Source organism: Cupriavidus pinatubonensis, from assembly GCF_019602855.1.
GTDB classification, from domain to species: domain Bacteria; phylum Pseudomonadota; class Gammaproteobacteria; order Burkholderiales; family Burkholderiaceae; genus Cupriavidus; species Cupriavidus pinatubonensis.
On sequence record NZ_CP080767.1, the window covers coordinates 2,201,961 to 2,257,163 of the forward strand.

Consider the following 55,203-nt stretch of genomic DNA (forward strand, 5'->3'; position numbering starts at 1 on the left):
ATAAGATCGCGCGGAAATATGCACATGCCGGTGGAGGGTGACGCAGGGTGGCTCCCCTGGTCAATCGGACACCAAAAGCGCACGCCCAAAAGAAAACGCCCGCACCGTATGACCGGTGCGGGCCAAGTTTCCATTCGGAAACGGGTAGACAAGTCATGAAGAGCGCCCCCGCATCTCCATGACAGAACCAATGGTATCGGGACAGCCTCGATTCCGGATTGATCAAGGTCAAGCCGGGCTCATTGCGTCGGGTCGCATGGATTTTTCGGTTCGCCGCGCCGGGTTGCGCCGCCCGCATCACAAACCGTTCAGTACTTTGCTGCATCGCAAAACACTTTATCGGGCGCTCAAAAAACTGCAATTGCGTACGCCGTTTGCTGCCGTTAGTGTCCCTTTCGGTTTTCATAACGTGCCGCCCGGCGCGCCCGCTTATGCTCGCGAGATCTTCCCTGGCGTTGCTTATCTTCGGTGCCATGCCCGGAGTCCCCGAGGCCGAAGCGGCCGAATGTTCGCCATGGCAAGGCGGCAAGGCCGTTGCCAATGCGTGCGAGCTGACGCTTGCCGGTGGCACCATCGATACCGGCCGGGGCGATTACCAGGCTGCGGTGACTGCGCAAGACGGCGGCATCGTGACGGCCACCGGCCCGCTCAAGCTGTTCACCGCCGGCAACGACGCAACGGGCATCTTCGCGCAAAGCCAAGGCAAGATCACGCTCACCGTGCCCGGCAATTCCGTGATGACAAGCGGCAAGAATTCCTACGGCGTGCAGAGCTTCGGCTCGCAATACATCACCGCGCAAGCCACGATCGTGACCTCGGGCGAGCAATCGCACGCGGCGTTCGAAGACTTCGGCGGCGCCATCCGGCTGACGGACTCTGACCTCACGACCAGCGGCGCGCGCGCGGCAGGCGCGGCGATTCAGGGCGGCGGCGTCATCGACCTGGAAGGCACCACCACCATCACCACGCACGGCGATTCGGCGCCGGGCCTGTTTGCGACCGATGCGGGTTCACGCGGAATTCTCGGCGTGAACGGCGCTGGCAACTTCACGATCCGCACCAACGGCGCCGACGCCCCGGCAGCCATCGCTCGCAACGGCGGCGTGCTGAACCTGCGTGGCAACAGTGCCATTACGACAGCGGGCCGCGGCAGCCATGGCCTGTATGTGTACGCCGATGGCTCCAGCCTGACGGCGCAGAACGCGCAGGTCCGCACCGAAGGCCCATCCGCCCTTGGCGCGCTCGCGACGCAGCACGGCGCCATCACGCTGGCCGATAGCACCATCACCACGACTGGCCCAGGCAGCCATGGGTTGTCTGTCCATGAGGGCGCCAGCATGGTCGCGCGCAATGTGACGGTCAACACGTCGGGTCAGCAGGCCCATGGGGCCGAGCTCGCCAACGGCGCACGGCTCGACCTGTACAACGTGACCCTACGCAGCACCGGCAGCGGCGCTGGCCTCTACAGCTATGCTGCCGACGCCAATGCGCCTGTTACCGTGCTGATCGACGGCGGCCTTGTCGATACGGCGCAATCAACCGCCCAGGTAGCGGGCAGCAATATGGATCTGACCGTGCGGAACGGGGCCATCCTGCGCGCCGGCACAGGACGCGTGGCCGAAGTCATGTCGATGAACGGCCAGGCGGCACGGCTCACCCTGGCAGCCGACCGCGCCACGCTGAACGGTGACATCGTTGCCGATGCCGCCGGCGGCAACATTGCAGATATCACGTTGACCAACAGAACAGTGCTGACAGGGGCCGTCACCGGCGCACGCACGCTTGGCGTACAGCAAAGCCAGTGGACCGTCACTGCCGACAGCACCGTCGGCACGCTGACCAACAGCGGGGCCATCGTCTTCGGTGATGGCTTTCACCTGCTCGCCACGCGTAGCTACACCGGCCAGTCCGGCAATCTGACGCTCAATACCCGACTGGGCATCGACGAATCACCGTCCGATCGCCTGCAGGTCGCAGACATGGCATCCGGCACCACGGCGCTGCGCATACGCAATGCCGGTGGCCCCGGCGCCACCACGACCGGCAACGGCATACTCGTCATCGACGCCCACGCCAGTGAACCGCATGCCTTTGCGCTGGCCGGCCCCGTGGTCGCAGGCCCGTACGAGTACACGCTGCAGCGCGGCAGCACCGACGCGAGCGCGCCGCAGAGCTGGTACCTGCGCTCGACACTCGACTGTTCGGGCGCGGGAGCGCCGTCCCCGCCCTGCCCTGCGCCGAAGCCATCGCCCGCACCTCCTGGTCCTGTACGGCCGATTCCCAACTACCGGCCTGAAGTCTCGCTCTATACCGCCATCGCACCGCTGGCGCTTCAGTACGGCCGCTCGCTGATGGACACGCTGCATGAACGCATGGGCGAGCAGGCCGTGCTGCGCAACCGCAGCGACCTTTCAGGCGAGCCGGTGCCCAGCGCTGGCTGGAGCCGCGTCATCGGCATGCAGGGCAATCGCGATGGCGGCCAGCGTGGCATCTACGGCAAGACACCGAGCTACGACTATCGCTTCGCCGGCATGCAAATCGGCGCAGACCTGCTGCGCCACACGCATGACGACGGACGCCGCGACCACGCCGGCGTCTATGGCGCCATTGGCTACGCGGGCATGGATGTCGATCACTTCACCGGCGTGCGTGCCGGCACCAACCGCTTCGACGGCTACACGGTCGGCAGCTACTGGACCCACTACGGCCTGCAGGACTGGTACTTGGACGGCGTGATTCAGGGCACCTGGTACAACGTGCGCGCAAGCTCGAACCGCGGCCTGCCCGAACTGACCACCCATGGCGTCGGGCTTGCCTCATCCATCGAAGCAGGCTATCCGTTTGCCTTGGGCCAGGGCTGGGTGCTGGAACCGCAATCGCAACTGCTGTACCAGTGGGTGAAGCTCGACGACTCGTCGGATGCGGGCGCCACCGTGCACTTCGACAACGTCCGCTCGCTGGCGGGCCGTGTCGGCGCACGAATCGCCAGAACATGGCAAGACGACGAAGCTGTCCAGCCGCGCCAGTTCACCGTGTGGGCACGTGTATCGGCGTGGTATGAATTTCTTGGCGATCCGCTCACGGCGTTTTCCACTGCATCGGGGTTCATCCCGTTCCAGGCAGATCTGTCGGGCGGCTGGAGCGAACTCAAGGCCGGTTTCAGCGCAGAGTTCCGGCGCAACCTGTTCGCCTACGCCAGTGCCGGATACCAGCGCGGATTCGATGGCACGCGGCAGGCCTGGGACGGCAAGCTTGGCGTGCGGTTCAACTGGTAAGCCCGGGACAACAAAAAACCCGCCGCATCACTGCGGCGGGTTTTTGGCAAGCACATGAAGGCGACATTGCTGTCAGGCTTCGCGCTTACTGGGCAACTCCACCGATCACAAACGCCCCATCGGCATAGTCCACCGGCACCACATCCTTCGCAGCAAACTTTCCTTCCAGGATGGCACGTGCCACCGGGTTTTCGATCTGCTGCTGGATCGCCCGCTTGAGCGGACGGGCCCCGAACACCGGGTCGTAACCCGCGCTCGCGATCTTCTCCAGCGCCAGTTCGCTGACCTCCAGCGTCATGTCCATGCGGGCCAGGCGACCCTGCAGGCGTTGCAGCTGGATGCGCGCGATCGACTCGATGTTCTTCTGGTCGAGTGCGTGGAACACCACGACTTCGTCGATCCGGTTCAGGAACTCGGGCCGGAAATGCGTGCGCACCTCCTGCCATACCGCGCCCTTCACCGCTTCCTGCGGCTCGCCCACCATCGACTGGATGATCTGCGAACCGAGGTTGGACGTCATCACGATCACGGTGTTCTTGAAGTCCACCGTACGTCCCTGGCCATCGGTCAGGCGGCCATCGTCCAGCACCTGCAGCAGCACGTTGAAAACGTCCGGGTGTGCCTTCTCGACTTCGTCGAGCAGCACCACGCTGTACGGCTTGCGGCGCACGGCTTCGGTCAGGTAACCACCCTCTTCATATCCGACATATCCCGGCGGCGCGCCGATCAGGCGGCTCACGCTGTGCTTCTCCATGAACTCGCTCATGTCGATGCGGATCAGGTGCTCTTCCGAATCGAACAGGAACTCGGCCAGGGCCTTGCACAGTTCGGTCTTGCCGACACCGGTCGGTCCCAGGAACAGGAACGAGCCATACGGCTTGTTCTCGTCCGCGAGGCCCGCACGCGAACGGCGGATGGCATCGGACACCAGCCGCACGGCTTCGTCCTGGCCCACCACGCGGTTGTGCAGTCGGTCTTCCATCTTGAGCAGCTTCTCGCGCTCGCCCTGCATCATCTTCGATACCGGGATGCCCGTCGCGCGGCTCACCACTTCGGCGATTTCCTCGGCACCGACTTGCGTGCGCAACAGCTTGTTGGGCTGCTTCTGCTCGCTCGCTTCGGCGTCGGTCGCAGCCTTGAGTTTGCCCTCCAGGCCCGGCAGCTTGCCGTACTGCAGTTCCGCCACCTTGTCGAGCTTGCCTTCGCGCTGCAGCTTGGCGATCTCCAGCTTGACCTTCTCGATCTCTTCCTTCAGCGCAGCCGTACCCTGAGCGGCGCCCTTTTCGGCCTTCCAGATCTCGTCGAGATCCGCATACTCCTTTTCCAGGCGCGTGATCTCCTGCTCGATCAGGTCCAGGCGCTTGAGCGACGCTTCGTCGGTCTCTTTCTTGACCGCCTCGCGTTCGATCTTGAGCTGGATGGTGCGGCGCTCGAGCTTGTCCATCGCCTCCGGCTTGGAGTCGATTTCCATCTTGATGCGCGCAGCCGCCTCGTCGATCAGGTCGATGGCCTTGTCGGGCAGGAAGCGGTCGGTGATATAGCGATGCGACAGCTCCGCCGCAGCGACGATGGCCGGGTCGGTGATTTCAACGCCATGGTGCAGCTCATACTTTTCCTGCAAGCCGCGCAGGATGGCGATGGTCGCCTCCACGCTCGGCTCATCGACCAGCACTTTCTGGAAACGGCGCTCGAGCGCGGCGTCCTTTTCGATGTACTTGCGGTACTCGTCCAGCGTGGTCGCGCCGATGCAGTGCAGCTCGCCGCGCGCCAGCGCCGGCTTGAGCATGTTGCCCGCGTCGATCGCGCCTTCAGCCTTGCCGGCGCCGACCATGGTGTGGATCTCGTCGATAAAGACGATGGTCTGGCCTTCATCCTTGGCCACATCGTTCAGCACGGCCTTCAGGCGTTCCTCGAACTCGCCGCGGTACTTGGCGCCAGCCAGCAGGCCGGCCATGTCGAGCACCAGCACGCGCTTGTTCTTCAGGCTTTCGGGCACTTCGCCGTTGACGATGCGCTGCGCGAGGCCTTCGACGATCGCGGTCTTGCCCACGCCCGGCTCGCCGATCAGGACCGGGTTGTTCTTGGTGCGGCGCTGCAGGATCTGAATCGCACGTCGAATCTCGTCGTCGCGGCCGATCACCGGGTCGAGCTTGCCCATTCGAGCGCGCTCGGTCAGGTCGATGGTGTACTTCTTGAGCGCCTCACGCTGCGTTTCGGCGTCGGCGCTATTGACGGCATCGCCGCCGCGCACGGCCTGGATGGCCGCTTCCAATGGCTTGCGGTTCAGCCCGTTCTCGCGCGCAATGCGCCCGGCCTCGCCTTTGTCTTCCGACACGGCAAGCAGGAACAGCTCGCTGGCGATGAACTGGTCGCCGCGCTTGATGGATTCTTTCTCGGCGGCGTTAAGCAGATTGACCAGATCGCGGCCCACCTGGACCTCGCTGGTGCCCTGCACTTGCGGCAGACGCTTGATGGCCGCATCCAGCGCGGTCTGCAAGCCGTTCACGTTGACGCCGGCGCGCTGCAGCAGCGCCTTGGCTGCGCCGTCGTTCTGCGCAATCAGCGCACGCAGCAGGTGCTGCGGTTCGATGTATTGGTTGTCATTGGCCAGTGCCAGGCTTTGCGCATCAGCCAGCGCTTCCTGGAACCGGGTAGTCAGTTTGTCAAGACGCATAGGATTCCCTCTCTCAGTGAGTGTCCTGATGCTAGGAAGCTCGCCCCGCCGGACACTGGATGTCTTTCCGAAAGATAAGGCTTTGACTTGACATTTCAAGGCCACGCCGGAGCAATCTTGAAATGTCTGCGAGTGCGGGATGCGATACGCCAAACGAGCGGCACGGGACGTCGCTGTCTAGCGTAAGTCTTCCCTTGTTTCCAGAGAGGATTCCGCCCCGGAATGAGCCTTTCCCTCCACTACACCGGGAACGTCGCCAGATGACGTGCAAGTCACCGGCCGCACCGACCTCGCAGTCGCATTCGGTACGGACCCCGGCACGCATCAATCAGGCACATCGACAGAGCCAGTGCTGGCCGCGATCTGATTGGCAGCATCCGGACTTGCCGAGATCGGTGGCACGTTGACCGGCAGCAGCGTCGGCGCGGTCGTCGTATTGGTGGCGCCGCCACGCGGAATGGTGCGCACTACCTGCGACGGCGGCAGCGCCTTGCCGGTCGTGAGGTTGTCATAGACGGCATCGAGCGCACGGATCAGGTACAGGTGCAGCGGCACGTAACGGTTGCTGTACCCCGACACGGCCCCAATGAAAGCATCGAAATGCTGGGCGTTCTCGACTTCGATATACGACAGCTTGCTGGCCGCACCTTCCTGCTGCCGGTTGAATCCGAGATACGGCCGCGAGGTGTGATTCACGGGCAGCAGGCCGTCGCTGCGGCCGTGCACGATCAGCGCTGGCTTGCCGTGCAGGTTGCCCGAGCGCTGAATCTGCGACACGCCCGACTGCAGCGCCTGCGCCTGCGAATCGGTGCCAGTCAGCAGGTCGCGCAGGCACTTGGCCCCGTCGAAGTTGGCATCGGCCCGGTTATTGGAAGCCGACACCGACTGGCCGTTCATGAACGGCCCATGCTGCAGATCCCGGTCATTGATCAGTTGTACGGTACTGGTCGGCGGTACGCCGTTACCGGTAGCGAACATCGATGCCAGCACGGACGGCGCGATCGCCGCCGGCTTGAAGTCAGCCAGCGTGGCGGCGAAACTGTAGCCGCACAGCCGGTCGGTCACGCTGGCCCTGGCGTACGAATTGGCGTAGGTCACGGCAATCGAGGCCGCCGTATCGAATAGCGACAACGACGGATGGAGTGCATCCGATTCCGGCTCCCAGCCAGCCAGATGTAGCTGGTCGAGTGCACTCGCCGCCTGGTCACTCACCGTCGTGCCGGAAATCAACTTGTTGTCCACAAGTGTCTGGCAGCGGGAGATATAGAACTGGTTGGTGGCAAACGCCGGGGCATTGACCAGCGCGGTCGCCTGGGATGCGCATAGCTGCAGCAAGTTGGCCGTGGTGATGTAGTCGTACAGCAAACGACCCGACGCATTGACCGGCTTGCTGCCACGCTTGACGAGGATGCTGGCATTCGGCGGCAGGTTCAGGTTGGGCTCGGCCACGGCCACACCATCAATCAGCCCATCGGTATCCTGCTCGGCCGCGGCAACCGCCGCGCCGCCGCCATTGGATACGCTCGACGCAATCACGACGATCTTGCTCTTGGCCAGCGTGCGCTGGCGCACGCCGTTGGAGGCGACTGTGCCGAAGCGGTCATTGATGGCCCAGATGCCGAACTCGATCGCCTGCAGCGTGAACTTGCCCCAGTCCTTTTCGGGGTTTCGCTGGGAATGCGCGTGCTTGAAAGCCAGGCGATGCGGCACCTGCGCCGTGAAATCAGCGAGCGACAGGATGCCGGGTCTCGCGGCGAACTGGGCGTTGGTACCGGCTGCGCTACGCGTCGTGCGCGTGCCGTCGATCAGCGGCACGGTGTCGGTGTCGAGATCGTGCGGCGCGGCGCCGGTGCCCTTGTCGGTATAGGCCACCGCGCAGCCGCGCTTGAGTCCCCACTCGCCCACGGCAATGGCGCCATACACGCCACGCGAGCCGGAAGACGTCGCGGTAATCATGCACGGCTTGCTCTGGTTGAACGTGTTCGGGATCTGGACCAGCATGGTCACGTTTTCCTGCCCGCTGCCATCGTCGGAGAAGGCCAGATACTCCACACCAGCGATCTTGCCCTGCCCGGTGGTGACATTGCCCTGCGCATCCACATTGGGCCCGTAGAGCGAGCCAAAGCCGCCGCCGGCCGTGGTGTCCACGATAGCGCGGTAGTTGGTGTAGATCGCATAGCGGCGCAACTCGGCCGCGGTCGGGCTGTTCGGGCTCGCGGGGACAGGCGCCGTGGCGCTCGCCAACCCGTCCTTGCCGAGCCCGGCCGTCAGCAGGTCATCGGTCGCGCCATCGTAGGCCTGGATCGTCACCGTGCCGATGTTGGCCGGCTTGATGTTCGGGTTGGTGTTGCCGTCGCTGCTGTCGCCGCCCCCGCAGGCAACGGCCAGCAGTGCCGCCGCTGCCGCGAATGCTGCGTTGCCAAGGCGACGAAAGTTGTCATGGTGCATGGGACGCCTCCTGTTTTGCCGAGGTTTGCTGACGTTCCGCTCCTGCCGGTAAGACTATCGAACTGCAAACTGCCTGGTCTCACACCGCTTGTCCGTGACCCGAAAACCGCGTGCGCAGCTTGTGCTTTAGTGCCGGGCGTTCTGGTGCAGCCAATCACATACTTGGCATACCATCTCCGTGCGCCGGTTCAGGATGAGGCATCGCGCGACGAAGCGGCGCCGCGCAGCCGTCCCACCACGCCCTGCGGAAAATAATAGACGCTGAGGATGAACAGCAGCCCCAGCCACAGCAGCCAGCGGTCCGGGTGCAACAGTCCGGCAAGTAAGGGCACGGACACCGTAGCATCGCTCGCGAGCTTCATCACATCCTGCAGGTAGGTCTGCGCCAGGAGGAACAGCGTCGTGCCGATGACCGCGCCATAGAGCGTGCCCATGCCGCCGATCACGACAATCAGCAGGATATCGACCATGATCTCGAACGACAGCGAGGTGTCCGGCCCGTTGTACCGCAGCCAGATCGCCATCAATACACCAGCCATGGTCGCGAATATGGCAGACAGTACCGTGGAGACTGTGCGGTAGACCACGGTCCGGTAGCCGATCGCCTCGGCGCGGAAATCGTTCTCGCGGATGGCCTGCAATACCCGGCCGAACGGCGAGTTGACGATGCGCAGCAACAGCAGGAACAGCAGCACGGCGCCGGCAAAGACCAGGTAGTAGCTCAGCAGCTTGCCATTGAGCGGCGCGCCGAACCATTCGGCGTCCCCAAGCGAAAAGCCGGGGCGCAAGGCCTCCGGCACCTTGAAGGTCAGGCCGTCCTCGCCGCCGGTCCATTCTGACAGCTGCGAGATCAGCGTGGCAAAGGCCGTGGCCACGGCCAGCGTGATCATGGCAAAGAAGATGGCCCGCACGCGCAGCGAGAACAGGCCGATCAGGAACGCCAGCACGGCCGACACCGCCAGCGCCGCCACGGTTCCCGCCAGCAGCGCGCCCCACCCCGGCTCCATGCGCGACATGGCAATCGCCACGCCGTAGCCGCCGATGCCGAAGAACATGGTGTGGGCAAACGACACGATGCCGGTATAGCCAAGCAGCAGGTCATAGCTGCCCACCAGCACCACGAAGATGCAGATCTTGGCCGCCATGTTGAGCGCGCGGGCGCCCGGAAACACGAACGGCGCACAGGCCAGGGCCAGCACGATCAGCACCAGCATCGCGCCCAGCAAGCGGCTGCGCGGCAGGTCGCCCGAAAGCAGTCGGATCATGTCGCGTCTCCTCTCAGCGCCTGGCCGCCGCAAACAGCCCTTGCGGCCGCCACAGCAGGATCAGCATCATCAGCAGGATGTTCGAGAACAGAGCCACCTTGGGGAACAGGAAGCCTGTGTAGTTAGCCATCAGCCCCACCAGCACAGCGCCGACAAAGCAACCGGTGGTGGAGCCCAGTCCGCCGATGATAATGACGATGAAGATCAGCACATTGACCTGCGCGCCGATCGCCGCCGTGATGTTCTGCTGGTACAGGCCCCACAGCACGCCGCCCATGCCCGCCAGCGCGGCCCCGGCCACGAACACGCCGATGAACAGGCGCCGCACGCGATAGCCCAGCGCTTCCACCATCTCGCGGTTTTCCACACCGGCCCGGATCAGCAGGCCGATACGCGTGCGGTTGAGCAGCAGCAGCATGGCGATGAAGACCACCAGCCCGAGTACCATGGCGACTAGCCGGTACTTCTCGATCGCGGCATCGCCGAGCAGCACCGCGCCGCGGAACGCCGCTGGCACCTCGAGTGCGATGGTTTCCGGCCCCCAGATGGCCCTGATCAACTGCTCGGCCACGATCATGCCGCCCATGGTGATCAGGATCTGCTTCAGGTGCTGGCCGTAGACCGGGCGCACCACCACGCGCTCGAAGAACAGCCCCACCGCCCCGGCCGCCGCCATGGCGGCGAACACCGCCAGCGCGAACACCGCGAGGTTCAGCGCGAGGCTGTCGGCCTGGACCCAGCCCGACAGCGGCAACAGCACCGATGCCGCCACATAGGCGCCCAGCGCAATGAAGGCGCCATGGCCGAAATTGAGCACGTCCATCAGGCCGAACACGAGCGTCAGGCCCGACGAGACCACGAAGATGATCATGCCCATGGCCAGTCCGGCAATGGTCAGCGTCAGCCAGGTCGAACCGCTGCCCACGAGCGGGAATGCCAGCAGCATCAGCAGCGGCACCAGGGCCAGCGGCGTCCAGTCACGCCGGACTTTCGGCAGCGATGCCGCGCCTGCCGAGGGCAACGTGGTTGAAGTTGTCATGTGTCTCGTCCTGCTGATCGTGTACTCGCTTCCCGCGCGTGCGGGAAAGGCCAGCAAATCCTCGAACTGCGTGCGTCCTTACTGGTGCGCTGCCAGCGACAACCCAAGCAGGCGCTGCTGCAGCGTTTCATCCTGCGCCAGCGCCGCCATCGTGCCGGTGTGCACGATACGCCCGTCATCCATCACGGCCACCGTATCGCCCACCGACTTTGCCATATGGAAATTCTGCTCGACCAGCAGGATCGACACCTCGGTCTGCTTCAGTTCGCGGAACACGGCGATCATGTTCTGGATGATGGCCGGCGCCAGTCCCTTGGTCGGTTCATCAACAATCAGCAGCTTGCGCGGTTCGATGATGGCGCGTGCCACCGACAGCATCTGCTTCTGGCCGCCCGACAGGACCCCGGCGCGCTGGTGCCAGAACGTCTTTAGCGCTGGGAACATGCGGAAGACCCAGTCCAGCCGCCGCTCGTCGATGGCGCCGCTACGCGCGGCCAGCCTCATGTTCTCGGCCACTGTCAGATCGGAAAACACGCCCATGTTCTCGGGCACGTAAGCAATGCCAGCCTGCGCGATGGCCGGCGTGCCGTGTCCGGTGATGTCGCCACCATCAAACGCCACCGTGCCCGCACTGGCGCGCCACAGGCCCATGATCGTGCGCAGCGTCGTGGTCTTGCCCGCGCCGTTGCGCCCCAGCAGCATGGTCACACCGCCGCGCGGCACGTCGAAGCTCACGCCATGCAGGATGTGATACGGGCCGATATGGGTCTGCACATCGCGCAGACGCAGGATCGGGCTTGCGCTGGCGTGGTCATGTTGTTCACGCATGGCTTGCCTCCATGCCGGTTTCGGCCACGCCCAGATACGCCTGCTGCACGATCGGCGACGCAATCACCTCCGCCGGGTCGCCGTCCGCCATCAGCGTGCCGTTGTGCAGCACGATGATGCGGTCGGCCAGCGAGCGCACCACGTCCATCTTATGTTCGACGAGCAGCACGGTCTTGCTGCGGTCCTGCCGGATTTCGCGGATCAGATCCAGGATCACCGGCACCTCGTCCACGCTCATGCCGGCCGTCGGCTCGTCGAACATGAAGATACGCGGCTGCAGCGCCAGCAAGATGCCAACCTCGAGCTTGCGCTGGTCGCCATGCGGCAGCGCGGCCACCGGCAGGTGCCGCTTGTCGGCCAGCGCCACGCGTTCCAGGCAAGCCTCCGCCTGCGCGCGCACGCCGCGGTGGCTGGTCCACATCGACAGCAGGTCGATGCCGCGCTGCTGGCGCGCCTGCACGGCCAGGCGCACGTTTTCCAGCACCGGCAGGTTCGGGAACAGGCTGGTCAGCTGGAACGCGCGCCCGATGCCGCGGCGCGCCTTGAGCGAGACCGGCAGGCGAGTCACGTCCTCCCCGTCCAGCAGGATCTGCCCTGCCATGGCAGGCAGCTGTCCCGAGATCAGGTTGAAGTAGGTCGTCTTGCCCGCGCCGTTGGGACCCACGATACACGTCAGCTCGCCGGGCCGGAACGCGCACGACACCGCATTGACGGCCACATGGCCGCCGAAGCGGATGGTCAGATCGCGCGTTTCCAGCATCGGCGGCGTTGCCGCAGTGGCCGCCACGTCCGTCAGCGCCGGTTGCGGATCGGTACGTTCATTTCTTCGGGCTTGATCTCGCGGACCAACTCGGGCACGCCCCAGGCGAACGCCGGGTCTACCTTGATCTTGAAGTGGTACATGGACTGCATCGCCTGGTGGTCTTCCTTGCGGAAGACCATCCGGCCCTTGGGCGTTTCGAACGCCATGCCTTCCATTGTCGAGATCAGCTTTTCGGTGTTGGTGTCGCCGCCCGTCTTCTTCAGCGCTTCCACCAGCGCGATGCCGGCCGACATGCCGCCAGCCGTAAAGAAATCAGGCGGCGACTTGAACTTGCTGTAGTGGTTCGACACCAGCCATTCGTTGGCCTTGTTCTTCGGAATGCCGAAGTAGTAGTACGTCGCGCCTTCCATGCCCGGGAAATTCTTGTAGCTGGTCATGGCCGGCAGGATGTTGCCGCCCGAGGCAATCTCGATGCCGTAGCGTTTCGGGTCGAGGTCCGCGATCTTGAACGGGTTGCCCGCACCGGCCCAGATGATGAAGATCACCTTGCGGCCGGGCTTGTCCTTGAGCGAATCGAACAGCCGCTGCGCACCGGCGGTGAAGTCGGTGGTGTTGGTCGGCAGGTATTCCTCATGGACAATCTTCGCGTTCTTCAGCGCGCCCTTGAACGCCTTCACGCCATCACGGCCGAAGGCGTAGTCCTGCGCCAGCGTGGCGATCTGCACGCCGGGCTTGTCCAGTGCCACCGCGTTGGAGATGGCATCCTGCGACGAGTTGCGACCGGTGCGGAAGATGTAGCGGTTCCACTTATCCCCAGTAATGGAATCGGCGACGGCGGGCTCGACCAGCAGGATCTTCTTGTATTCCTCCGCCACGGGCAGCATGGCCAGCGCGGTGCCGGACGACGTCGGCCCCAGCGCGATATCGGCGCGGTCATCGCTGTAGGCAGCCGCGAGCTGGGCCTTCGCCACATCGGGCTTGCCCTGGGTGTCCTTCTCGATCACCACGAGCTTGTTGCCGTTGACGGTCATGGTGCCGTTCGTGGCGTACTCCAGGCCCATCATGAGTCCAGTCTGGGTCTGCTTGGCATAGGCTTCCAGCGCGCCGGTCTTGTCGTAGACGTGGGCAATGCGGATGTCCTTGGCAAGCACGCCCGCACTGGCGAGCAAGCCGGCGGCCAGCGCCAGGGCATGTATGGCGATCGTTCTGCGTTGCATGGTTGTCTCCTCTTTTTCTTGTCGCTTCGGTATCTCGGCCGCCGCCAGCCATCACCGCGCTTGCAGCCCGTGCGTGATCATGTCGAACGCGGCATCGACCACCTTCTCCATCGATGCCGGCCGTTTCCACAGCGCATAGCGCATACCCAGGAAATTGCTGATGCCGATCAGGCACCAGGCGCGCACCTCGGCGTCGCCGGGTCGGAACTCGCCCTGCTCTGCCGCACGGCTCAGGCGCCGGCTGTAGAGATCGGCAAAGACCTGGAAGTAGCCGCTGTAGATGGTCTCGTCCACCGAATACGAATCGAGCACGATCCGGTAGAGGTTCTTGTGTCGGGAAACGAAGGACAGGAACGCCTTCAGGCCCAGCCGTTCGGCCTCGATCTGGCTGGTGGCCGGCGCCACGTGCTTGCGCAGGTGGGTGCGCAGCAGCTCGAGCATGTGCTGGACCAGCGCGCGGAAGACATCTTCCTTGTCCTTGAAGTACAGGTAGAAGGTGCCCATGGCCACCTTGGCTTCCTGCGTGATCTCGGAAATCGATGCGACGTAGTAGCCTTTCTCGCCGAACACCTTCTCGGCGGCACGCAGCAGGGACTCGCGGGTTTTCTGCCCGCGCGGGGTCTTGGGCGGGCAGATGCCGGATTCAGTCCTGGCGGATTCAGTCCTGCCGGAGTCGGTCTGGGACATCGTGTCTCCACTGTGGCGCTCGGGCGCCCTCTGTGTGTGCAAGCTGTGTCCCGCGCCCTGCCCGCCGTCCGGCCTCCTCTGCCCGGAGCGGCCCTGCGAAACATGATGACTGATTCATGTTTCATCGTATGAGGCCTCGGCGGCCGATGTCAATTCATGGCTTTCCCGTATCACGCCGCGCGAGCGAGCCGACGGGCGCGGCTGCCGATACGGCCTTCAGGCCAGCAGGCGGTACGTCCAGAGGCCCAGCGCGGCGAACAGCAACGAGCCGCCAAGGTGGCTGAGCAGATGCAGCAAGGCCCAGCCGTAGTCACCTGATATCAGGTTGGCCAGCGCTTCGCTGGAAAAGGTGGAGAACGTCGTCAGGCCGCCGAGGAAGCCCGTGATGGCCAGCAGCCGCCATTCCGGCGGTAACCCGGGATGAGTATCGAAAAAGCCCACGGCTAGCCCGATCAGGTATCCGCCGAGCAGGTTGGCGGCCAGCGTGCCGTACGGCAAGGCCGGGTTCAGGGCGTTCCACATGACCGATAACCCCCAGCGCAGCCACGCGCCGACCGCAGCGCCGATGCCGACCGCAACGAATCCGAGCGGCCCCATCAGGCCTCGCCGTCGCTGTCGGCTTCAGTGCCGCTCGCGTTGAAGGACGGAATCCCCCAACGCTTCAGGGCCGCCTCGTCGGTCACGCGGGCGTCGACCCAGCGCGCACCTTCCGGCGTCTCTTCCTTCTTCCAGAACGGCGCTTCGGACTTGAGGTAGTCCATGATGAATTCGCACGCCGCAAACGCATTGCCGCGATGCGCGGAGGCGACCGCCACCAGTACGATCTGGTCCAGCGGCAGCAGCGGCCCGACGCGGTGGATAATCGTCACGCCCAGTAGCTCCCAGCGCGCGCAGGCAGCGGCTTCGATGCGGGCGAGCGCCTTCTCGGTCATGCCGGGATAGTGCTCGAGCTCCATCGCGCTGACGGCGCTACCCTCGCTGATATCGCGTACCGTGCCGATGAAGCTTGCCACCGCGCCCACGGCCGGACGGCCGCTCCGTAGCGCCGCGACTTCGGCGCCGAGGTCGAAATCCTCCCTCTGTACCCTGACGCTCATGTCAGCCTCCGGTGACCGGTGGGAAGAAGGCCACCTCGCAGCCTTCGGTGATCGCCGTATCAGCGCGTGCCACGGCGTGGTCAACGGCCATGCGCAGCGCACGGCCTTCCGCCAGCGCTTCCGCCCACGCGCCACCGCGCGCACGCAGCCATTGGCGAAGCTCGCCTACCGTGCGCACGTCGCCCGGGACTTCGGCGCGCTCCCCGGCAACGCCCAGTTGTTCGCGCACGCTGGCAAAGAAACGTAGTTCGATGTTCATCGCGACTTCTTGCACCTTATGGCCCACTATGCGAGCAGGCCGTCGAACGGAATGAACTGCACGGTATCGCCGTGCGCGATCGCCCGGTCGGGCGGGTTGTCGATCAAGCCGTCGCCCCACACCGTGGAGGTCAGCACGCCCGAACTCTGGTTCGGGAACAGGTCCAGGCCGCCATTGGCGTTGATGCGCGCGCGCAGGAACTCGTTGCGGCGGTCGCCCTTCTTCAGTTCGAAGTCCGCTCGCAGCGGCAGGCGCCGCGGCGCCACGTCGGCCACGCCTTGCAGGCGCAGGATGAATGGCCGCACGAACAGCAGGAACGTGACGAAGCTCGACACCGGGTTGCCCGGCAGCCCAAGGAAGAACGCCGCATCGCTGCTGCCATGGTTCACGTGCCCGAACGCCAGTGGCTTGCCTGGCTTGATAGCGATCTGCCACATGTCGAGACGCCCTTCGGCTTCGACCGCGGGCTTGATGTGGTCCTCTTCGCCGACCGAGACACCGCCCGACGTGATGATCAGGTCGTGGCCCTGCGCAGCCTTGCGCAGGGTCTCTCGCGTGGCAGCCAGCGTATCGGGGACGATGCCAAGGTCGCTGACTTCGCAACCGAGGTTCTCGAGCAGTCCACGCAGCGTGAAGCGATTCGAGTTGTAGATGGCACCCGGCTTCAGCGGCTCGCCAGGCATGGCCAGCTCGTCGCCCGTGAAGAACACTGCGACGCGTACACGCCGCACCACCTCCAGCCGTGCCTGGCCCACGGAAGCAGCCAGACCCAACGCCTGCGGTGTCAGCCGCGTACCGGCGGGCAGGATCACACTACCGGCTTCGATGTCCTCGCCGGCGCGGCGGATCCACTCGCCGGACTGCGGCACGTGGTTGACGATCACGTCATTGCCATCGGCCACGCACTGTTCCTGCATCACCACCGCGTCGGCGCCCGGCGGGATCAGCCCGCCGGTGAAAATGCGTGCGGCGGTGCCCGGCGCCAGTTCCGTACCGACATGGCCGGCCGGAATACGCTGCGACACCGGCAAGCGTGTACCGGCTGCGGGTACGTCCGCGGCACGCATCACGTAGCCATCCATCGACGTATTGTCGGCGGGCGGCACCTGCAGGGAACTGGTGACCGGCGTGGCCAGCACGCGGCCGTTGGCGGCCAGGGTATCGACCTGCTCGAACTGCGCCAGCGGGCGGGCGGCGGCCAGCAAGGCGTCGAGCGCCTGGGCCATGGTCAGCATCGGGGGGCGGGAAGACGCTGCAGCTTGGGTCATGGTGGGATGTGTGATTTCTGGGCGCCCATGAAAAACGGCCCGCGCATTGCGTCGCACTGGGTCATTCGACCTGGCGGGCAATCCGGGGGCCGCGACTGGGCCACGGCTAGCCTGATTGTAGCGAGTTGGCGCCGCCAAGGCATGCGGCGGCGCCGCAGCCACATTGGCGCCCGCTCCGCTTACAGGCCGGTGTGACCAGCGATAAAGGCCTTGACCTGGCTGGCGTCGTTGGCCATCACCTCGAAGCGCTGCGGCAGCTTCTCGATGCCTTCGAACGCCGCCGGGCGCTCGGGCTCGTGGCCCAGCGCTTCACGGATGGTGTCGGCAAACTTGGCCGGCAGCGCGGTTTCCAGCACTACCATCGGCACGTCGGCGCTGAGATGCTCACGCGCCACCTTGATGCCATCCGCGGTATGGGTATCGATCGTGATGCCATAGCGCGCCGACATGTCGCGGATCGTCGCCACGCGGTCCCCGTGCGTGCTGCGGCCCGAGACAAAGCCAAACTCGCCGCGGATGCGCTCGTACTCGGGCGTCCCCGACAGGTCGAAGCCGCCCTTCTCGTCCACATCGCGGAACAGCGCGGCCAGCTTGCCGGCGTCCTGGCCGAGCAGGTCGAAGATGAAGCGTTCGAAGTTCGACGCCTTCGAGATATCCATGCTCGGGCTCGACGTATGGTAAGTCTCGGCCGACTTGCGCACACGGTAGGCGCCTGTGCGGAAGAACTCGTCGAGTACGTCGTTCTCGTTGGTGGCAACCACGAGCTTGTCGATCGGCAAACCCATCATGCGCGCGATATGGCCGGCGCAGACGTTGCCGAAGTTGCCCGACGGCACGCAGAACGACACCTTCTGGCCTGGGCCCGTGGTCGCGAGCAGCCAGCCCTTGAAGTAGTACACGACCTGGGCCACCACACGCGCCCAGTTGATCGAATTGACCGTACCGATACGCTGGCGGGCCTTGTATTCGAGGTCGTTCGAGACCGCCTTGACGATGTCCTGGCAATCATCGAACACACCTTCCACCGCCAGGTTGAAGATGTTCGGATCTTGCAGGCTGAACATCTGCGCGGTCTGGAACGCGCTCATCTTGCGGTGCGGGCTCAGCATGAACACGCGGATGCCGCGCTTGCCGCGCATCGCGTATTCGGCAGCGCTGCCGGTATCGCCGGACGTGGCGCCCAGGATGTTGAGCTCCAGCCCGGCACGGCCCAGCGCGTACTCGAACATATTGCCGAGCAGTTGCATGGCCATGTCCTTGAAGGCCAGCGTCGGGCCGTTGGACAGGCCCAGCAGTTGCAGCTTCGTGCCGCCTTCCTCGCCCAGCGTGCGCAGCGGCGTGATGTCGGCGGTGTTATCGCCGGCGCGCGCGTTGCAGTACACCTCGGCGGTATAGGTCTTGCGCGTCAGCGCGCGCAGGTCCTCGGCCGGGATATCGTCGCAGAACTTGCTCAGGATCTCGAACGCCAGGTCGGCGTACGACAGCTTGCGCCAGGCCTCCAGCTCGTCGGCGGTGACCTGTGGGTACTGCACGGGCAGGTACAGGCCGCCGTCCGGCGCCAGGCCGCCCAGCAGGATTTCAGAGAACGATTGCGGCACTTCGTGGCCGCGGGTCGACTGGTATTTCATGGGTCCGGAATATCCTGCCGATCAGTTCAGTTCTTCCATGCGCAGGCGCGTGACCGGCGACAGCACAGTCGGCAGCGACTCGATCTTCGCAATGGCGGCATTGACATGCTTCTCGCGCGTCACGTGGGTCAGGATGATGATGTCGGTCTGCGGCTCGCCCTCGCGCGATTCCTTCTGCAGCATCGCGTCGATGGAGATGCCCCCCTCGGCCAGGATGCGCGTGATCTCGGCCAGCACGCCGGTCTCGTCGGACACGCGCATGCGCAGGTAGTAGGCGCTGTTGATTTCCTCGATCGGCAGCACCGGCACGTTCGACAGCTCGTCCGGCTGGAACGCCAGGTGCGGGACGCGGTGATTCGGGTCGGCGGTGTGCAGGCGGGTCACGTCCACCAGATCCGCAATCACGGCCGAGGCGGTCGGCTCGGCGCCGGCGCCCTTGCCGTAGTACAGCGTGGCGCCCACGGCGTCGCCCTGCACCAGCACCGCGTTCATCGCGCCTTCCACGTTGGCGATCAGGCGCGAGGCTGGCACCAGCGTCGGATGCACGCGCAGTTCCACGCCATCGTCACGGCGGCGCGTGATGCCCAGCAGCTTGATGCGGTAGCCCAGTTCCTCGGCGTACTTGATGTCGGTCGCGGCCAGCTTGGTGATGCCTTCCACATGGGCCTTTTCGAACTGCACCGGCATGCCGAACGCGATGGCGCTCATCAGCGTGACCTTGTGCGCGGCGTCGACACCTTCGATGTCGAAGGTCGGATCGGCCTCGGCATAGCCGAGTTGCTGAGCTTCCTTCAGGACCGTGTTGAAATCCAGGCCCTTGTCGCGCATCTCGGACAGGATGAAGTTCGTGGTGCCGTTGATGATGCCGGCGATCCACTGGATGCGGTTCGCGGTCAGGCCTTCGCGGAGTGCCTTGATGATGGGGATGCCACCGGCCACTGCGGCCTCGAACGCGACGATCACGCCCTTCCTGCGTGCGGCTTCAAAGATCTCGTTGCCGTGCACGGCCAGCAGCGCCTTGTTGGCGGTGACCACGTGCTTGCCGTTCTCGATGGCCTTCAGCACCAGCTCACGCGCGATGCCGTAGCCGCCGATCAGCTCGACCACGATGTCGATGTCCGGGCGCGCCACCACCAGGTTGGCGTCGTTGACAATTTCGACTTCGCCGTTGGTCAGCTCGCGTGCGCGCTCGGTGTTGAGATCCGCCACCACAGCGATCTCGATGCCGCGGCCAGCGCGGCGGCGAATTTCTTCCTGGTTGCGCTTGAGCACGTTAAACGTGCCGCTACCGACGGTACCGATGCCGAGCAGGCCAACTTTGATGGGGTTCATGGACGATCTGACTCTAGGTTGCTAAGGATAAGTTGCAGCGGCCACCTGATCAGGCAGCCACCTTGCCGTGGCGTTTTCGATACGCCTCCAGGAAGCGCGCAATGCGATTGATCGCCTCGCGCAGATCCTCCTCATGCGGCAGGAATACGATTCGGAAGTGGTCCGGCTTGTCCCAGTTGAAGCCGGAGCCCTGTACCAGCAGCACCTTGGACTCCTGCAGCAGTTCGTAAATGAACTCCTGGTCGTCCTGCACCGGGTACATCGACAGGTCCAGCTTCGGGAACAGGTACAGCGCGGCCTTGGGCTTGACGCAGCTCACGCCCGGAATCGCGGTGATCAGCTCATAGGCCAGGTCGCGTTGGCGACGCAGGCGGCCGCCTTCGGCAACCAGGTCGTTGATGCTCTGGTAGCCGCCCAGCGCGGTCTGGATGGCCCACTGCCCCGGCACGTTCGCGCACAGACGCATCGAGGACAGCATGTTCAGGCCCTCGATATAGTCGAGCGCCGGACGCTTGTCGCCCGACACCACCATCCATCCGGCACGGTAGCCGCACGAGCGGTAGTTCTTGGACAGGCCGTTGAAGGTCACCGTCAGCACGTCGGTCGACAGCGAGGCGATCGAGGTGTGGACATTGCCGTCGTACAGGACCTTGTCGTAGATCTCGTCGGCGAAGATGATCAGCCCGTGCTCGCGCGCGATCGCGACGATCTCGAGCAGCAGTTCGTCCGAATACAGCGCGCCGGTCGGGTTGTTCGGGTTGATGATGACGATGGCCTTGGTGTGCGGCGTGATGCGGGCACGGATATCGGCCGGATCAGGCATCCACTCGTTGGACTCGTCGCAGATATAGTGCACCGGCGTGCCACCCGACAGGCTCACTGCCGCAGTCCACAGCGGATAGTCCGGCGCCGGCACCAGAACCTCGTCGCCGCTGTTGAGCAGCGCGTTGACCGCCATCACGATCAGTTCCGAGGCGCCATTGCCCACGTAGATGTCTTCCAGGCCGACGCCCTGGATATTTTTCTGCTGCGTGTAATGCATGATCGCCTTGCGCGCGGCGAAAATGCCCTTGGAATCCGAATAGCCCGCCGAATTCGGCAGGTTGCGCATCATGTCCTGCTGGATTTCCTCCGGGGCATCGAAACCGAATACGGCCAGGTTGCCGATATTCAGCTTGATGATCTTGTGCCCCTCTTCCTCCATCTGCTTGGCCTTTTCCAGCACCGGGCCGCGGATGTCGTAGCAAACGTTATTGAGTTTGTTGGATTTCTGGATGGGTTTCACGGCGATATCGGCGGAGGCGAAAACTGCCGCGTCGGCGGCAGCGAACATGGGAATCCGGATGGAGTGTCTCGGGGGCGCCGTCCGCTGCGATGCAACGCAGTCACGCCGCGAAAGTGGCAGACACGGAGGCAAAAGCTATAATTTATCGGATTATGACAGACTTCGGCAGCAATTCTTGCATTGCAGCGTGCCTCGGGGATACCCGCCGCCCGCGCCTGCAGCCTGCCGCCAACCCGCTGCCTGCCCGCGCTGCCGGCCATCCGCCCCGCGGAAGGCACCGCTGCGCCAGCCAGGCCGCCTCCGGGGCCCAAATTGAAACTCCACGCTGACCAGCCACAGTCGCTCAATACCGTCACGGCCTACGGGCCAGACTACATTGAAATCAACCTGATACGTCACACGCACTCAGTCCTGGTACTGCCGGAGGGTGAAGTCCGTCCCTGGCCGGTACAACGCTTCGAAGACCTCGAGCCCGCCCACTTTGAGACGCTGGCCGAACTCGGGCCCGAAGTCGTGCTGCTGGGCACGGGTTCGAAGCTGCGCTTTCCACACCCGCGCCTGACCGCGTCGCTCGCGCGCAAGCATGTCGGAGTCGACGCCATGGACATGCAGGCCGCATGCCGCACTTACAATATCCTGATGGCGGAAGGGCGCAAGGTGGCGGCCGTGCTGCTGCTGGAGCCGGAAGCCACGGACAACTGAGCCGTCATTGGCCGCCAGGGAAAGTTAAGGCGACGCCACGCTTGAAGTTCGGCTGCACGCCCCAATCTGCCCCTTCCGTGACGCAGGCGCGCTACCCGTGCCCCCTGTGCCCACACTCTCGCAGCGTCTCCGACACCGCCCCTCCCCTGGAGCCATAATAATGACAGTCAGTCTCAACAAGGCAGTGCCCGACTTCAGCGCACCGGTCACTGGTGACGGCGGTACCTTCCGCCTGTCCGAGCACCGCGGCAAGACCGTGGTGCTGTACTTCTACCCGAAGGACAACACCCCCGGCTGCACGACCGAGGCCATGAACTTCCGCGACCAGTACGACGACTTCATCAAGGCCGGCGTGACCGTGTTCGGCATCTCGCGTGACAGCCTGCGCTCGCACGAGAACTTCAAGGCGAAACTCGAACTGCCGTTCGAACTGATCTCGGATCCCGACGAGGCCGTGTGCAATCTCTTCGATGTCATGAAGATGAAAAAGCTATATGGCAAGGAACACCGCGGCGTCGAACGCAGTACTTTCATCGTCGACGGCAAGGGCATCCTGCGCCACGAGCTGCGCGGCATCAAGGTACCCAACCACGTGGACGAGGTGCTGGAGATCGTGCGCGGTCTCTGAAACACCATCCGCGTGGCCTCCGGCAACGCGAGCCGATTGGCATTGCTGCGACACCACGCATACCCCGCGTGACTGGCAATTGCCAAACCGAAAACCTTCGGATACATTGGGTCGTAATGAGTTCAGATTCCGGATGCCACGCTGATTCGACTTCCTGGCCCAGGCGGTTCGCGCCGCAGGCCGGTAGCGGATCTGCCGTGTCGCAGGTCCGCAAGCAAGCCGCCAAACCTGTACCGCAGGGCTGGCGGCTTTTTTGTTTATCCGATGCCCCGGGTGCCTCGCGCGTGCATGCCCCGGTGGCCGCTGGCATTCTCCTTGCGAGTTGCCACACGGATAGTTCCGCCCCCATCTTGTCCCCCTGAAAGGAAAGCCAAGCATGCCGCTGCCTACCATGCCCGCCAAGCCTGCCCAATTGCTGGATCCGAGCGAGTTCGCTCCGGTCACTGCGGTGCCCAAGGCCAAAGCCGTCGCACAGGGGAAAAAACCTGTGCCGGCGCTCGAACGCGTGGCATTGCTGGAAACCGGCGAAACACAGGCGCCTGCCGTCAAGGCGCGCGCTGCCGGTGGCACCCGCGCCCGTTCGACACCCACGCAAGACATTCCCGCAACGCCCGCCGCCACACCTCCGGTCAGCCTGGTCAAACCGGCCGCCGGCCCGACGCGCCGCGCACGCAAGACCGAAGGTCCGAGCAAGCTGTTCGTGCTCGACACCAACGTGCTGATGCACGACCCGAGCTCGCTGTTCCGCTTTGAAGAGCACGACGTCTATCTGCCGATGATGACGCTCGAAGAGCTCGACAACCACAAGAAGGGCATGAGCGAAGTTGCGCGCAATGCGCGCACGGTCAGCCGCACGCTCGATTCGCTCGTGAGCGGCACCGGCGGCGGGCTCGATGACGGCCTGCCGCTGGCCAAGCTCGGCAACCGCGACGCGCAGGGCAAGCTGTTTTTCCAGACCAAGCTCAACGACATCAAGCTGCCCGAAGGCCTGCCGCAAGGCAAGGCCGACAACCAGATCCTGGGCGTGGTCAGCGCGCTGCAGCAGCAGTACCCCGAGCGCGAGGTCGTGCTGGTGTCGAAAGACATCAACATGCGCATCAAGGCGCGTGCCTTGGGGCTGCCGGCCGAGGACTACTACAACGACCAGGTTCTCGAAGACAAGGACCTGCTCTACGCAGGCGTGATGCAGCTGCCCAGCGACTTCTGGGCCAAGCACGGCAAGGGCGTGGAAAGCTGGCAGGACCCGAAGACTGGCGCGATGTTCTATCGCCTGACCGGCCCGCTCGTGCCCTCCTTCCTGGTCAACCAGTTCGTCTACCTGGAGCCGGTTGACGGCAGCCTGCCGCTCTACGCGCAGGTCAAGGAAATCAACGGCAAGACCGCGCTGCTGCAAACGCTCAAGGACTACACGCACCACAAGAACAATGTGTGGAGCGTGACGGCCCGGAACCGGGAGCAGAACTTCGCGCTGAACCTGCTGATGAACCCGGACATCGACTTCGTCACGCTGCTTGGCCAGGCCGGCACCGGCAAGACGCTGTTGGCCCTGGCCGCGGGCCTGGAGCAGGTGTTGGACCAGAAGCTGTACAACGAGATCATCGTCACCCGCGCCACCGTGCCGGTCGGCGAGGACATCGGCTTCCTGCCCGGCACCGAGGAAGAGAAGATGCAGCCGTGGATGGGCGCCTTTGACGACAACCTCGAAGTCCTGCAGAAGAGCGACGACAGCGCGGGCGAATGGGGCCGCGCTGCCACGCAGGAGCTGATCCGCTCGCGTATCAAGGTCAAGAGCATGAACTTCATGCGCGGCCGCACCTTCGTCAACAAGTTCGTCATCATCGATGAAGCGCAGAACCTGACGCCGAAGCAGATGAAGACGCTGGTCACGCGCGCGGGCCCGGGCACCAAGATCATCTGCCTGGGCAATATCGCGCAGATCGATACGCCGTACCTGACCGAAGGTTCGTCGGGCCTGACCTACGTGGTGGACCGCTTCAAGGGCTGGAGCCACAGCGGCCATATCACGCTGGCGCGCGGCGAGCGCTCGCGCCTGGCCGATCACGCTGGCGACGTACTGTAAGGCTTGCCGCCGGCCGGCCCTCGTGGCCCGGCCGGCGGACATGGTTCGCTCCCCGGCCCACGGGCCGCGGGCGCTTGTCCCGTTCGCTGTGAGATTGCCCGACAGGAGGCGTCGATGACCCCTCAGCAACCGCGCGTCCCGGCTACGCTGCGCCTGCAGGACCGCAAGCGCATGCTGGCATTGGCTGCACTGGCCTCCGCGGGGATGGCGCTGAGCACCGCATGGCGGCCCGCACACGCCGCCGACGAAATGGTGATCCGCACCATGGGCCCGGTAAGCTATGTCTGCGGCGGCATCGCCGAAGACGAACGCAAGGCACTGGCCGACCTGGAAAAGAATTTCAATATGGGCATTCTGTTCACGCAGGGCAGCAACGGCGAATTCCTGTCTGACGTCGCCGTGCGCCTGTTGCGCGACGAGCAGGAAATTGCCACGTTCCGCGCCGCCGGCCCACGCTGCCTCATACGTGCGCCAGAAGGCAGCTACAATATCGAGGCCAGTTACAAGGGCCAGACCAAGACCATCAAGATCGGCACCGGCAGCCGCGACGCACAGTTGCGCTGGTAGCGAAAGGATCCGGGTCAAGGCTGGCGACCGACCCAGCAAGGATGCCTTCGCGCCGTTCCCCTGTTCTTCGCGCCATCCGGCTGCGCCTGCCCGCGGTTCCTGCCGGGGCACGGCTGCCGCTGGTATGTGCCGCCGCGCTGCTGCTCGTGGCGTGCGCCGGCGCGCCGACCCGCCACGCCAGTCTGCCCCGCACCCCGGGCAAGCCGATGATCGATCCGAGTGCGGGACTGGAAGAAATTTCGATCCAGGCCATGTCGCTGGTCGGCACGCCATACCGCTACGGTGGCAATACGCCGGACAGCGGCTTCGACTGCAGTGGCCTGGTGCGATACGTGGTTGCGCGCGCCGCCGACGTCAACCTGCCGCGCACCACCGAAGCCATGGGCACGCGCGGCTCGGCGCTGGACCGAAGCGAGGTAGCTTCAGGCGACCTCGTCTTCTTCAATACAACAGGGCGTGCCAATTCCCATGTCGGCATCTACGTCGGCCAGAACCGATTCGTGCACGCGCCGTCCACTGGCGGCACGGTGCGGCTCGAGGACATGGGCAAGCCATACTGGGCATCGCGATACAACGGCGCGCGCCGCGTGGTGGCGGCCGTCAACCAGCCGCTGCCGGTTCAGCCCGCCAGTCCTGTCCCGACACCAGTGCCCCCCGCTGCGCCACCTGACCCCGTCCCGGCTGTCGACGACGATCCGATCGCGGCTTTCGCCAATAAATAGCGACTTCCAGAACGACAAAAAAGCCAGGCGAGTGCCTGGCTTTTCTTCATACGCGGATATCCACCCAGCCTTACAGGATGTGGCGGCCAACCCACCACGCTATCGCGGACATGAACGCGGAGGCCGGAATGGTCAGCACCCAGGCCCATACGATGTTGCCAGCGACGCCCCAGCGGACCGCCGACATCTTCTGCGCGGAGCCCACACCGACGATCGCGCCGGTAATCGTGTGGGTGGTCGACACAGGCACACCCAGCGCCGATGCCAGGAACAGCGTCATCGCGCCACCGGTTTCGGCACAGAAGCCGCCGACGGGCTTCAGCTTGGTGATCTTCTGCCCCATCGTCCGCACGATGCGCCAGCCGCCGAACAGCGTGCCCATGCCAATCGCCACGTAGCAGCTCACGATCACCCACACCGGCGGTTCGCCGCCCGCCGCGACATGGCCGCTGGCGATCAGCAGCATCCAGATGATACCGATGGTCTTCTGCGCGTCATTGCCGCCGTGGCCCAGGCTGTACAGCGACGCCGACGCAAGCTGCAGCCGGCGGAACCAGCGGTCCACGCGCGACGGCGGCGTACGGAAGAAGGTCCAGCCCACGATCACCATCATCAGCGAGCCGAGGATGAGACCCAGCAGCGGCGAGATCACGATAAAGGCAACGGTCTTCAGCAGGCCGTTGCCCACCAGTGCACCGGTGCCAGCCTTGGCCACCGCAGCCCCGACCAAACCGCCGATCAGCGCATGCGACGACGACGAAGGAATACCGTAGTACCACGTGATCGCGTTCCACGCGATGGCCCCGACCAGCGCACCGAAAATCACGTAGTGGTCAACGATATTGACGTCTACGGTGCCGGTACCGACGGTGGCTGCCACCTTCAGGTGGAAGATGAAGATCGCGACGACGTTGCACATTGCCGCCATGGCCACCGCATGGTGCGGCTTGAGCACGCCCGTAGACACCACCGTGGCGATCGAGTTGGCTGCATCGTGAAAGCCGTTCATAAAATCGAACAGCAGTGCGAGCGCCACCAGCAGGCCGATCACCCACAGGCTCATTTGAATGGTATGCATTGCCGATTCCGCTTCAGGCGTTTTCCAGGACGATGCCTTCAATGATGTTGGCCACGTCCTCGCACTTGTCGGTAATCGTTTCGAGCTGTTCGTAGATGGCCTTCAGCTTGATCAGGCGCTTGACATCGGTCTCGTCGCGGAACAGCTTTGACATGGCCGAGCGCATCACGCGGTCGGCTTCCGATTCAAGCTGGTCGATCTGCTGGGCAGTCTTCAGGATGGTGCTCGCATTGCCCATGTCCTCGAGCAGGCCCACGGCGATCTTGACCTGGTCGCAGCACTGCACGCAGATGGCGGCCAGGCGCAGCGCCTCATCGGTCAGGCTGGTCACGTCGTACAGCGAAATCGTTTCCGCCACGTCTTCCATCAGGTCCAGGATGTCGTCCATGGTCGTGATGAGCTTGTGGATCTCGTCGCGGTCCAGTGGCGTGATGAAGGTCTTGTGCAGCAGGTCGATGGTGTCGTGCGTGATCCGGTCGGCCTTCTTTTCTGTGGCCTGGACCCGGCGGGCATGCGCCTCGGCATTGGGCAAGTCATTGACCAGTGTCTGCAGTTCATGGGCGGCAGTCACCGCGCAGTCGGCATGCTGGTTAAAGTATTCGAAGAACTTGCCCTCAGTGGGCATGAATCGGCCGAACATGGAATGTTCCTTGTCGCAGCGCCATGGCGCCGCTTGGTTTGTTGCTGGAGGATGCGCAATGCGTCGCGCGACGGCAGCTTTTTGAGCCCCCGTCATCAAAGCGCAATATTTTACAGGGTTGTTGCTGCAATGCCCGCCCATATGTCGCAAACGAGACGCTTGCTCGCAGGCAGGCTTGACTTCAGTTGTCGTTGTCGAAGAAGGCAGGACCGCCACTGAAGTTATCGAACTTGGTGAACTGGCCCAGGAAGGTCAGGCGCACCGTGCCGATCGGACCGTTACGCTGCTTGCCGATAATGATTTCGGCCGTGCCCTTGTCCTGCGAATCCTGGTTGTAGACTTCGTCGCGGTAAATGAACAGGATCACGTCGGCATCCTGTTCGATAGCGCCGGATTCACGCAGGTCGGACATCACCGGGCGCTTGTTCGGGCGCTGCTCCAGGCTTCGGTTCAGCTGCGACAGCGCGATCACCGGGCAGTTCAGTTCCTTGGCCAGGCCCTTCAGCGAACGGGAAATCTCCGAGATTTCGGTCGCCCGGTTCTCACCGCCACCGGAGCCCGACATCAGCTGCAGGTAATCGATGATGATCAGGCCGAGCTGCCCGCACTGGCGTGCCAGCCGGCGCGAGCGCGCACGCAGTTCCATCGGATTCAGCGCGGGCGTCTCGTCGATGAAGAGCTGGGCGTCGTTCATGCGCTGGATCGCATGCGTCAGGCGCGGCCAGTCTTCGTCGAGCAGCCGGCCGGTACGCAGGCGGTGCTGGTCCAGGCGACCGACCGAACCCAGCATACGCATGGCCAGCTGGGTGCCCGCCATTTCCATCGAGAACACCGCGACCGGAAGGCCCTGTTCCACGGCCACGTGTTCGCCGATATTCAGCGAGAAGGCCGTCTTGCCCATCGACGGGCGGCCTGCCACGATGACCAGATCACCGGGCTGCATGCCGCTGGTCATCTTATCGAGGTCGATGAAGCCGGTCGGCACGCCGGTCACGTCGGTAGTCGAATCGCGGTGGTACAGCTCGTCGATACGCTCGACCACCTGCGTCAGCAGCGGCTGGATTTCCTGGAAACCCTTCTGGCCGCGCGAGCCCTCTTCGGCAATCGCGAAGACCTTGGATTCTGCTGCGTCCAGCAGTTCGCGGACTTCACGGCCCTGTGGCGCAAATGCCGACGAAGCGATGTCATCCGCCACCGTCACCAGCTTGCGCAGCACCGCCCGCTCGCGCACGATTTCCGCGTAGCGCCGGATATTGGCGGCGCTAGGCGTGTTCTGCGCGAGCGAGTTCAGGTACGCAAGGCCACCGACTTCCTCGGCCTTGCCGGCCACCTGCAGCATCTCGAAGACCGTGATCACGTCCGCCGGCTTGGTGGCGGAGATCAGCTTCGCAATGCTCTGGAAGATCATCCGGTGGTCAAAGCGGTAGAAGTCCGCTTCGGAGATGAAATCGGCAATACGGTCCCAGGCGGCATTGTCCAGCAACAGACCACCGAGTACCGATTGCTCGGCCTCGATCGAATGCGGGGGTACTTTGAGACTGTCGAGTTGGGGGTCGGCGACGGGCGCGTTCATGGGGTGGGATTATACCGGCGGGCGGACGCTACCCGCCTGACAAATGAGCGGCAACAATTCGGCATCAGGCCTTGACACCAGAACGTGTGCAGCGAAAACGGAGGTGACGCGGCGCGGATGCCGCAGACAAAGAAAAAAGGCAGGAGCCATGCTCCTGCCTTTCTTGTTGCGCTTGCCGGACAGGCCGGCCACGCAAGGTCTTGCTTAGACTTGCTCGCCCACGACGGCGACGGTCACGTCGACCACCACGTCGGTGTGCAGGGCAACAGCGACCGGGTGCTCGCCAACGGTCTTCAGCGGGCCGTTCGGCAGGCGAACCTGAGCCTTCTCGACCTTGAAGCCTTGGGTGCCCAGGGCAATGGCGATGTCGGCATTGGTCACGGAACCGAACAGGCGGCCGTCCACACCCGACTTCTGGCTGATCTGGACGGTCTGGCCGTTCAGCTTCTCGCCTTCAGCTTGCGCAGCGGCCAGCTTCTCGGCAGCAGCCTTTTCCAGTTCGGCGCGCTTCACCTCGAACTCTTGGATCGCGGTTTGCGTGGCGCGGCGGGCCTTCTTGCTCGGGATCAGGAAGTTACGGGCGTAACCATCCTTCACCTTGACGATGTCACCCAGGTTGCCCAGGTTGATCACTTTTTCCAGCAGAATAATTTGCATCGTGTTCTCTCCTTTACGGACCTATGGCCTGGACTATCAGTTCTTGTGCAGGTCGGTGTACGGCATCAGCGCCAGGAAGCGGGCGCGCTTGATGGCCGTATCCAGCTGACGCTGATAGTGAGCCTTGGTACCGGTCAGGCGAGCCGGCGTGATCTTGCCGTTGTCGCCGATGAAGTCCTTCAGGGTGTCCAGATCCTTGTAGTCGATCTGTTCCACGCCAGCCACGGTGAAGCGGCAGAAGCGCTTGCGCTTGAACAGCGGGTTCTGTTGCTGGAAGCGCTTCTTGTTCTTGTTGTCACGTTTGATGAATGCCATGATTCAATCCTTTACGAATGCTTTACATCCGGTGATGTGAAAGACGAGGGCCTTGCTGTTGCGGTGCTTGCGGGTCAGGAATCCTTCGCAGTCGAGCAGCGTGCCGAGCGGCAACCGCTCCAGGCGCTGGCCGACCGGCCCGATCCCCATCGCTGCAATGGCAAACTCGACCTGCCTCGGCGTATCCGCCTCGACCGCCTCGCCGCTGTACTGCAAGATGCAGTTCACGACGGGCACGCCGGCCGGGGTATACCTGAGAGCATCGCGTTCCGCCAAGGTGGCGGCTAGCCGAAGCTGGTTCAACGCGCGGCCCCTTGCAGTGTGTTGCCCATGCCGCCGTGGTCAGCTTTGCCAGCCACGACAGGCACCGCAGTCCGCATTCAGGCGGCCTGACCTTCGGTGGTCGTTTGCGCGGCCTTGCGGGCTTCTTCGCGCTGCACTTCCTTCATCATCGGCGAAGGAGCGGTTTCAGCCTTCTTGGTCTGCACGATCAGATGACGCAGCACGGCGTCATTGAACTTGAAGGCGTGCTCCAGTTCAGCCAGGGTTTCCTTGCCGCACTCGATGTTGACGCAAACGTAGTGAGCCTTGGCCAGCTTCTGGATCATGTAAGCCATCTGGCGACGGCCCCAGTCTTCCACGCGGTGAACCTGACCGCCTTGCGACGTCACGAGCGACTTGTAGCGCTCGATCATGGCCGGGACTTGTTCGCTCTGGTCCGGATGGACGATGAAGACGATTTCGTAATGACGCATTGACGCTCCTTTTGGATGAGCCACCCGGGCGTCACGTCCGGTGCGGCAAGGTTGAATAGCCTTAAATTATAGCCCGGCTATTGACAAACGCGCAACCGCTGTCACGAAGAGGCAAACTGCCCTTGCAGGCGTTCCGGGTCGGAAGCGAGCCCCGGATCCTGCGCCAGGGCCAGCAACAGCAGGACCCTGGCCTTATAGGGATTGAGATCGGCGGCGGAAAGGAATGCCCCGCCGAGAGGATCAACAACTGGCGGAATCGCCACATGACCCGCCGTGGTACGCGAACTGCGGACCACCGCGACGCCAGCCGCCACGGCATCCCTGAGCGCGGCCACGAGCGTCTCGTGTACCGAGCCGTTGCCCGCCGCCGCTACGACGATCCCCCGCACACCAGCGCCGACGAGGGCATCCACCACCATGCGGCCAGGTTGCGCATAGCTGGCGATGATCTCCACATCGGGCCAATGCTGCGGCACTGGCAACACCCCCACGCCAGACCGCACCGGCGCGCGGGCAATGCGCACCAGCTCGTCCTGCACGAAGCCAAGCGGCCCGCATGGTACCGATACGAAAGCATCTACCGCGGACGTATGCGCCTTGACCACGTCGCGCGCCGCGTGGATCTGCTGGTTCAGCACGACCAGCACGCCCTTGCCGCAGGCATCGGGATGGGCCGCAACCCGAACCGCATCGAGCAGGTTTAGCGGACCATCGGCGGACAGCGAGGTCGACGGCCGCATCGCCGCAGTCAGCACCACCGGCACCGGGCAAGCCTGCGTCAGGTGCAGGAACATGGCGGTTTCTTCCAGCGTGTCGGTGCCGTGCGTAATGACAATGCCCGCGACGTCCGGCTGGCCCGACCAGTGCTGCACGCGCGCCGCCAGCGTCGACCATAGAGAGAACACCATGTCCTTGCTGTCGACCTGCGCCACCTGCTCGGCCTCGACCCTGGCCACGGATTGCAGCGCCGGCACGGCAGCCAGCAGCGTCGTCACCGGCACCGTTGCAGCCTGATAGCGCGCACTGCTGGCCGGATTGGCGGAAGCGCCGGCAATGGTGCCGCCGGTAGCCAGAATGACGACGCGGGGAAGCTGGGACATGGATCGTGACATGGGCAGGGCACGAGGAAGTAAAGGTTCGCCGATTCTACCTGCGGCATGCCGGCAAACCCGAAGTCGAGCAGACGGCTCTGAAATTCTGCTTGCGCTTGTGCCGATACTGTATAAAATCACAGGCATACTGTTTAAACATACAGTGCCCGCCTGGCTGGCAGCCGTATTGCACCGGGGCACTCATCAAGGAAGCGCTTCCATGGCGACCCTGACACCCCGGCAGCAGCAGATTTTCGATCTGATCCGCAACACGATCCGCAATACGGGCTTTCCGCCCACGCGCGCCGAGATTGCTGCCGAGTTCGGCTTCTCATCACCCAATGCCGCGGAAGAGCATCTGCGGGCGCTGGCACGCAAGGGCGTGATCGAACTGACGCCGGGCGCCTCGCGCGGCATCCGCCTCAAGGTGGCGCGCAGCGATTCCGAGATGCCCGACCAGTTCTCGCTGCCCGTGTCCGGCATCATGCAGCTCACGTTGCCGCTGGTGGGCCGCGTGGCCGCCGGCAGCCCGATCCTCGCCGCCGAACATATCGACCGCCAGTATCAGGTAGACGCCTCGGTCTTCGACGAACGCCCCGACTACCTGCTGCGCGTGCGCGGCCTGAGCATGCGCGACGCCGGCATCCTCGACGGCGACCTGCTCGCCGTGCGCAAGGCCAGCGAAGCGCCCAACGGCAAGATCGTCGTGGCCCGGCTCGGCGATGACGTGACCGTCAAGCGCTTGCAGCGCCGTGACGGCGCGATCGAACTGATCGCGGAAAACCCGGACTTTCCGAACATCATGGTCACGCCCGGGCGAGAAGAATTCTCACTGGAAGGTATCGCCGTCGGGCTGATCCGCTCCTCGGGCTTCTGACCGACGCGGCCAGCCGCGCGCTGGTCGCCGCCCTCCCCTTTTGCTGTACCGATGCCGCCCGCCAGACGGGTGTTGACCCCGCTTTTGCCGCTTTTTGCTGCTTTTGCCAAATCGAGAGGTGTAGCCATGCCGCAAATCAACCACATTGCCGCCGCCCGTCAACCGGTCAAGCCGGTCCCGTTCCGGCAATCGAAAGGCGTTCGCATCTACCAGGGCGCGCAGCGCCGCACCATGGTCGGCAGCATGGCAGACATCTGCCGCATGCTGGAACTGGCCGAGCCGCCGAAGCTCCTGGCCTGATCCTTCCCGCCAGGCATGAGGGCGCTGCAGCCCTCCTTGATGGCAGATTGATCGAGAATTGCATATTCTGCATATCTCATCTTCATTTGTTTTGTCCGCGGCACCTTTCCATCGAGGGTGTCACCTTCTAGCCTTCAGATAGCAGGCACAGCGCGCCACGGCGCCGTCGCAGAACGGCCCGACCGCAGCATGGCGCGCCATCGGAGGGGACCGGCTCGCGCCCGTTGCCGCCGGCCGCCAGCTTTGCGTTTGCCGGGGTATTTGCGAACGCTCGGCGCTGTCGGCGCCGTCAGCGAATCCGCATGGGAGGCATCATGGCCACCATTGCGCTAACGGACGCCTTGCGTCAGGACTACGCATCGCTGTTCAACAACTGCGTCATCAACGCCGCGCGCGCGGCGGACGTCGACGGGCTCGTCAGGTCACTGGAACGCAACCGGCCTCGCTATGAGACTGCGGGCACCCTCTCAGGCGTGCCCTGGCACTTCATCGCCGTGATCCACAACATGGAGTGCGGCCAGCGGTTCGATTGCCATCTCCACAATGGCGACCCGCTGGGCGCCCGCACCACGCATGTGCCCGCCGGCCGCCCGCGCGCCAGTTCGCCGCCGTTCAGCTGGGAAGACAGTGCAGCCGATGCGCTGGCCCTCAAGGGACTTGGCGCGGCCACCGACTGGAGCCTGTCCGGCATGCTGTTCCAGGTGGAGCGGTACAACGGCTTCGGCTACCGCTCCTACCATCCGCAGGTCTCGACGCCTTACCTCTGGAGCTTTTCCAACCACTACGTTTGCGGCAAATACGTGGCTGATGGCACGTGGTCCGACACGGCGGTGTCGCGCCAGTGCGGCGCCGCGGTACTGCTGCGGCGCATGGCCGAGACCGGTGCGATCGGCTTCGCGGACCAGCCACCGCATGCCGAGACAGATGCGCCGCTGGTCGTGCGCTATGCCGCGCGCAAGCCTATGGATGCCACCGTCATCGCGCAGGCAGACGCGCTACAGCGCTGGCTCAATACGTACCCCGGAATCTTCGTCAAACTGGACGGCTATCCGGGCAAGCGTACCTCGGCAGCCTACCGCGACGTGACCGGGCACTACCTGCCCGGCGATCCGCGAACCTTGGCATAGGCCTCCCTCCCCCGACCGCCCATGCCACGCAACTACTCCGAACTGGAAATCGTGATCGGCACGGATGCCGCGGGCGGATACGAAGCCGAGGCCAGGCATCGCGTGCCAGAAGGCGACGTCATCACGCCACGCGTCGCGCTAAAGCTTGCGCCGGATGACCCCGCCCTGCGCGATGCCGATCCGCAGGTATGCGGCCGCGCGCTGGCCGCGAGCCTGTTCGGCGCACCGCCACTGCGTGACGCCTTCGTCGTCGCCCAGGCATCGGCCAATGAGCGTCGCCTGGACCTGCGCGTGCGCCTGCGCATCGGCGTCGATGCGCGGGAACTGCACGCGCTGCCGTGGGAAACGCTGTACGACCCCGCCGGCGAGCACGCGTTGTTCATCACCCAGCGCTGCTTCTTTTCGCGCTACCTGTTCGCGCGCGAGATGCGCCTGCCACGCCTGCGCGCGAAGAGCGATGTCAGCGCGCTCGTGGTCGTAGCGAACCCGAGCGGGCTGGGCCCCGAACTCAAGCCGATCGACGCGGCCGGCGAAGCCGCGCGGGTCATTGCCGCGCTAGCGCCGATTCCAGCCACGACACTGGCCGAGCCGGGCCACGCCACGATCGACCGCATCTTCGCCGCGCTGCAGGAAGGCGCTGACGTGTTCTGCCTGATCTGCCACGGCGCGCTCGTCGATGACCAGCCCATGCTCTGGCTCGAACAGGCCGACGGCAGCCGCGATCCGGTCAGCGGCAGCGTGCTCGTGAACCGCATCGGCACGCTGGAGCGCCCGCCGAGCCTGGTCGTGCTGTGCTCATGCCAGAGCGCCGGTGCTGGCGCCGCGCGCAGCGCCAGCACGCTGATGGCGCTGGGTCCTCTGCTCGCGCAGGCCGGCGTGCCGGCCGTGCTCGCGATGCAGGGCAATGTCGGCATGGCCACCATGGATGCGTTCCTGCCGCTCTTTTTTGCCGAGTTGCGCGAGCATGGCGAAGTCGATCGCGCCGCCGGCGTGGCACGCGCGGCGGTCAGCGAGCATCCGGACTGGTGGATGCCCGCGGTGTTCACGCGACTGGACAGCGGCCGCATCTTCTATCCACCTGGCTTCGCGCCCGACGACGGCGATGGCGGCGACGCATGGCGCGCCGTCATCGAGAACATCCGCCACGGCGAGACCACGCCAATCCTCGGCCCCGCGATGAGCGAAACGGTGTTTGGTTCACGGCTGCAGCTCGCGCAAATGTGGGCCGAGGCCTACCACTTCCCGATGGCGCCGCACGAGCGCGACGAGCTGCCGCAAGTCGCCCAGTACCTCGCGGTTTCACAGCAGGGGGTATTTCCGCGGCGCTTGTTCTACAAGTTCGCCTACCAGCATATCGTGCAGCTGTATCGCGACCTGCTCCCACCCGAGCTGCTCGCGCTGAAGAACGAGGACATCATCGCGCAGCTCAGCGACGTGGTCAGCGCCGTCGGCCGCGCGCAGCGCGACCGCGAGCCGCAGAGTCCGTATCGCACCATGGCGCGTCTGAAGCTGCCGGTGTACCTGAGCACCGACCCCAGCGACCTCCTTCCCGATGCGCTGCGCGAGAACGGTGCCGATCCGAGCGTGCGGCTATGCCGCTGGAACCGCCAGGCCGAGGCTTGCGACGACGCGCTCGCCGAGGGCCGCAAGCGCGCCGCACCGACCGCGCAAGCGCCGATGGTGCTCAAGCTGTTCGGCGACCTGCGCGAGCCCGGCTCGCTCGTGCTCACCGAAGACCAGTACTTCGATTACCTCACGAGCGTCTCGGTCAACCGCAATGCGATCCCGCTTGCCGTGCGTGCAAGGTTGAACGACAGCGCCCTGCTCTTCGTCGGCTTCGACGTGCAGTCGTGGGAATTCCGCATCCTGTTCCGCAGCATCCTGAACCTCGAAGGAGCGGACCTGCGGCAGGAATACCAGCACCTGTCGGCACAGCTCGATCCGAACAGCATCGTCGACCCGGTCAGTGCGCGCCGCTACCTGGAGCGCTATTTCCAGGACAAGGCCAGGCTCAAGTTGTACTGGGGCGATGTCGGCATGTTCACCGCCGAGCTACAGCAGCGCATGGAGCCATGACATGGCAGACGCCCACGCCGGCCCCTACATCGGCCCGAGTCCACTCGACGAAACCGACCCCATCTTCGGCCGCGACGCCGAGATCGAAGAGTTGCGCGACCGCCTCATCGCCGACCGCATCGTGCTGCTGTACTCGCCATCGGGTGCGGGCAAGACCTCGCTGATCGAAGCCGGGCTGCGTCCGCGGCTGGCCGATCGCTTTGACGTGCTGCCCACCGCGCGCGTGAGCGCACCGTATGGCGGTGCCAACCGTTATGTCACGAGCGTGCTGCATTGCTGGGCCACGCGCACGGGCGTAAAGCCGCGCGCGGACGACACGCTGCTGTCGTGCGTGTCCCGCATGCAGGATCAGCCCAGCAACACCAGGCCGCGACGGCTCATGATCGTGCTCGACCAGTTCGAGGAGATCTTCACGCTCGACAGCGACGACATCGCGCAGAAGCGCGAGTTTTTCGCGCAGCTCGGCGATGTGCTCGAGCATGGCGCCAGCCCGGTCTGGGCACTCGTGTCGATGCGCGAGGAATATTTCTCGTGGCTCGACGCCTATCGCGATCTCGTGCCGACGCGGCTCACCAACACCATGCGTATCGACTTGCTGACGCGCGAGCAGGCACTGGAGGCGTTGACCGGGCCGGCAAAAGCCGTGGGTGTGGATTTCCGCGAAGACGCCGCGGAACGCCTGGTGCATGACCTCGCGCAGATCCGCACGCGCGACGCAAATGGCCAGGCCGTCATGCGCGAGGGCCGCTTTGTCGAACCGGTCCAACTGCAAGTTGTTGGCCTGAGCCTGTGGCGACAGTGCTTTGGCGAAGCCGGCACGCCGCCCGCCGGTGCGGTCATTACGCTCGATCAGGTGCAACGGCTCGACACGGGTGCCGCGCTGGCCTCGTACTGCAACCTCGCCCTCGATGCTGCGGCGCCGACCCGCGCGCGCCAGCGCGTGGTACGCGAATGGATCGAAAGCCGGCTGATCACCGCCGCGAATATGCGCGCACAGGCCACGCTCGATGCCGGTGTTCGCGCGTCGCCCACCGCGGCGGAACTTGGCGTGCTGCAGCAATATCACCTCGTGCGTGCGCAGAGCCGGCAGGACGCGCAGTGGTACGAGCTCACGCACGACCGCCTGACCGAGCCGCTGCGCGCGAGCAACGCCCAATGGCGCACGCAGTTCCTGCCGCACTGGAAGCAACTTGCGCGCGCGTGGGCGCTGTCCGGCGAGAACCCGGGCGTCTTCGGCAAGCTCACGTCCACCGAAGAACTCGACGACACCCTGCTCGAACCGGAAGACATGCACAGCGAAGCCGAGAACCGCTTCCTGGCGGCATACCGGCGCCACCGCGAATCTCGCGCACGCTCGCGCAAATGGCGCATATTGGGTTATGCGCTGGGCACGGTCACGCTGCTGTTCCTGATCGGCTTCGTGCTGTCGGCATGGCAACTGCGGTCAACCAAGCAGGATCTTGCGCGCCAGAACGCGCTGTTTTCGCTGCTCAATTCACGTCCGGCGCCCGACGCGGCATTGCTCGCCGCCGTCGAAGGCACGCGCGGACAACACGGGCACGATCGCCCCGACAATGCATTCGATTTCCGCCGCCCGCTGCTCGGCACGCTGCATCGCGCACGCCATATCGATGCCTACCTGGCCCGCGCCGACGGCCGCATGCTCGAAGTCCAGGCCGATGCCACGCACCGCGTGACAGCGCGCCTCGAAAACGGACGCTGGGCCATCGAGATTGTCGAATTGGCACCGGGCGGACGCAGCGCCAGCCTCGACGAGGCGCAATTGCGCAACCAGCATCCGCAAGGCGTGCGTGCTTTCGTGCTGGCCGGGGCCGGGACGCTCGCCACGGGCGGCCAGGACGGCAGCGTGGCGCTGTGGAGCATCGCGCAGCCCGGCCGGGCCACGCGGCTGGCACTGCCGCGCGGCGCACGCCCGTCGGCCGGTTGGGGTCCGGTATCCGCGCTCGCCAGTGACGGTCGGCGGCTGGTCGCCGGCTTCGAAGGCGGCCGGGTAGTCATATGGGACCTGGCCCGTGCGGGCGGCAACTGGCAGCAGCCGGTCGCCACCGGCCGCGCGCATGCCATGCGCGTCACCGGACTGGCGCTGTTCGACAACGGACGCCAACTCGCTACGGTATCGCGCGATGGCAAGGCAAGGCTCTGGGGCCTGACGGAGGGCGCCGCGCCTGGGCCATTGCTGCTAACCGACCCATCTCAGGAGCTGACTTCGCCGCCCGGCAACAACGACTGGTTTTCCGGCTACCACAGTGTCGCCGTGAGTCCTGATGGCAGCCTTGTCGTGGCCGGTACGCGCAGCGGCCGCATCGATGTCTGGCGCGCCGCGGATGGCGGGCGCTGGCCCCGTCCGCTTTCCGGCCATGACGACGCGGTCGTCCGGCTCGTCTTCACAGGCGACCGGCAACTGCTGTCCGGCGGATGGGACGGCCGTGTCATCAAATGGCAGCTCGACCCCGAAGGCATGCAGGTCGTGCGCAACGAGCTGATCGACTTGCCCGCGCAGATCACCGGGCTTGCACCGGGCGGGCACCAGCAATTGCTGGCCTCGACCGAACAAGGCGAACTGCTGCAGATGCGCGTGGATACGCCGCGCAATCCGATCGCACGCATTGTGGCGCGCAAGCAGGACAACGCCCCGCCGCAATTGCTGGCCCTTGCCGGCAGCAGCCCATCACAGGCTGCCGCCAGCGATAGCCAGGGACTGACGATGCTGCAAGCCGAGGGCGCACAGCCCGCCGTGCGCCGCCTGCCCGGTCAGTTCCAGCCGCCCGTCACCGCGCTGGCATGGTCGCGCGCGGCACAACGCCTGGCGCTGGCAGATGCCAGCGGCAATGTGTGGATGGTCGGTACCGACGGCGCAGGCCTGCCGCTGCCGGACGTCAGGGCCGGCAAGCAGGCCCGCCTCGCGCTCAGTGCAGGCGCCGATTTGCTCGCGATACGCTCCGACGATCCCGGCAGTGGCCGCCGCCTGCAGATGTGGCGCTTGCCGGCAGCCGGCAAACCTGGCGCATCAACGCCGTGCCAGATACCACTGCCGGACGATCTTGCGCGCGCCACCAATGCCGTATTCCGCCCCGGCGGCAGCGAGCTTGCCGTGTCCGACGACGACCGCCTCAGCCTGTGGCGCATCGACGTTTCCGCGCCCGATTGCGCTGGCGCGCGGGCCACATTGGTGCGCCAGTTCCAGGACCTGCCGCGTGGCCAGATCACGAGCCTCGCTTTCGACCACCAGGGCAATGCGCTGGTCGCAGGCAACTACCTCGGCAAGGTGTACCGGCTTGCGATCGGACCACAGCCATCCACGGATCCCGCCAAGGCATCGGTCGCGCCAGTATTGCTCAAGCAGGATGCGTCGGGCGTCATCACCTCGCTTGCCGTCCCGGATGCGCCATTTGTCGTCGCCGGCGACGACCACGGCAACCTGTTCCTGCTCGACAGCCATGCCGACCGGCCGCTGCCGATTCCGCAGGCGCTGTACCACGACCCGCGCCAGCCCGTCGCCCAGCTTTCCGTCAGCGACGACGGGCGTTGGCTCTATGCCGCGGGCACCGAAGTCGCTGCCGTCTGGGATCTCGATCTCGACGCGTGGCGCCGGCAAGCCTGCGCCATTGTGGGGGGCGGCTTCACGGCGCAGCAGAAGGCCGACTACTTCAAGGCCGACACGCGGCAGCCGGATGCGTGCGAGACGCGCTGAGGCCGGCACAAACATCAGGAGTCCGCCATGCCAATCCAGACCATCGCAGCCACCGGCACCGCTTACGCGCTGATCGCGCTGGACGCCGACGGCAATGAGCGCAACGACGACCCGGACGCCGCTGCCGGGCAAGCCGGACGCCTGTCCGACCGCCTGCTCGCGCAATGGCGCGACGGCCCCGCCCCGACCGACATCTTCCTGTGGAGCCACGGCTGGCAGGGAGATATCCCGGCCGCGCGCAGCCAGTATGACCGCTGGATCGGTGCATTCAGCAGCTGCGCGGTCGACGAGCAGGAAATGCAAATGGCACGACCGGGCTTCGCACTGGCCCATATCGGCGTGCATTGGCCAAGTCTGCCCTGGGGGGACGAAGAACTGGGCGACAGCGCGAGCTTTGCCGCTCCCGCGCACGCAGGCAAGGACGCCATGATCGACGCCTATGCGCAGCGCCTTGGCGATACACCGGAAATCCGCGCAGCGCTGGCCGTCATCGTGGAAGCGGCGCGCACCGGCGCCGACGCCGCCCGGCTGCCGCCCGAAGTGCGGCAGGCCTACCTGCAGCTTGACCAGGCACTCGCGCTTGGCGCAAAAGGCGTGGACGGCGATGCCAGTGCCGACCGCCTGCCCTTCAACCCCGATGCGTCGTTCGCCGAAGCGAGCCAGTTGAGCGCCGCATTTGGCGCGCCTTCGCTTGGAGGTATCCTCGCACCGCTGCGCCAGCTCTCGTTCTGGACCATGAAGAAGCGCGCGCAGACCGTCGGCGAGCAAGGCGTGCATCCGCTGATCAATCGCTTGCTGGATGCCCTGCCCGACGCCCGCTTGCACCTGATGGGCCACAGCTTCGGCTGCATCGTCATGTCGGCGGCACTGGGTGGCCCCGGCGGTGCCGCGGCACTGCGCCGGCCGGTGGATTCCTGCGTGCTCGTGCAGGGCGCGATGTCGCTGTGGGCCTATGCACCGTCGATTCCGGTACGGCCCGACTCCGCAGGCTATTGCCATCGGCTGCTGGCCGACGGCAAGTTGCACGGGCCGCTGGTCACTACGCGTTCGCGGCATGACACAGCGGTGTGCGAACTCTATCCCTGGGCCGCCGGCGTCGCGGGACAGGTCGCGTTCGACGCTGCGCAAACCTATCCCACCTTCGGCGCAATCGGCGCATTCGGCATCCAGGGCGTGGAGGCCGCGGCCGACACCGCCATGCTCGATATCGACGGGCGCTACACCATGCCCGGCGCACGCGTGCTGAACGTTGAAGCGAGCGACTATATCTGCCACAAGTCGGGCGTTTCGGGCGCGCACAACGACATCAGCGGACCACAGGTGGCGCACCTGATCTGGCAGGCCGCTGAGGCAAGCGCCACGGAGGCACCATGAGCGAAACGTCGCTGCCCATCGCGCTGGGGATACACGCGGACACCGGGCAACCGCTGGCCGATCTCGACAAGGCAGGCATCGAGGCGTTCTGCACGCGCGAGCAGGCCGGCCGCCGAGCGCCAGAGCGTGCCGCAGAAAAGGCGCGACAGATCGATACCTATGCCGTCATGGGCGACGTGGACGCCGACAATCTCGCGGAAGCCGGCTGGGGCTTGCTGTTCGCCGCCGACACCGATCCCGCGCCCTACCTTGAAGCACTCGCTCCGTTGATCGAAAAGCGACGTTCGGAAGCGGGCGACATCAAAATCTTCCACGGCCCGGGCGGCTGCCTGCACGGCGACACTGCCACGACCTGGCTGGCTCGGCACAAGGTGTCACTGAACGTCGTCGATCCTGCGCTTGGTGTGCCGTACTACCTGCTTCTGATTGGGCCGCCTGACGGGATATCGTTCGCCTTCCAGTACACGCTTGACCTTTACTGGGCGGTCGGCAGGCTGGATTTCCCTGAATTCGAAGACTACCGGCGCTACGCCGACAGCATCGTCGCCTACGAAAGCGCGCCAACCGTGCCATCGCGCCGCAACGTCGCCCTCTTCGCCACGTGCCACGACTTCGACCGCGCCACGCAGATGCTGACGCGCCAGCTCGCCGCGCCACTGGCCATGGGAACCGCGCAAACCAAACCGCTCGGCGAACGGCAAGGCTTTGCCATGCGCGCCTTGCTCGGCGATGCCGCCACCAAGGCAGCGCTGAGGGGCCTGCTACGCGGCGACGGTCCCGACGGCGCGCCGGCCGTGCTGCTGACCGGATCGCATGGCATGTGCGTGCGCGCCGACGACGACCGCATTGCCGAAGTACAAGGTGCACTCGTCTGCCAGGACTGGCCCGGCTATGGCGCCATCGACTCGAGCCACTGGTTTGCAGGTAGCGACATTCCCGCCGACGCGCAATGCCATGGCCTGATCCATTTCTGCTTTGCGTGCTTCGGCGCGGGCTCTCCCGATCTGGACAACTTCAGCGCACCCGGCGCCGACAGCCACCGCATCGCGCCCTACCCGTTCACGGCGCGCCTGCCCCAGCGGCTGCTCGCACACCCGCAGGGCGGCGCATTGGCCGTGCTGGGCCATGTGGATCGTGCGTGGGCGTACAGCTTCCAGTCCGAGCGCGCCGATCCGCAAACCCAGGGCTTTCGCGACGTGGTCGGCAGCCTGCTGCGCGGCCAGCGCGTGGGCCAGGCCACCGATCGCTTCAATATTCGCTGGGCAGCATTGAGTACGGAACTCGCCGATGTGCTACGTGATCGCAGTGCGGGAGCCGCGGTGTCGGAAACCGAGCTGGCCCTGCGCTGGATCGCTCGGGACGATGCACGCAATTACGTTGTGCTGGGCGACCCGGCGGTGCAATTGCGGGTGGGGGATATGGAGCGATAGCGCGGGCTAGTCGTTGGCGTCGCCGGAGATATCGTCGATCTCGTGTTTCGCCGCCGCATAGGCCGCGTCGATTGCATCGCCTTCCGATGTCAAAAGCGCTCCGGCGTTATGCCTGTGTCCATGGCCCCGGATGGAAAAGGACCAGTTCCATTGGCCCTCGGCGGCCTTAAGCGCCTGAATCGAGATTTCGCGGCCCTTGTATCGATATTCCATGGCGGTCTCCCGAAAGCCGGTCCATCGTAGCATGAAGCTTCAGATGATCAGGACCGCTCGACGAGCCTTCAGATCCACTGCGGTTGTGCCGTTTTCTTCTTGCCGAGGATCGCCATGAGGACCAGCCCGAGCGACGGCGTAAAGACCATCGAGAACGCCACCCAGACAGCACCTGAACGACCCAAAATGTGAGCCAGCAGGCCAACCGCAAAAGAGCAAAGACACCAGAACGCGAGAGCAAACATGATAATGACCGCCGTAAGGTTGTTGCGGCTTCAGTATGGAAAATCTGGCTCAGGCCATTTGATATTGCGGGACATTTTCTTGGCATTCCGGGACATATTGGGGAAAGACCTGAGCGATAGAAGTTGATGGACGACGGCAGGTGTTCGAAGTGACGCGTGATAGCATGATTCGCGGTAAGGCACTGCCAATGTGCTGCTCAATGGAACTGCAAGAAACGAGGTGGGCTGTGGGGGACGACCAGGCGCCATTTGGCGTTGTGTTTGAAGACTTCCGTTTGATCTGGGTGGCGGAGCGCCTGCAGGACGGCAAATGGACCGCGCGCTACTGCTGGCAACCAGGCACTTCCGAGGCAGCGGACCGGGCGCTGCAAGAAGCTGTGCTGAACGGCAAGTCGCGCCGGCTGCTGGGTCACTATGACACCGAGGCGGAAACCGTCGAAGCCATCAAGCAGGCCGTACTGCTGGAGGCCAAGTGGAGCCCCTCCAAAGGATGAAGACGCTTTCCTAAAAAAAATTGTGCGGGATACTAGCCATACCGGAAAGTTGTTTGTATAATCTTGGTTTTCGTCGATCAGCGCTTCGCTGATGACCTCTACGGTGGCTGTAGCTCAGTTGGTAGAGTCCAGGATTGTGATTCCTGTCGTCGTGGGTTCGAGTCCCATCAGCCACCCCAAATAATTCAACACTTCGCAGGTTTGTAGTCACTGACTTGTGAGGCTTTTTGGAAGATCAGATTCCAAAATTGGAAGATGCCCGCCCACGTGCGGGCATTTTGCATTTTGGCTTAGGCGTCCCTTCTTCCACAATTCAGTCCACTCCAGGTTCCCGCGTGAAATGCGCGCAGGCGTGCACAAACGGCGCGTACCGGTTGTGCGGGCAGTCGAATATCTGGTAGTCCCAGCCATACCCCTGTTCGACATAGATACGCGGCTTCGAGCACTTCAAGCAGACGAACTCGTCGGAGATCTCGTACGTTGGCTGGGGCGGCCGCTGAATCTGGATGGTCATGATCAGCAATGTATATACATACAGTATATCGAACCCCTTTTCTCCTGGCTGTCGGACGGCGCCTGATACAGCCGTCTGCGCCGTGCGCACAGGCTGTCAGCATAACCATGCAGGAGACAGCATGCCTGGACACGACATTCATGTGGTTCCCGCTGACGACCGCTGGGCCGTCGAGACCGAGGGCGGCCACGGCCGCGAGACGTTCGACACGCAGGCCGACGCCATTGCCTAAGGGGGGCCAAGGAAAAGAAGGTGACTGCACTGGCCACCCGATTTGCCTGGTCCTCGCGCGGTTCGGTCATCTCGGGCCCGCGTATTGAAAGCTGGCGCGACGGCGATGCAGAACATCGGCGGCTTGTCGTGCTCCTTGAACAAGACGCTCTAACTCGCTGCCCCCCGCTTGTGGGGGGCTGCTCAACGAGCATGCCACCACTTCTTCTCATATGACATTCTTCTGTTGTGAGACAATTTGCGATATTTTTCGCACAGAGACGGAGGGTGTGTGCGCTTTCAGCAACAAGAAGAAGAGGCCGTTAGAGCAGTTGTTCTTAACGAACGGGACTATCGCGGGGCGGTATTCATTTTCATCTGTGGGCTAATATTTTCGCTCACATACGCGATTCACTCGAACAACCCTGGCCCCCCAACACGCGTCGAGGCACTTGCGACTCTACAATCCTTTTGGCCTTACAAGCCTCGCGTTCTGGCTGCATGGATTGTCTATAAGTTAGTAGGCGGCGAGGTCGCGGAAACTGTGGGTTTCAGGTTTGCGTATGCTTTCGCCCTATGGTTCCCGATCGTATATCTGCTGAGCAAGTTCTACGAAAGGCTCGGGTGCCCACGGTCGACACAGCCGCTTCTAATTGCCAGTTTCACCTTGGTAATGCTCGCGCATTACAGTTTGCCTAATGTGTTTTCGCCATACTACATCTATGACACACCGGCATTGCTTTTCTATCTGATCACGGTGCTTCTACTTTGCGGTAACACACCCGCTCAGTGGATCGCCGGGATAATCTGTGCCGGCGTGTTTTTTGTAAATCGAGAAACGATCATTATCGCGACCGTGCATGCGTTCGCGATAAGAGCAGCTGAAGTCATGGCGAAACGCGATTTTTCAGCGAAAGCACTGTCGATCCTCTTGCCGACCGTCATCGCTGCGATCGTAGCGCTGTGCGTCCGGGCCGTTCTTTTGAAGGCGTGGGATGGCAACGCAATCGACATGGTGTCGGGCCCGATGTACGAGGACGGCCAGTTGCGCATCGTGGCAAACCTCAAGCGCATCTACACGCTATGGGGAGACCGCCAGCAACTCATCTGCATCGGGTTCGGCTTCTTCTTATATTTACCGTTTGTTTGGCGCTTTCTTCCATCGAAAGCAAAGTTCACTGCGGCATTCTCAACAATACTGCTCGTGCCGACCTGGATTCTTGGAAATATCACCGAGATTCGTCTTTACAGTGAATTTCTGCCACTGATGACATGCGCCCTGACAATCTGCGCAGGCGGCCTCATACGAATTGATGAAGCAAGACGATGAAGACTGCGTTTAGGTTTCTGATTGCCGGCAGCTTAGCGTCGGGTGTTAATTGGTTATCACGATGGGGCTTATCACTGTTAATGCCATTCACATTGGCAGTGATTGTTGCTTACATGATAGGCATGGTATTCGGATTTTTCTTATACCGAAATTGGGCATTCCCGCCAACTGATCGCCATGCACACACCCAGGTTCTGCCATTCGTCCTGACCAACGCTGTTGGCCTATTATCAGTGGTGGCGACCGCAGTGATCTTCGCCCATATGCTGACCGCCATGGGCGTTGTTGATCGGGCAATGGCTGAGAATATTGGCCACTTTGGGGCCATCTGCATTGGGGCCGTGGTCAATTTCTTCGGGCATCGGCTGGTAACCTTCGCAAGTTGAACTCGAAGCGGCGTAGCTCTACCCGCTTGCCACGCCGGCTGTTTTAGTGTGGCCACGCCTCGACCGTCTTGCTGTGCTTGGCCGCACACATCCCCAGCGCCTTTAGCAAGTCCCCCATCACCCATTCCTGCCAAACGTCATAGTCTGCGGCGGCCGGGGCGTCTGGAACCCGGCACGGCGCGGCCAGCGCGCTATCGAGCGGCGGCGGCTTGCTTGGCTGCCTCGACGGCGTCGGACAACTTGCGCATCCTGAAATCGTCAGGGCGGCAATCCAAAGGCAGAGGCTTCTTCGCATTTCGAAATTCCTTCACAGCGGCGTCCACCTTGGCGCTGAGGGCGGTCTGGGTGACGTTGAATTCGTCGGCCCTGGCGCGGATGGTGTCAATGGCCATGCCAATGTTCTCGATGGCCTTGTTAGCGCTGACCAGATCGTCCTGTGTGCTGGCCGTCTTCACGCGCTCGATCTCGGCTTCCTTGCGCCAGCCGTTGGCCGTCCAGCCGACAGCAAAGATCGCAGCGGCTAGTGCGGCTACGCCGATCACACGCCACTGGAAATTGGCTAGTAGTGGTAGTGGGATCAAGCTATCCTCCCCTTAACAAGGTGCCGTAGCTCTAGGCGCCAGACGCCCCAAAGCGCGCCCAATGCCATGGCCACGTTTAGCCCGATCTCGGGTTCACTGTGGCAGTACCAGGGGCTGACCATGTTCCCGAGCGCAGCGAAATTGACCAGCAGGAGCACAATGGCACCCCCGGTCCGGTTGGGCACTTTCCGCGTCAGCACGGCCCAGATCGAGCCGCCCCAAATGATGGCGTTAGCCACCAGGTTGATCGTCATCAGCATGGGTCAGCTCCCCAGGGTCTTCCTGCGCAACGCGGCGAAGATCTCCGGGATCTGCTGCATCCCGTTGTTCACGATGGCCAGACCGAACACCGCCGCCGCAGCAACTGCGAGCATGTGCGTGTAGCTGCCGGCCACCAGGCCGAACCGCTCCACAGCAAAGCCGCCGACAAGGCAGCCGATCCCCAGACTCCCGACAAACGAGAGCAGGCGCTGCCACCAATTCCCCGGAATGAACCTCAAAGCGATCGCCGAGCCCAGCGCTGCCGCGCCACCGACTTTCGCTGCAACCACTACGACTTCGTCGCTCATTGTTGAACCCCGTTGTCTACGCCGCCATGCAGCAGGTATTGCGCCCTGAGGGCGTCGAATCGATGTTCGGGCTGGCCGTAGCCGGCACCCGGCAGGCTGGCCCAGATGTTTCGGCACTTGCTGATGGCCGCAGAGAGCCATCCGGCCTGGATGTCCGATACCGCGCCGCGCTCGCGGATCAGCTGCACGGCCCACTTGTCCTGTGAAGCCGGCCCGAAGTCGGGAAGCTTCAGCAGCTCGCGGTAGTACGCGTAATCCTTCAGCATGTGCTGGTACCGACCGGCTGCATTCGACGTCAGGCCGCGGCTGTTGATGACCTTGGACCGTCGGCCGCGCGAGAATGGGTGCGCCGAGAAATCGGTGAAGGTTTCCGGCTTCTTATCGATCCCGGTGACGATCACGTCGTACCCGTCGCACTTCGTCGTAGGGCTGTTGCTAGTGCCTTCGGACCAGGCAAGCATGTCGAGGAAGGCGGCCATGTTCTGCCCGCCGGGCAGAAGACTGGGATTTGTGAATGACATGGGCGTCTCGGAAATAGAAAATGCCCGCACGAGGCGGGGCGTAGAAATTTCGGTGAAATGACCGTTAGTGAGCCGGTAAGGGGGCGCGCTATACTGCCGCTCGACCAATAACCATTAGCTCGCAGGGAGGGAAATTTCCCATGAAGGGTCATGTTGAGACCGACAAGATTGATGGCCACCACTCACCAATGAGGCGTGCCCGCCTATCTATTAGCGATACAAACACCGAAATGATTGATCAACCGCTCACAAGAGAAGAAACTGTTAGGTCATCGAACGTTGTTGACCGTGAATTTTTAACTCCCGCACTACTTGCATTCGGCGCCACTTTCGCAGCGCTCATCGTTTTTCAAACGGTGTGGTGGGAAACAAGGAATCTGTTCGCCGTCCCTTGGTACGATGACATGTTCGACCACGTGCGCATGCACCATGCGATGACCGACATCAAGTCCTTCATCGCGTACATGGTATCGCCGCACAATGAGCACCGCATTTTCACTACGCGACTCATCTCGTTTCTAGATGAGCGCTTCCTGAGTGGAAGGGAGTACGGCCAGGTGCTGGCGACGAACTTGCTGCAAGCACTTGCGGCTGTCATTTCATGGGTCGCGTTCACGCGTAGTGGAATTTTTGAAGGGCGGTTGCAAAAGCTGGCGCTGCTTCCGCTGATGCTCGTGTTTTTCATCAACCCGAACTTCCTGTACACGCTGATCGTTCCGTTTCAGCTTCAATTTGGCTTTATGACGGCGATTTGTGTCGGTGCGGCCCTTGCCGTCAGCTCAGCATCTGCGATTGACAATCCGACGCGCGCCGATCATGGTCGATTGGTCTTCGTGCTGCTAGCGCTGGCCGGCGCGGCGACTTTCACGCTGGGCAACTCACCAGTTGTGTTGCTGGCCTCGGCTGCCACTGCCGTGATTCTCCGGTGGAGGCGGCCACTGACATTCGCGTTGATCGGCCTGGCAATCTTGCACGTTGCAATCATGCTGGCCATCACGCCAGCCAATGGCGCGCGAACGCACAACCCGCTTCTGATTATTAAGTTCTCGCTGATGTATCTCGGCGGCACATTCACGCGCGTTGATCCGTGGCCCGCAAGCTTCCTCACGTGGAGCGATTCACCTTACGTTGCCGCCTCAATCGGAGCATTCATCTTCGCTACCGCTATCGCGTTCGCAATCGCAAGGTTTTTGCGGCCCGGTCTCGGTGGCCGCCTTGCCGTGTTCGGATTCATGCTTTTGACTGCCGTCATCATCACAAGTCTTGCTGGCGGCCTAGCGCGCGCTCAATTCGGCATACTCGAAGCTCTTAACAAGAAATACGCCTCGTTTGCATCGATGGCCTGGCTTGGCACGTATGCCGTGCTGTCAGGCGTCCTGTTAGACAAAGGCAGCCCCTTCCGCCGCCTCGCTCCAGAATCGATGGTGTCCGCCCTGGCGATCATGGTCGCACTCACACTGACTGGCGCAAGCCGGGAAGAAAGACTCTGGGAGAAGGCGCGCAACGGCACATTGGAAGCCGCGCTTGCCGGGTTCGTGCAAGTCAACAACCGGGACGCGGTTCGGGCGCTTGACGATCGCGAAAGCGAAGTGCCCGAATACATGCACCATGCCCGCGCCCACAACCTCGGCGTTTATTCCTATTTTCCGTTCCGCATGGATGACGATGCGTCGCTATTCTTTTCCACTCGCCAGGAAACCAGCTGCCGTGGAGAAGTTGAGGCGATGAACCCCGTCAGCGCTGATTCTCCCCGCTACTACGACGTGCCGGGAGGTTCCGCCAGCATCTCAGGTTGGGCGTGGATGTCAAATGAACACAAGCCAGCAACGACGGTGATCGCTGTTGACTCGACGAATCACATCGTCGGGGCGGCGCGAAGCACCCGAAAGAGTGAGCGCGCCGAACAATGGCTGTCTCAGTCTTTCAATCAGAATCTCGGATGGTTCGGCTACGCCAGAACATCGACATGGAACGGCATCAAGTTCTACGCGTTGTCGAGCTCCGGCGATCAATTCTGCCCACTAGGCCCGATTGGAAGCGTCCGCTAAGAACCCCTCCCATCCCTGAAATGCTTTATGCGCCCGCCGACTCAACGGCGGGCGCCGTGAAGTTTTTTCCATCGTACATACAACCTATTCCGACTCCTAGCAAATCGCCAACATCAACGAGCGATGTTCCTTGGGGTGGCGCCCATTCCGTTTTTCCGTCCCAAACCACCGTGTTGATCACCACGCCATTTTCTACGATTGCGTACATTTGCTCGCTCCCTAAGCGTATTCGTAGACGATCAAGACACCCTGCTGGCCTGCAAATCCTGCTTGAGCGGATGTCGAAACGCCCGCAGTTTGCGCTCCAGCACCAGCTCCATAACCAGCACCGGCTGCGTTACCTTGACCTCCAGTACCCAGCGGATTACTGCCGCCAGTGCCTCCCATCGTGACGGAGCTTGCCGGGACGACATTGCATCCGACGCTTCCTCCTTGCCCCGGAACACTAGCCAGTGTCTGCGCAGCACCAGAGATCGTCGCCCCCGAAGCACGCCCGCCCGCTGGTGTCGCGGCGGCACTCCCTACCACGGAACCACCCGCCCCTAGCACCCCACCGGGGCAAGAGAATATGGCTCCCAATGAAGTTGTCCCGCCCGACCCACCATTATTTGCGCCTGCCGCTCCCGCCGATCCGGCCGCCCCGATCGTCACGGCTAGACCACTAGTGAATCCAGATGTAAATCGCGCCCTCGCATATGTTCCGGAGCCACCAGGCTGACTAACTGCGCTTTGTACGCCAGAAGTAGCGGCGGTTCCACCAGAGCCACCGCCGCCGCCAACTCCTTCGACGATGACACTTTTCGTGCCTGACGTCGGCGTGTACGTGCCGCTCGACGTGAACACCTGAACATTGATCAGACGGCCCGTCGTGGCAGTCTTCAAGTTCGCCAGCAGCGTTGCGGTAGTACCGTCGTCAAGCGCATCCAGACCGGTGTTGTCAGCGATGAATTGCGCAAGCACCGCCGACATGATGCTCGACTGCCGCCACACCTTGTTGAGCTGGGCGGATTGCGCGACACCCGACGAGAAGCCAGCCGTGCGCGCGGCCAGGCCCGAGTAGGTAACCTGCGTGATGACGTTGGCGCCGGCACCGCCGCCGAACACCAGAAAATCGTTCGTTGCCATTGATGGTCCTTACAGAGGTGTGCCCCAGGCGCCGGTATCAAAACCAGCCACTAAGTTGTTGTTCATGTCGAAGCCGAAGATCGGCGCGCCATCGGCTGAGGTGACGATCACAACGTTGATGCGCACGCCCTCAGGCTTGAGCGGAATGTAGCCACCCTCAAGCAGCGCCAGGAAGACGGCCGAAGGAACCTTCCCAGCCACGCCGATGGTCATCGACATGTCCTGGTTGTCCTGGATGAAGACGTATGTGCCGCCGTTGAAGATGCTGTTCAGGATCGCCGCAGACGATTCCAGCGTGCCGTCCCAGTGGTTCGCGCCGATCTTAGCGCGCAGCACCAGCCGAAAGGTGTCGTCGTCCAGCAGCGTCAGGCCGGTGTCCGGGTCGAACGGCCCCTTCCAGTTGCCTTGATCGAAGCCGACGCCCGCCGTGTCGAACGAGAAGTAGACGCCGGTCAGCGGCGTGGCCACGCGGCGGCCGATGCCAACCCACAGTCCGACGGCATCGAGCTGCACGCCTACAGCCTGATCGAGATCGAAGGCGTCCGGCATGCCACCGAGCAGGTCCTGCAGCGTGACCATCGGCCTTGCAAGAGCCTCCACCACGGCCATGAACTTCGGCCGCCGGTTGTGCTCCGACGTGATCAGGCCAGTGTAATCGGTGAGGTCTGCCATGTCAGGTCACGTTGAGAGTGATGCTCGCCGGCGTGCACGACGCCGCCTGGTTGTAGGCCAGCGCGACGTCAGGCGCGCCGGGGCCGCCCGGGCCGCTCAGTGTCAGGCCGGTGAGCTTGAATGTCGTCCCGCCACCCACGCTGTTCGCCGCGGTGATCGCGTCCGCCCACTCCACGCTGCCGGACAGGCCGCCGCCGATGGCTACGCCGTTCACGTAGTTGGCGATGACCTGCTTGATCGCGTCCGCGGTTTGCGTGCTATAGCCCGCCAGCGCCTTGATGTTGGCCGTTGCGGTGATCGCTGCGTTCGACGGTCGATAGAACCGGATCGTGATGGGCCGCCCGTAGACGTCCAACACCACGACGGACGTGGTGCCGTACGTGCCGGCGCCAGGCGTCTTCTTGTTTGCGATGGCCGTGGCAATGGCCGTCGAGTCGCCACCCTCCACCACCAGCGAGATCGAATGCTCGGGAATGCCGTTGGCATCCGTCGCGTCCGTGTCGTTCTCGTAGGCAGCCCACCGCGTCACGCCGGGCAGGCTGGCCACGGCGCCGATGATGCCGTCCAGCACCGTCAGCGATGGCAGCGCGGTCGAGATGGTCTGGCGCTGGCGCAGCGCGGGGTCTGTCTCCACCGGCGCGCCTTCGGCAGCGTCTGTCGGGTTGGTCACCGTCTGCCAGCCCAGAGTCGGCGTGCCGATCTGGATGATGCTGCCTGCCGGCGCCGAAACAGCGCCGATGGTCTGGCATGTCGCGGTTACTGTGATCTGGCCCGCCGGCGGGATAACGACGCTCGCAGGCAGAGCCCACTTCACGCCGTTTGCATCTTTGGCAATGCCGTTGGTGATCGTCGTGCCAGCCTGGCCGACCAGCAGCAGATCCACCGTCGAGTAAGACGAAGCGTGCCGTGCGATGCCGTTGATCTTGACATTGCTGGACAGCGCGGTGCCCTGCGCAGTGGCTGGGCTGAACGAGTTGTAGATTGCAATGGCCACCGAGTTGGCATCGTTGATCGACGACGCGAATACCGCCAGCAGCTGGCCGTCCTGGCTGTCGCCCTCCAGATACACGTCAGGCCCGTAGATGGCCCGGTACTGGTCCTTGAGGTATTCCAGCACGTCGGCGTATGTCGGCGCCGTGATGCCGTTGGCATCGATCGTCGGTGCGGTCGTGGTGATGGCCATCAGAGTGTCGCCTGAACGGTGGTGGTGCCGTAGATGGTGTTGATCGTCGCCATCACGCTGAGCGCGCGCGTCTCGCTGTTCAGGGTGCTGGAATAGGCCGCCAGCTCGCGCACGCCCTGCGTGCCGAGAATCCGCTGCCGGATCGCCGCGTCATAGGTGCCGCCGGTGTACTTGCCCAGCACCTGGTCCCACAGCGTGCCCTCGGTCGTGTCCAGGAACCACTCGCCGCGCGCGAGCCGGAGCCGTGTCAGCACGGCCTGGCCGATGGCATCCGGGCTGTCCTTGTAGAAGTCGGCCTGCTGCCCGCCGAAGGCATAGTCGCCATCAGCGTCCAATTTCCGATACCGCATGGGAATCCTCAGTTGACCGTGCCCGTGTTGCCCGCGCCCGGCTGCACACCGCTGTGCGTGTGGCTATCGTCGATCCGCTTGCCGTTCGCGCGCACCTGACCGGTGAAGGCGGTGTTACCGGTGATCGCGCATGCCGTGCCAGCGCCGCCGCTGTTCTGCACGGCGATCGCGCCGGTCATGGTCACCATCGGGGCGTCCAGCGTGATGCCGCCGGGAGCCTTGACCTTGACGATCTTCCCGGCCGGGTCCAGATCCACGTACGTGTCGCCCGCGTCGTTGCGGAGTTGAGTGGTGCTGGTGCTGATGCCGGTCAGCGCGCGCGGCTTGGACCGGAAGCCCAGCAGCACGAACCCATCGGACAGGTCGTGCATGCGCAGCTCGGCCTGTTCCTGCACGCCGCCAGACTGCCACCAGCTGTCGATGCAGCGGCTGGCGAAGACCACCAGACATTCGTCGCCAAGCTTGACGGGAAAGGTCAGACTACAATTCCCTCCGGATGGGAACTGCACCGGGCAGTCCACCAGCAGCGGCAGTGCGACCGTCACGATCGAGCCGTCGATCTGGCGCACCGGCACCTTGATGGTCGGCTGCACTTCGCACGTCATGGCATCGTCGTTGAAGCTCTGGATGATGCCTGGCAGCGCGGTCCATATGCCCGCGCGCAGCCCGTCGAACGCCTCCCGAAGCGCTACCTCGGGATCGTCAACCCGCTCTCGTCTATCCATGGTGATCGCAATGAAGAAGCTGGTACTGATCGCGGCGCTGGCCTCCGCCACAGCAGCAAGCGCCGAGGAAGCATTCGTATACCCGTTCGGCGGCATGAAGGTTGGCGAGACGGTCAACAATCCATTCCCGACGGTGCTCTATCTGAAGCGGAAGTGCGAACTGCCGCTGGTCAATGCCAAGGACATGCGCGCTTACGCGTCCTTCGGCGGACGCTGGGACATTGGCTGCTGGGGGCAAACCATCGACGGTCAGGCAGTCATCGTCGTGCCGAACCTGCCGACCAAGACCATCGCCATGAGCGCACTGGCCCGCGCCGATGTCCAGCAGGACCGCACGACCATGACCATCAAGGCGCTGCCCACGTACGGCCGCTAGCCGAACTTCTTGATCACGTTGTCGGGCGGCACCGTGGCCTTGTCCTTGAAGTTGTCCGGCAGCACTGTCACATCCGCCGCCAGGCAGATCACATCGGTGTAGAAGTCGTTCCCCCGCGTGTCGCCCTCGTGCTCGGCGATCATCACGTAGTAGTAGCCGTCGTCCTGCAGCTTCGCCTGCTGCTCGATGCGCTCGTTCTGGGCCTGCTGCCCGACATTCAGGCTGTACTCGTACTGCTGCACGCTGGCATTGTTTATCCAGATCAGCCGCCCGATCTTGATGCTGGGGTTCAGCAGCATCTTCACTGTGATGCCGTTCTGGGTCTGCTCAGGCAAGCCCACCATGCCGGTCTCGGCGGTGATCTCCGGGATGTCGCCCGGCATATAGGACGTCTCCGGCACCATGATCACCTTGCCGTCCTGGATGCTCCATACGGTCTGGCACGTGCGCGCCGTCCATCGCATGAACTCCCGCGCCATGCCGAACATCACCTTCCCGCGCGGCAGCGGATTGGAAGGAAGCTCAGGCAGATATCCTTGCGTCACCCCGTACGGGTTCATCGCCGTGCACGCCGCCGCTACGTGGTCCGCCGGCGTCGAGCCGGCCGCCAGGGTGGTATTCACCACGGCGAAGTTGTAGGCCGAATCGCCGTCGGCGGCGGTGATGTCCAGGTACGTGTCCGTCTGGCTTTCCCGGCCGCGGCGCACCTGCTTGATCGTGCCGTCGAAGATGAGTCCGAAGTTGCCTGCATAGCCGGCCTGCAGCACGACGCGCGAGAACTCCTTCTGCGCCCGGCGCGCGGTGTCTGCCGACACGTTGTAGACCCGGATCCGGGCCGAGTTCGGTGTCTGCAGGTCGCCGCGCCTGACATTGAAGCGGAAGCGCAGCTCGG

Annotated in this window: 56 protein-coding genes and 1 tRNA gene (1 of these 57 cut by a window edge); 20 read left to right on the forward strand and 37 right to left on the reverse strand. The window is 63.9% G+C overall.

Annotated elements, in window-relative coordinates; genetic code table 11:
• Positions 1-473 precede the first annotated feature (473 nt).
• Entirely contained in the window at positions 474-3,275 is a 2,802-nt protein-coding gene (locus K2O51_RS22665; protein ID WP_220630752.1) for an autotransporter family protein, read from the forward strand.
• Between the two features lie 85 nt (positions 3,276-3,360).
• On the opposite strand, the gene clpB is transcribed toward K2O51_RS22665, so the two are convergent.
• The 15 genes from clpB to K2O51_RS22740 form a co-directional block, all read right to left on the reverse strand.
• Entirely contained in the window at positions 3,361-5,949 is a 2,589-nt protein-coding gene (gene clpB, locus K2O51_RS22670; protein WP_011298142.1) for an ATP-dependent chaperone ClpB, read from the reverse strand.
• Positions 5,950-6,273: 324 nt separating this feature from the next.
• Complete coding sequence (locus K2O51_RS22675) at positions 6,274-8,397, reverse strand: D-(-)-3-hydroxybutyrate oligomer hydrolase (RefSeq protein WP_011298143.1); 2,124 nt, start codon at positions 8,395-8,397, stop codon at positions 6,274-6,276.
• A 188-nt stretch (positions 8,398-8,585) separates the two neighbouring features.
• Positions 8,586-9,662: a branched-chain amino acid ABC transporter permease gene (locus K2O51_RS22680; RefSeq protein WP_011298144.1), complete on the reverse strand. Its 1,077-nt coding sequence runs from the start codon at positions 9,660-9,662 to the stop codon at positions 8,586-8,588.
• A 13-nt stretch (positions 9,663-9,675) separates the two neighbouring features.
• The gene (locus K2O51_RS22685) at positions 9,676-10,701 is read right to left on the reverse strand and encodes a branched-chain amino acid ABC transporter permease (protein WP_220630753.1); all 1,026 of its coding nucleotides are present in this window, start codon (positions 10,699-10,701) and stop codon (positions 9,676-9,678) included.
• Between the two features lie 78 nt (positions 10,702-10,779).
• Positions 10,780-11,529, reverse strand: a complete 750-nt coding sequence (locus tag K2O51_RS22690) for an ABC transporter ATP-binding protein (RefSeq protein ID WP_011298146.1) — start codon at positions 11,527-11,529, stop codon at positions 10,780-10,782.
• A complete protein-coding gene (locus K2O51_RS22695) occupies positions 11,522-12,289 on the reverse strand; it encodes an ABC transporter ATP-binding protein (RefSeq protein WP_011298147.1) in 768 nt (255 codons plus the stop codon). Before K2O51_RS22695 ends, K2O51_RS22690 begins: the two co-directional genes overlap by 8 nt.
• 32 nt (positions 12,290-12,321) lie before the next feature.
• On the reverse strand, positions 12,322-13,509 hold the full coding sequence (locus tag K2O51_RS22700) for a substrate-binding domain-containing protein (protein ID WP_011298148.1): 1,188 nt from the start codon (positions 13,507-13,509) through the stop codon (positions 12,322-12,324).
• Positions 13,510-13,560: 51 nt separating this feature from the next.
• The gene (locus K2O51_RS22705; RefSeq protein WP_011298149.1) at positions 13,561-14,196 is read right to left on the reverse strand and encodes a TetR/AcrR family transcriptional regulator; all 636 of its coding nucleotides are present in this window, start codon (positions 14,194-14,196) and stop codon (positions 13,561-13,563) included.
• A 216-nt stretch (positions 14,197-14,412) separates the two neighbouring features.
• Positions 14,413-14,793 carry a fluoride efflux transporter CrcB gene (gene crcB, locus K2O51_RS22710; protein WP_011298150.1) on the reverse strand — a complete coding sequence of 127 codons (381 nt, stop codon included), beginning with the start codon at positions 14,791-14,793 and terminating at the stop codon, positions 14,413-14,415.
• Positions 14,793-15,293: a molybdopterin synthase catalytic subunit MoaE gene (gene moaE / locus K2O51_RS22715; RefSeq protein ID WP_011298151.1), complete on the reverse strand. Its 501-nt coding sequence runs from the start codon at positions 15,291-15,293 to the stop codon at positions 14,793-14,795. Before moaE ends, crcB begins: the two co-directional genes overlap by 1 nt.
• 1 nt (position 15,294) lies before the next feature.
• A complete protein-coding gene (gene moaD, locus K2O51_RS22720; protein WP_011298152.1) occupies positions 15,295-15,552 on the reverse strand; it encodes a molybdopterin converting factor subunit 1 in 258 nt (85 codons plus the stop codon).
• Between the two features lie 26 nt (positions 15,553-15,578).
• A complete protein-coding gene (locus tag K2O51_RS22725) occupies positions 15,579-16,820 on the reverse strand; it encodes a molybdopterin molybdotransferase MoeA (RefSeq protein WP_011298153.1) in 1,242 nt (413 codons plus the stop codon).
• Positions 16,821-16,999: 179 nt separating this feature from the next.
• Positions 17,000-18,448 (reverse strand): threonine synthase, encoded by a 1,449-nt coding sequence (gene thrC / locus K2O51_RS22730; RefSeq protein WP_011298154.1) that lies wholly within the window; start codon positions 18,446-18,448, stop codon positions 17,000-17,002.
• 21 nt (positions 18,449-18,469) lie between these two features.
• A complete protein-coding gene (locus K2O51_RS22735) occupies positions 18,470-19,780 on the reverse strand; it encodes a homoserine dehydrogenase (protein WP_011298155.1) in 1,311 nt (436 codons plus the stop codon).
• A 49-nt stretch (positions 19,781-19,829) separates the two neighbouring features.
• Positions 19,830-21,065 (reverse strand): pyridoxal phosphate-dependent aminotransferase, encoded by a 1,236-nt coding sequence (locus tag K2O51_RS22740; protein WP_041679980.1) that lies wholly within the window; start codon positions 21,063-21,065, stop codon positions 19,830-19,832.
• Positions 21,066-21,377: 312 nt separating this feature from the next.
• Between K2O51_RS22740 and K2O51_RS22745 the strand changes: the two genes are divergently transcribed.
• The 5 genes from K2O51_RS22745 to K2O51_RS22765 all read left to right on the forward strand — a co-directional run bounded on the left by K2O51_RS22745 (position 21,378) and on the right by K2O51_RS22765 (position 25,764).
• Entirely contained in the window at positions 21,378-21,767 is a 390-nt protein-coding gene (locus K2O51_RS22745) for an Mth938-like domain-containing protein (RefSeq protein WP_011298157.1), read from the forward strand.
• Between the two features lie 160 nt (positions 21,768-21,927).
• Positions 21,928-22,395, forward strand: coding sequence for a peroxiredoxin (locus tag K2O51_RS22750; RefSeq protein WP_011298158.1), 468 nt, complete (start codon positions 21,928-21,930; stop codon positions 22,393-22,395).
• 376 nt (positions 22,396-22,771) lie between these two features.
• Positions 22,772-24,475 carry a PhoH family protein gene (locus tag K2O51_RS22755; protein ID WP_140950864.1) on the forward strand — a complete coding sequence of 568 codons (1,704 nt, stop codon included), beginning with the start codon at positions 22,772-22,774 and terminating at the stop codon, positions 24,473-24,475.
• Between the two features lie 114 nt (positions 24,476-24,589).
• The gene (locus tag K2O51_RS22760; protein WP_140950863.1) at positions 24,590-25,042 is read left to right on the forward strand and encodes a hypothetical protein; all 453 of its coding nucleotides are present in this window, start codon (positions 24,590-24,592) and stop codon (positions 25,040-25,042) included.
• Between the two features lie 41 nt (positions 25,043-25,083).
• A complete protein-coding gene (locus tag K2O51_RS22765; protein ID WP_011298161.1) occupies positions 25,084-25,764 on the forward strand; it encodes a C40 family peptidase in 681 nt (226 codons plus the stop codon).
• 70 nt (positions 25,765-25,834) lie between these two features.
• On the opposite strand, the gene K2O51_RS22770 is transcribed toward K2O51_RS22765, so the two are convergent.
• From K2O51_RS22770 to K2O51_RS22805, 8 genes are all read right to left on the reverse strand, one after another.
• Positions 25,835-26,842 (reverse strand): inorganic phosphate transporter, encoded by a 1,008-nt coding sequence (locus K2O51_RS22770; protein ID WP_011298162.1) that lies wholly within the window; start codon positions 26,840-26,842, stop codon positions 25,835-25,837.
• Between the two features lie 13 nt (positions 26,843-26,855).
• Positions 26,856-27,482 (reverse strand): DUF47 domain-containing protein, encoded by a 627-nt coding sequence (locus K2O51_RS22775; RefSeq protein WP_011298163.1) that lies wholly within the window; start codon positions 27,480-27,482, stop codon positions 26,856-26,858.
• Between the two features lie 181 nt (positions 27,483-27,663).
• Positions 27,664-29,055, reverse strand: coding sequence for a replicative DNA helicase (locus K2O51_RS22780; protein ID WP_011298164.1), 1,392 nt, complete (start codon positions 29,053-29,055; stop codon positions 27,664-27,666).
• 204 nt (positions 29,056-29,259) lie between these two features.
• Positions 29,260-29,712: a 50S ribosomal protein L9 gene (rplI, locus tag K2O51_RS22785; RefSeq protein WP_011298165.1), complete on the reverse strand. Its 453-nt coding sequence runs from the start codon at positions 29,710-29,712 to the stop codon at positions 29,260-29,262.
• Between the two features lie 36 nt (positions 29,713-29,748).
• Positions 29,749-30,027, reverse strand: coding sequence for a 30S ribosomal protein S18 (rpsR, locus tag K2O51_RS22790; RefSeq protein ID WP_011298166.1), 279 nt, complete (start codon positions 30,025-30,027; stop codon positions 29,749-29,751).
• A 3-nt stretch (positions 30,028-30,030) separates the two neighbouring features.
• Entirely contained in the window at positions 30,031-30,330 is a 300-nt protein-coding gene (gene priB / locus K2O51_RS22795) for a primosomal replication protein N (RefSeq protein WP_011298167.1), read from the reverse strand.
• A gap of 77 nt (positions 30,331-30,407) precedes the next feature.
• Positions 30,408-30,782 (reverse strand): 30S ribosomal protein S6, encoded by a 375-nt coding sequence (gene rpsF, locus K2O51_RS22800; RefSeq protein WP_011298168.1) that lies wholly within the window; start codon positions 30,780-30,782, stop codon positions 30,408-30,410.
• Between the two features lie 101 nt (positions 30,783-30,883).
• Positions 30,884-31,882, reverse strand: coding sequence for an asparaginase (locus K2O51_RS22805; RefSeq protein ID WP_220630754.1), 999 nt, complete (start codon positions 31,880-31,882; stop codon positions 30,884-30,886).
• Between the two features lie 211 nt (positions 31,883-32,093).
• Between K2O51_RS22805 and lexA the strand changes: the two genes are divergently transcribed.
• From lexA to K2O51_RS22840, 7 genes are all read left to right on the forward strand, one after another.
• On the forward strand, positions 32,094-32,750 hold the full coding sequence (lexA, locus tag K2O51_RS22810) for a transcriptional repressor LexA (RefSeq protein ID WP_011298170.1): 657 nt from the start codon (positions 32,094-32,096) through the stop codon (positions 32,748-32,750).
• Positions 32,751-32,876: 126 nt separating this feature from the next.
• Entirely contained in the window at positions 32,877-33,050 is a 174-nt protein-coding gene (locus tag K2O51_RS22815) for a hypothetical protein (RefSeq protein ID WP_011298171.1), read from the forward strand.
• A 314-nt stretch (positions 33,051-33,364) separates the two neighbouring features.
• Positions 33,365-34,177: a hypothetical protein gene (locus K2O51_RS22820; protein ID WP_011298172.1), complete on the forward strand. Its 813-nt coding sequence runs from the start codon at positions 33,365-33,367 to the stop codon at positions 34,175-34,177.
• Between the two features lie 21 nt (positions 34,178-34,198).
• Positions 34,199-36,253 carry a CHAT domain-containing protein gene (locus tag K2O51_RS22825; RefSeq protein ID WP_220630755.1) on the forward strand — a complete coding sequence of 685 codons (2,055 nt, stop codon included), beginning with the start codon at positions 34,199-34,201 and terminating at the stop codon, positions 36,251-36,253.
• 1 nt (position 36,254) lies between these two features.
• Positions 36,255-39,965: an nSTAND1 domain-containing NTPase gene (locus K2O51_RS22830; RefSeq protein WP_181184458.1), complete on the forward strand. Its 3,711-nt coding sequence runs from the start codon at positions 36,255-36,257 to the stop codon at positions 39,963-39,965.
• 27 nt (positions 39,966-39,992) lie between these two features.
• A complete protein-coding gene (locus K2O51_RS22835; protein WP_140950875.1) occupies positions 39,993-41,339 on the forward strand; it encodes a hypothetical protein in 1,347 nt (448 codons plus the stop codon).
• Positions 41,336-42,769, forward strand: coding sequence for a C25 family cysteine peptidase (locus tag K2O51_RS22840; protein WP_140950874.1), 1,434 nt, complete (start codon positions 41,336-41,338; stop codon positions 42,767-42,769). The genes K2O51_RS22835 and K2O51_RS22840 overlap by 4 nt, the downstream gene beginning before the upstream one ends.
• 6 nt (positions 42,770-42,775) lie before the next feature.
• Here K2O51_RS22840 and K2O51_RS22845 read toward each other — a convergent pair whose 3' ends face one another.
• Both K2O51_RS22845 and K2O51_RS22850 read right to left on the reverse strand, forming a co-directional pair.
• Positions 42,776-42,982, reverse strand: coding sequence for a hypothetical protein (locus K2O51_RS22845; protein ID WP_041679638.1), 207 nt, complete (start codon positions 42,980-42,982; stop codon positions 42,776-42,778).
• 68 nt (positions 42,983-43,050) lie between these two features.
• Complete coding sequence (locus K2O51_RS22850; RefSeq protein ID WP_181184457.1) at positions 43,051-43,227, reverse strand: hypothetical protein; 177 nt, start codon at positions 43,225-43,227, stop codon at positions 43,051-43,053.
• Positions 43,228-43,427: 200 nt separating this feature from the next.
• On the opposite strand from K2O51_RS22850, the gene K2O51_RS22855 reads away from it, so the two are divergent.
• Together K2O51_RS22855 and K2O51_RS22860 are read left to right on the forward strand one after the other, a co-directional pair.
• Positions 43,428-43,721 (forward strand): hypothetical protein, encoded by a 294-nt coding sequence (locus K2O51_RS22855; protein WP_084791905.1) that lies wholly within the window; start codon positions 43,428-43,430, stop codon positions 43,719-43,721.
• 103 nt (positions 43,722-43,824) lie between these two features.
• A tRNA-His gene (locus tag K2O51_RS22860) sits at positions 43,825-43,900 on the forward strand.
• 134 nt (positions 43,901-44,034) lie between these two features.
• Here the strand turns inward: K2O51_RS22860 and K2O51_RS22865 are convergent.
• On the reverse strand, positions 44,035-44,235 hold the full coding sequence (locus K2O51_RS22865) for a hypothetical protein (RefSeq protein ID WP_220630756.1): 201 nt from the start codon (positions 44,233-44,235) through the stop codon (positions 44,035-44,037).
• A gap of 121 nt (positions 44,236-44,356) precedes the next feature.
• Between K2O51_RS22865 and K2O51_RS22870 the strand changes: the two genes are divergently transcribed.
• The 3 genes from K2O51_RS22870 (at position 44,357) to K2O51_RS22880 (ending at position 46,161) form a co-directional block, all read left to right on the forward strand.
• Positions 44,357-44,467, forward strand: coding sequence for a DUF2188 domain-containing protein (locus tag K2O51_RS22870; protein ID WP_220630757.1), 111 nt, complete (start codon positions 44,357-44,359; stop codon positions 44,465-44,467).
• A gap of 270 nt (positions 44,468-44,737) precedes the next feature.
• Positions 44,738-45,775, forward strand: coding sequence for a hypothetical protein (locus K2O51_RS22875; protein WP_220630758.1), 1,038 nt, complete (start codon positions 44,738-44,740; stop codon positions 45,773-45,775).
• Entirely contained in the window at positions 45,772-46,161 is a 390-nt protein-coding gene (locus K2O51_RS22880) for a GtrA family protein (protein ID WP_220630759.1), read from the forward strand. The genes K2O51_RS22875 and K2O51_RS22880 overlap by 4 nt, the downstream gene beginning before the upstream one ends.
• A 191-nt stretch (positions 46,162-46,352) precedes the next feature.
• On the opposite strand, the gene K2O51_RS22885 is transcribed toward K2O51_RS22880, so the two are convergent.
• Genes K2O51_RS22885 through K2O51_RS22900 form a run of 4 tightly spaced genes read right to left on the reverse strand, consistent with a single transcriptional unit; the run spans position 46,353 to position 47,790 of the window.
• Positions 46,353-46,703 (reverse strand): hypothetical protein, encoded by a 351-nt coding sequence (locus K2O51_RS22885; protein ID WP_220630760.1) that lies wholly within the window; start codon positions 46,701-46,703, stop codon positions 46,353-46,355.
• A gap of 35 nt (positions 46,704-46,738) precedes the next feature.
• A complete protein-coding gene (locus K2O51_RS22890; RefSeq protein WP_220630761.1) occupies positions 46,739-47,002 on the reverse strand; it encodes a hypothetical protein in 264 nt (87 codons plus the stop codon).
• Between the two features lie 3 nt (positions 47,003-47,005).
• Positions 47,006-47,311: a hypothetical protein gene (locus tag K2O51_RS22895; RefSeq protein ID WP_220630762.1), complete on the reverse strand. Its 306-nt coding sequence runs from the start codon at positions 47,309-47,311 to the stop codon at positions 47,006-47,008.
• Positions 47,308-47,790, reverse strand: coding sequence for a glycoside hydrolase family 24 protein (locus K2O51_RS22900; protein ID WP_425332986.1), 483 nt, complete (start codon positions 47,788-47,790; stop codon positions 47,308-47,310). Before K2O51_RS22900 ends, K2O51_RS22895 begins: the two co-directional genes overlap by 4 nt.
• A 182-nt stretch (positions 47,791-47,972) precedes the next feature.
• Here K2O51_RS22900 and K2O51_RS22905 point away from each other — a divergent pair, with 182 nt between their 5' ends.
• Positions 47,973-49,880, forward strand: coding sequence for a hypothetical protein (locus K2O51_RS22905; RefSeq protein WP_220630764.1), 1,908 nt, complete (start codon positions 47,973-47,975; stop codon positions 49,878-49,880).
• Between the two features lie 25 nt (positions 49,881-49,905).
• Here K2O51_RS22905 and K2O51_RS22910 read toward each other — a convergent pair whose 3' ends face one another.
• Genes K2O51_RS22910 through K2O51_RS22935 form a run of 6 tightly spaced genes read right to left on the reverse strand, consistent with a single transcriptional unit; the run spans position 49,906 to position 53,935 of the window.
• On the reverse strand, positions 49,906-50,088 hold the full coding sequence (locus tag K2O51_RS22910) for a hypothetical protein (protein ID WP_220630765.1): 183 nt from the start codon (positions 50,086-50,088) through the stop codon (positions 49,906-49,908).
• A gap of 11 nt (positions 50,089-50,099) precedes the next feature.
• Positions 50,100-51,005, reverse strand: a complete 906-nt coding sequence (locus tag K2O51_RS22915) for a hypothetical protein (RefSeq protein ID WP_220630766.1) — start codon at positions 51,003-51,005, stop codon at positions 50,100-50,102.
• A gap of 9 nt (positions 51,006-51,014) precedes the next feature.
• Positions 51,015-51,677, reverse strand: coding sequence for a DUF2612 domain-containing protein (locus tag K2O51_RS22920; RefSeq protein ID WP_220630767.1), 663 nt, complete (start codon positions 51,675-51,677; stop codon positions 51,015-51,017).
• Position 51,678: 1 nt separating this feature from the next.
• Entirely contained in the window at positions 51,679-52,860 is a 1,182-nt protein-coding gene (locus K2O51_RS22925) for a baseplate J/gp47 family protein (protein ID WP_220630768.1), read from the reverse strand.
• A complete protein-coding gene (locus K2O51_RS22930) occupies positions 52,860-53,210 on the reverse strand; it encodes a contractile injection system sheath initiator (protein ID WP_220630769.1) in 351 nt (116 codons plus the stop codon). The genes K2O51_RS22925 and K2O51_RS22930 overlap by 1 nt, the downstream gene beginning before the upstream one ends.
• A gap of 8 nt (positions 53,211-53,218) precedes the next feature.
• Complete coding sequence (locus K2O51_RS22935) at positions 53,219-53,935, reverse strand: Gp138 family membrane-puncturing spike protein (protein ID WP_220630770.1); 717 nt, start codon at positions 53,933-53,935, stop codon at positions 53,219-53,221.
• A gap of 10 nt (positions 53,936-53,945) precedes the next feature.
• Here K2O51_RS22935 and K2O51_RS22940 point away from each other — a divergent pair, with 10 nt between their 5' ends.
• Positions 53,946-54,311, forward strand: coding sequence for a hypothetical protein (locus tag K2O51_RS22940; RefSeq protein ID WP_220630771.1), 366 nt, complete (start codon positions 53,946-53,948; stop codon positions 54,309-54,311).
• On the opposite strand, the gene K2O51_RS22945 is transcribed toward K2O51_RS22940, so the two are convergent.
• Positions 54,308-55,203 carry the 3' portion of a phage protein gene (locus K2O51_RS22945; protein ID WP_220630772.1) on the reverse strand. The gene runs 73 nt beyond the window's last position, so only the last 896 of its 969 coding nucleotides appear in the window; its start codon lies off the right edge, out of view; the stop codon is at positions 54,308-54,310. The genes K2O51_RS22940 and K2O51_RS22945 overlap by 4 nt on opposite strands.

What these genes read in the sequence shown, in the direction of transcription:
- K2O51_RS22915 (WP_220630766.1), bottom strand. Translation starts at nt 51,005, where the DNA reads ATGGCAACGAACGATTTTCTGGTGTTCGGCGGCGGTGCCGGCGCCAAC.
- K2O51_RS22925 (WP_220630768.1), bottom strand. Translation starts at nt 52,860, where the DNA reads ATGGCCATCACCACGACCGCACCGACGATCGATGCCAACGGCATCACG.
- K2O51_RS22680 (WP_011298144.1), bottom strand. Translation starts at nt 9,662, where the DNA reads ATGATCCGACTGCTTTCGGGCGACCTGCCGCGCAGCCGCTTGCTGGGC.
- K2O51_RS22825 (WP_220630755.1), top strand. Translation starts at nt 34,199, where the DNA reads ATGCCACGCAACTACTCCGAACTGGAAATCGTGATCGGCACGGATGCC.
- K2O51_RS22910 (WP_220630765.1), bottom strand. Translation starts at nt 50,088, where the DNA reads ATGTACGCAATCGTAGAAAATGGCGTGGTGATCAACACGGTGGTTTGG.
- K2O51_RS22735 (WP_011298155.1), bottom strand. Translation starts at nt 19,780, where the DNA reads ATGAACCCCATCAAAGTTGGCCTGCTCGGCATCGGTACCGTCGGTAGC.
- lexA (WP_011298170.1), top strand. Translation starts at nt 32,094, where the DNA reads ATGGCGACCCTGACACCCCGGCAGCAGCAGATTTTCGATCTGATCCGC.
- K2O51_RS22665 (WP_220630752.1), top strand. Translation starts at nt 474, where the DNA reads ATGCCCGGAGTCCCCGAGGCCGAAGCGGCCGAATGTTCGCCATGGCAA.
- K2O51_RS22690 (WP_011298146.1), bottom strand. Translation starts at nt 11,529, where the DNA reads ATGCGTGAACAACATGACCACGCCAGCGCAAGCCCGATCCTGCGTCTG.
- K2O51_RS22880 (WP_220630759.1), top strand. Translation starts at nt 45,772, where the DNA reads ATGAAGACTGCGTTTAGGTTTCTGATTGCCGGCAGCTTAGCGTCGGGT.
- K2O51_RS22820 (WP_011298172.1), top strand. Translation starts at nt 33,365, where the DNA reads ATGGCCACCATTGCGCTAACGGACGCCTTGCGTCAGGACTACGCATCG.
- rpsF (WP_011298168.1), bottom strand. Translation starts at nt 30,782, where the DNA reads ATGCGTCATTACGAAATCGTCTTCATCGTCCATCCGGACCAGAGCGAA.
- K2O51_RS22920 (WP_220630767.1), bottom strand. Translation starts at nt 51,677, where the DNA reads ATGGCAGACCTCACCGATTACACTGGCCTGATCACGTCGGAGCACAAC.
- K2O51_RS22835 (WP_140950875.1), top strand. Translation starts at nt 39,993, where the DNA reads ATGCCAATCCAGACCATCGCAGCCACCGGCACCGCTTACGCGCTGATC.
- K2O51_RS22940 (WP_220630771.1), top strand. Translation starts at nt 53,946, where the DNA reads ATGAAGAAGCTGGTACTGATCGCGGCGCTGGCCTCCGCCACAGCAGCA.
- K2O51_RS22900 (WP_425332986.1), bottom strand. Translation starts at nt 47,790, where the DNA reads ATGGCCGCCTTCCTCGACATGCTTGCCTGGTCCGAAGGCACTAGCAAC.
- K2O51_RS22890 (WP_220630761.1), bottom strand. Translation starts at nt 47,002, where the DNA reads ATGCTGATGACGATCAACCTGGTGGCTAACGCCATCATTTGGGGCGGC.
- moaD (WP_011298152.1), bottom strand. Translation starts at nt 15,552, where the DNA reads ATGAACATCGAACTACGTTTCTTTGCCAGCGTGCGCGAACAACTGGGC.
- K2O51_RS22865 (WP_220630756.1), bottom strand. Translation starts at nt 44,235, where the DNA reads ATGACCATCCAGATTCAGCGGCCGCCCCAGCCAACGTACGAGATCTCC.
- K2O51_RS22855 (WP_084791905.1), top strand. Translation starts at nt 43,428, where the DNA reads ATGGAACTGCAAGAAACGAGGTGGGCTGTGGGGGACGACCAGGCGCCA.
- moaE (WP_011298151.1), bottom strand. Translation starts at nt 15,293, where the DNA reads ATGAGCGTCAGGGTACAGAGGGAGGATTTCGACCTCGGCGCCGAAGTC.
- K2O51_RS22780 (WP_011298164.1), bottom strand. Translation starts at nt 29,055, where the DNA reads ATGAACGCGCCCGTCGCCGACCCCCAACTCGACAGTCTCAAAGTACCC.
- K2O51_RS22840 (WP_140950874.1), top strand. Translation starts at nt 41,336, where the DNA reads ATGAGCGAAACGTCGCTGCCCATCGCGCTGGGGATACACGCGGACACC.
- K2O51_RS22870 (WP_220630757.1), top strand. Translation starts at nt 44,357, where the DNA reads ATGCCTGGACACGACATTCATGTGGTTCCCGCTGACGACCGCTGGGCC.
- clpB (WP_011298142.1), bottom strand. Translation starts at nt 5,949, where the DNA reads ATGCGTCTTGACAAACTGACTACCCGGTTCCAGGAAGCGCTGGCTGAT.
- K2O51_RS22895 (WP_220630762.1), bottom strand. Translation starts at nt 47,311, where the DNA reads ATGAGCGACGAAGTCGTAGTGGTTGCAGCGAAAGTCGGTGGCGCGGCA.
- crcB (WP_011298150.1), bottom strand. Translation starts at nt 14,793, where the DNA reads ATGGGGCCGCTCGGATTCGTTGCGGTCGGCATCGGCGCTGCGGTCGGC.
- rpsR (WP_011298166.1), bottom strand. Translation starts at nt 30,027, where the DNA reads ATGGCATTCATCAAACGTGACAACAAGAACAAGAAGCGCTTCCAGCAA.
- K2O51_RS22905 (WP_220630764.1), top strand. Translation starts at nt 47,973, where the DNA reads ATGAAGGGTCATGTTGAGACCGACAAGATTGATGGCCACCACTCACCA.
- K2O51_RS22685 (WP_220630753.1), bottom strand. Translation starts at nt 10,701, where the DNA reads ATGACAACTTCAACCACGTTGCCCTCGGCAGGCGCGGCATCGCTGCCG.
- K2O51_RS22770 (WP_011298162.1), bottom strand. Translation starts at nt 26,842, where the DNA reads ATGCATACCATTCAAATGAGCCTGTGGGTGATCGGCCTGCTGGTGGCG.
- K2O51_RS22805 (WP_220630754.1), bottom strand. Translation starts at nt 31,882, where the DNA reads ATGTCCCAGCTTCCCCGCGTCGTCATTCTGGCTACCGGCGGCACCATT.
- K2O51_RS22830 (WP_181184458.1), top strand. Translation starts at nt 36,255, where the DNA reads ATGGCAGACGCCCACGCCGGCCCCTACATCGGCCCGAGTCCACTCGAC.
- K2O51_RS22815 (WP_011298171.1), top strand. Translation starts at nt 32,877, where the DNA reads ATGCCGCAAATCAACCACATTGCCGCCGCCCGTCAACCGGTCAAGCCG.
- K2O51_RS22765 (WP_011298161.1), top strand. Translation starts at nt 25,084, where the DNA reads ATGCCTTCGCGCCGTTCCCCTGTTCTTCGCGCCATCCGGCTGCGCCTG.
- K2O51_RS22755 (WP_140950864.1), top strand. Translation starts at nt 22,772, where the DNA reads ATGCCGCTGCCTACCATGCCCGCCAAGCCTGCCCAATTGCTGGATCCG.
- K2O51_RS22695 (WP_011298147.1), bottom strand. Translation starts at nt 12,289, where the DNA reads ATGCTGGAAACGCGCGATCTGACCATCCGCTTCGGCGGCCATGTGGCC.
- K2O51_RS22750 (WP_011298158.1), top strand. Translation starts at nt 21,928, where the DNA reads ATGACAGTCAGTCTCAACAAGGCAGTGCCCGACTTCAGCGCACCGGTC.
- K2O51_RS22935 (WP_220630770.1), bottom strand. Translation starts at nt 53,935, where the DNA reads ATGGATAGACGAGAGCGGGTTGACGATCCCGAGGTAGCGCTTCGGGAG.
- K2O51_RS22705 (WP_011298149.1), bottom strand. Translation starts at nt 14,196, where the DNA reads ATGTCCCAGACCGACTCCGGCAGGACTGAATCCGCCAGGACTGAATCC.
- rplI (WP_011298165.1), bottom strand. Translation starts at nt 29,712, where the DNA reads ATGCAAATTATTCTGCTGGAAAAAGTGATCAACCTGGGCAACCTGGGT.
- K2O51_RS22845 (WP_041679638.1), bottom strand. Translation starts at nt 42,982, where the DNA reads ATGGAATATCGATACAAGGGCCGCGAAATCTCGATTCAGGCGCTTAAG.
- K2O51_RS22930 (WP_220630769.1), bottom strand. Translation starts at nt 53,210, where the DNA reads ATGCGGTATCGGAAATTGGACGCTGATGGCGACTATGCCTTCGGCGGG.
- K2O51_RS22700 (WP_011298148.1), bottom strand. Translation starts at nt 13,509, where the DNA reads ATGCAACGCAGAACGATCGCCATACATGCCCTGGCGCTGGCCGCCGGC.
- K2O51_RS22850 (WP_181184457.1), bottom strand. Translation starts at nt 43,227, where the DNA reads ATGTTTGCTCTCGCGTTCTGGTGTCTTTGCTCTTTTGCGGTTGGCCTG.
- K2O51_RS22725 (WP_011298153.1), bottom strand. Translation starts at nt 16,820, where the DNA reads ATGACCCAAGCTGCAGCGTCTTCCCGCCCCCCGATGCTGACCATGGCC.
- K2O51_RS22675 (WP_011298143.1), bottom strand. Translation starts at nt 8,397, where the DNA reads ATGCACCATGACAACTTTCGTCGCCTTGGCAACGCAGCATTCGCGGCA.
- K2O51_RS22760 (WP_140950863.1), top strand. Translation starts at nt 24,590, where the DNA reads ATGACCCCTCAGCAACCGCGCGTCCCGGCTACGCTGCGCCTGCAGGAC.
- K2O51_RS22775 (WP_011298163.1), bottom strand. Translation starts at nt 27,482, where the DNA reads ATGTTCGGCCGATTCATGCCCACTGAGGGCAAGTTCTTCGAATACTTT.
- thrC (WP_011298154.1), bottom strand. Translation starts at nt 18,448, where the DNA reads ATGAAATACCAGTCGACCCGCGGCCACGAAGTGCCGCAATCGTTCTCT.